At 40.8% G+C, this 57,671-nt stretch carries 55 protein-coding genes (1 of these 55 only partly in view); 37 read left to right on the top strand and 18 right to left on the bottom strand.

Annotated features, from left to right (window positions below; translation table 11 throughout):
- The 4 genes from R7P67_RS14465 to R7P67_RS14450 form a co-directional block, all read left to right on the top strand.
- Window positions 1-301: the 3' portion of a hypothetical protein gene (locus tag R7P67_RS14465; protein WP_262652849.1), read on the top strand. It extends 176 nt beyond the left edge of the window; the window shows 301 of its 477 coding nt (coding positions 177-477); the start codon falls outside the window, past its left edge; its stop codon occupies window positions 299-301.
- A 102-nt stretch (window positions 302-403) separates the two neighbouring features.
- The gene (gene mutM / locus R7P67_RS14460) at window positions 404-1,213 is read left to right on the top strand and encodes a bifunctional DNA-formamidopyrimidine glycosylase/DNA-(apurinic or apyrimidinic site) lyase (protein ID WP_239945670.1); all 810 of its coding nucleotides are present in this window, start codon (window positions 404-406) and stop codon (window positions 1,211-1,213) included.
- A gap of 86 nt (window positions 1,214-1,299) precedes the next feature.
- Complete coding sequence (gene coaD / locus R7P67_RS14455; protein WP_005395788.1) at window positions 1,300-1,782, top strand: pantetheine-phosphate adenylyltransferase; 483 nt, start codon at window positions 1,300-1,302, stop codon at window positions 1,780-1,782.
- On the top strand, window positions 1,769-2,704 hold the full coding sequence (locus R7P67_RS14450; RefSeq protein WP_053307285.1) for a glycosyl transferase family 90: 936 nt from the start codon (window positions 1,769-1,771) through the stop codon (window positions 2,702-2,704). The genes coaD and R7P67_RS14450 overlap by 14 nt, the downstream gene beginning before the upstream one ends.
- A gap of 31 nt (window positions 2,705-2,735) precedes the next feature.
- Here R7P67_RS14450 and R7P67_RS14445 read toward each other — a convergent pair whose 3' ends face one another.
- The 3 genes from R7P67_RS14445 to R7P67_RS14435 are packed head-to-tail and all read right to left on the bottom strand — an operon-like array spanning window position 2,736 to window position 5,379.
- Window positions 2,736-3,524, bottom strand: coding sequence for a glycosyltransferase family 2 protein (locus tag R7P67_RS14445; protein ID WP_262652848.1), 789 nt, complete (start codon window positions 3,522-3,524; stop codon window positions 2,736-2,738).
- Complete coding sequence (locus tag R7P67_RS14440) at window positions 3,521-4,288, bottom strand: glycosyltransferase family 2 protein (RefSeq protein ID WP_005395793.1); 768 nt, start codon at window positions 4,286-4,288, stop codon at window positions 3,521-3,523. Before R7P67_RS14440 ends, R7P67_RS14445 begins: the two co-directional genes overlap by 4 nt.
- 35 nt (window positions 4,289-4,323) lie before the next feature.
- The gene (locus R7P67_RS14435) at window positions 4,324-5,379 is read right to left on the bottom strand and encodes a glycosyltransferase family 9 protein (protein ID WP_262652847.1); all 1,056 of its coding nucleotides are present in this window, start codon (window positions 5,377-5,379) and stop codon (window positions 4,324-4,326) included.
- Between the two features lie 107 nt (window positions 5,380-5,486).
- Between R7P67_RS14435 and R7P67_RS14430 the strand changes: the two genes are divergently transcribed.
- The 9 genes from R7P67_RS14430 (at window position 5,487) to R7P67_RS14390 (ending at window position 12,514) form a co-directional block, all read left to right on the top strand.
- Complete coding sequence (locus R7P67_RS14430; protein ID WP_262652845.1) at window positions 5,487-5,894, top strand: diacylglycerol kinase; 408 nt, start codon at window positions 5,487-5,489, stop codon at window positions 5,892-5,894.
- Window positions 5,895-5,905: 11 nt separating this feature from the next.
- Window positions 5,906-6,616 (top strand): 3-deoxy-D-manno-octulosonic acid kinase, encoded by a 711-nt coding sequence (locus R7P67_RS14425; RefSeq protein WP_171345965.1) that lies wholly within the window; start codon window positions 5,906-5,908, stop codon window positions 6,614-6,616.
- A 144-nt stretch (window positions 6,617-6,760) separates the two neighbouring features.
- Window positions 6,761-7,825, top strand: coding sequence for a dTDP-glucose 4,6-dehydratase (gene rfbB, locus R7P67_RS14420; RefSeq protein WP_132936688.1), 1,065 nt, complete (start codon window positions 6,761-6,763; stop codon window positions 7,823-7,825).
- A complete protein-coding gene (gene rfbA / locus R7P67_RS14415; RefSeq protein ID WP_025520720.1) occupies window positions 7,825-8,691 on the top strand; it encodes a glucose-1-phosphate thymidylyltransferase RfbA in 867 nt (288 codons plus the stop codon). The genes rfbB and rfbA overlap by 1 nt, the downstream gene beginning before the upstream one ends.
- Entirely contained in the window at window positions 8,692-9,105 is a 414-nt protein-coding gene (locus R7P67_RS14410) for a sugar 3,4-ketoisomerase (protein WP_005489486.1), read from the top strand. It begins immediately after the preceding gene.
- The gene (locus R7P67_RS14405; protein WP_017634982.1) at window positions 9,092-9,613 is read left to right on the top strand and encodes a GNAT family N-acetyltransferase; all 522 of its coding nucleotides are present in this window, start codon (window positions 9,092-9,094) and stop codon (window positions 9,611-9,613) included. The genes R7P67_RS14410 and R7P67_RS14405 overlap by 14 nt, the downstream gene beginning before the upstream one ends.
- Window positions 9,613-10,722: a DegT/DnrJ/EryC1/StrS family aminotransferase gene (locus tag R7P67_RS14400; protein WP_017634981.1), complete on the top strand. Its 1,110-nt coding sequence runs from the start codon at window positions 9,613-9,615 to the stop codon at window positions 10,720-10,722. The genes R7P67_RS14405 and R7P67_RS14400 overlap by 1 nt, the downstream gene beginning before the upstream one ends.
- Complete coding sequence (locus R7P67_RS14395; protein ID WP_017820715.1) at window positions 10,722-11,654, top strand: glycosyltransferase family 2 protein; 933 nt, start codon at window positions 10,722-10,724, stop codon at window positions 11,652-11,654. Before R7P67_RS14400 ends, R7P67_RS14395 begins: the two co-directional genes overlap by 1 nt.
- Window positions 11,651-12,514, top strand: a complete 864-nt coding sequence (locus R7P67_RS14390; RefSeq protein WP_017820716.1) for a hypothetical protein — start codon at window positions 11,651-11,653, stop codon at window positions 12,512-12,514. The genes R7P67_RS14395 and R7P67_RS14390 overlap by 4 nt, the downstream gene beginning before the upstream one ends.
- 48 nt (window positions 12,515-12,562) lie before the next feature.
- On the opposite strand, the gene R7P67_RS14385 is transcribed toward R7P67_RS14390, so the two are convergent.
- From R7P67_RS14385 to R7P67_RS14330, 12 genes are all read right to left on the bottom strand, one after another.
- The gene (locus R7P67_RS14385) at window positions 12,563-13,243 is read right to left on the bottom strand and encodes a cytidylyltransferase domain-containing protein (protein WP_262652844.1); all 681 of its coding nucleotides are present in this window, start codon (window positions 13,241-13,243) and stop codon (window positions 12,563-12,565) included.
- A gap of 2 nt (window positions 13,244-13,245) precedes the next feature.
- Window positions 13,246-13,881 (bottom strand): HAD family hydrolase, encoded by a 636-nt coding sequence (locus R7P67_RS14380; RefSeq protein ID WP_239945669.1) that lies wholly within the window; start codon window positions 13,879-13,881, stop codon window positions 13,246-13,248.
- On the bottom strand, window positions 13,865-15,475 hold the full coding sequence (locus tag R7P67_RS14375; protein WP_053303379.1) for an aldolase catalytic domain-containing protein: 1,611 nt from the start codon (window positions 15,473-15,475) through the stop codon (window positions 13,865-13,867). The genes R7P67_RS14380 and R7P67_RS14375 overlap by 17 nt, the downstream gene beginning before the upstream one ends.
- Before the next feature lie 103 nt (window positions 15,476-15,578).
- Complete coding sequence (gene waaA, locus R7P67_RS14370; RefSeq protein ID WP_167415628.1) at window positions 15,579-16,853, bottom strand: lipid IV(A) 3-deoxy-D-manno-octulosonic acid transferase; 1,275 nt, start codon at window positions 16,851-16,853, stop codon at window positions 15,579-15,581.
- Window positions 16,847-17,902, bottom strand: a complete 1,056-nt coding sequence (waaF, locus tag R7P67_RS14365; RefSeq protein WP_167415629.1) for a lipopolysaccharide heptosyltransferase II — start codon at window positions 17,900-17,902, stop codon at window positions 16,847-16,849. The genes waaA and waaF overlap by 7 nt, the downstream gene beginning before the upstream one ends.
- On the bottom strand, window positions 17,899-18,621 hold the full coding sequence (locus R7P67_RS14360) for a glycosyltransferase family 25 protein (protein WP_053807624.1): 723 nt from the start codon (window positions 18,619-18,621) through the stop codon (window positions 17,899-17,901). The genes waaF and R7P67_RS14360 overlap by 4 nt, the downstream gene beginning before the upstream one ends.
- Window positions 18,618-19,604 carry a lauroyl-Kdo(2)-lipid IV(A) myristoyltransferase gene (gene lpxM, locus R7P67_RS14355; RefSeq protein WP_017634970.1) on the bottom strand — a complete coding sequence of 329 codons (987 nt, stop codon included), beginning with the start codon at window positions 19,602-19,604 and terminating at the stop codon, window positions 18,618-18,620. Before lpxM ends, R7P67_RS14360 begins: the two co-directional genes overlap by 4 nt.
- A gap of 127 nt (window positions 19,605-19,731) precedes the next feature.
- On the bottom strand, window positions 19,732-20,673 hold the full coding sequence (gene rfaD / locus R7P67_RS14350; RefSeq protein ID WP_017634969.1) for an ADP-glyceromanno-heptose 6-epimerase: 942 nt from the start codon (window positions 20,671-20,673) through the stop codon (window positions 19,732-19,734).
- Window positions 20,674-20,821: 148 nt separating this feature from the next.
- Entirely contained in the window at window positions 20,822-23,014 is a 2,193-nt protein-coding gene (locus tag R7P67_RS14345; RefSeq protein ID WP_167415630.1) for a YjbH domain-containing protein, read from the bottom strand.
- Window positions 23,011-23,769: a capsule biosynthesis GfcC family protein gene (locus R7P67_RS14340; RefSeq protein ID WP_042522613.1), complete on the bottom strand. Its 759-nt coding sequence runs from the start codon at window positions 23,767-23,769 to the stop codon at window positions 23,011-23,013. The genes R7P67_RS14345 and R7P67_RS14340 overlap by 4 nt, the downstream gene beginning before the upstream one ends.
- Window positions 23,766-24,446: a YjbF family lipoprotein gene (locus R7P67_RS14335; RefSeq protein WP_167415631.1), complete on the bottom strand. Its 681-nt coding sequence runs from the start codon at window positions 24,444-24,446 to the stop codon at window positions 23,766-23,768. Before R7P67_RS14335 ends, R7P67_RS14340 begins: the two co-directional genes overlap by 4 nt.
- A 69-nt stretch (window positions 24,447-24,515) precedes the next feature.
- The gene (locus tag R7P67_RS14330) at window positions 24,516-24,734 is read right to left on the bottom strand and encodes a hypothetical protein (RefSeq protein WP_031780921.1); all 219 of its coding nucleotides are present in this window, start codon (window positions 24,732-24,734) and stop codon (window positions 24,516-24,518) included.
- 403 nt (window positions 24,735-25,137) lie between these two features.
- Between R7P67_RS14330 and R7P67_RS14325 the strand changes: the two genes are divergently transcribed.
- From R7P67_RS14325 to R7P67_RS14280, 10 genes are all read left to right on the top strand, one after another.
- A complete protein-coding gene (locus R7P67_RS14325) occupies window positions 25,138-25,656 on the top strand; it encodes an outer membrane beta-barrel protein (protein ID WP_017820722.1) in 519 nt (172 codons plus the stop codon).
- A 64-nt stretch (window positions 25,657-25,720) separates the two neighbouring features.
- On the top strand, window positions 25,721-28,423 hold the full coding sequence (locus tag R7P67_RS14320) for an SLBB domain-containing protein (protein WP_054579399.1): 2,703 nt from the start codon (window positions 25,721-25,723) through the stop codon (window positions 28,421-28,423).
- A gap of 45 nt (window positions 28,424-28,468) precedes the next feature.
- Window positions 28,469-29,371 (top strand): Wzz/FepE/Etk N-terminal domain-containing protein, encoded by a 903-nt coding sequence (locus R7P67_RS14315; protein WP_167415632.1) that lies wholly within the window; start codon window positions 28,469-28,471, stop codon window positions 29,369-29,371.
- Window positions 29,364-30,668, top strand: a complete 1,305-nt coding sequence (locus R7P67_RS14310) for a hypothetical protein (RefSeq protein WP_167415633.1) — start codon at window positions 29,364-29,366, stop codon at window positions 30,666-30,668. Before R7P67_RS14315 ends, R7P67_RS14310 begins: the two co-directional genes overlap by 8 nt.
- Before the next feature lie 15 nt (window positions 30,669-30,683).
- Window positions 30,684-31,520 (top strand): glycosyltransferase, encoded by an 837-nt coding sequence (locus R7P67_RS14305; protein ID WP_167415634.1) that lies wholly within the window; start codon window positions 30,684-30,686, stop codon window positions 31,518-31,520.
- A 2-nt stretch (window positions 31,521-31,522) separates the two neighbouring features.
- Window positions 31,523-32,323: a glycosyltransferase family 2 protein gene (locus R7P67_RS14300; RefSeq protein ID WP_213966806.1), complete on the top strand. Its 801-nt coding sequence runs from the start codon at window positions 31,523-31,525 to the stop codon at window positions 32,321-32,323.
- A 25-nt stretch (window positions 32,324-32,348) separates the two neighbouring features.
- Window positions 32,349-33,659, top strand: coding sequence for a flippase (locus tag R7P67_RS14295; RefSeq protein WP_167415636.1), 1,311 nt, complete (start codon window positions 32,349-32,351; stop codon window positions 33,657-33,659).
- Window positions 33,660-33,748: 89 nt separating this feature from the next.
- Window positions 33,749-34,732, top strand: coding sequence for a nitroreductase family protein (locus R7P67_RS14290; RefSeq protein WP_262592323.1), 984 nt, complete (start codon window positions 33,749-33,751; stop codon window positions 34,730-34,732).
- Window positions 34,732-35,874, top strand: coding sequence for a polysaccharide pyruvyl transferase family protein (locus R7P67_RS14285; protein WP_206949319.1), 1,143 nt, complete (start codon window positions 34,732-34,734; stop codon window positions 35,872-35,874). The genes R7P67_RS14290 and R7P67_RS14285 overlap by 1 nt, the downstream gene beginning before the upstream one ends.
- Window positions 35,875-35,958: 84 nt before the next feature.
- Window positions 35,959-36,723, top strand: a complete 765-nt coding sequence (locus R7P67_RS14280; RefSeq protein ID WP_262592324.1) for a glycosyltransferase family 2 protein — start codon at window positions 35,959-35,961, stop codon at window positions 36,721-36,723.
- A 109-nt stretch (window positions 36,724-36,832) separates the two neighbouring features.
- Here R7P67_RS14280 and R7P67_RS14275 read toward each other — a convergent pair whose 3' ends face one another.
- Entirely contained in the window at window positions 36,833-37,840 is a 1,008-nt protein-coding gene (locus R7P67_RS14275; RefSeq protein WP_005384832.1) for a sugar transferase, read from the bottom strand.
- 239 nt (window positions 37,841-38,079) lie between these two features.
- Window positions 38,080-39,396 (bottom strand): MBL fold metallo-hydrolase, encoded by a 1,317-nt coding sequence (locus tag R7P67_RS14270; RefSeq protein WP_262592325.1) that lies wholly within the window; start codon window positions 39,394-39,396, stop codon window positions 38,080-38,082.
- Window positions 39,397-40,544: 1,148 nt separating this feature from the next.
- On the opposite strand from R7P67_RS14270, the gene wecA reads away from it, so the two are divergent.
- The 12 genes from wecA (at window position 40,545) to galU (ending at window position 54,689) form a co-directional block, all read left to right on the top strand.
- A complete protein-coding gene (wecA, locus tag R7P67_RS14265; RefSeq protein ID WP_005384836.1) occupies window positions 40,545-41,627 on the top strand; it encodes a UDP-N-acetylglucosamine--undecaprenyl-phosphate N-acetylglucosaminephosphotransferase in 1,083 nt (360 codons plus the stop codon).
- A 101-nt stretch (window positions 41,628-41,728) separates the two neighbouring features.
- A complete protein-coding gene (locus R7P67_RS14260) occupies window positions 41,729-42,940 on the top strand; it encodes an oligosaccharide flippase family protein (protein WP_167415640.1) in 1,212 nt (403 codons plus the stop codon).
- On the top strand, window positions 42,924-43,826 hold the full coding sequence (locus R7P67_RS14255; protein WP_054729049.1) for an ATP-grasp fold amidoligase family protein: 903 nt from the start codon (window positions 42,924-42,926) through the stop codon (window positions 43,824-43,826). Before R7P67_RS14260 ends, R7P67_RS14255 begins: the two co-directional genes overlap by 17 nt.
- 39 nt (window positions 43,827-43,865) lie before the next feature.
- Window positions 43,866-45,044: a hypothetical protein gene (locus tag R7P67_RS14250; protein WP_054729053.1), complete on the top strand. Its 1,179-nt coding sequence runs from the start codon at window positions 43,866-43,868 to the stop codon at window positions 45,042-45,044.
- 9 nt (window positions 45,045-45,053) lie between these two features.
- A complete protein-coding gene (locus tag R7P67_RS14245; protein WP_318086015.1) occupies window positions 45,054-46,115 on the top strand; it encodes a glycosyltransferase in 1,062 nt (353 codons plus the stop codon).
- Window positions 46,116-46,119: 4 nt separating this feature from the next.
- Window positions 46,120-47,316, top strand: coding sequence for a glycosyltransferase family 4 protein (locus tag R7P67_RS14240; RefSeq protein WP_318086014.1), 1,197 nt, complete (start codon window positions 46,120-46,122; stop codon window positions 47,314-47,316).
- Window positions 47,282-48,184, top strand: coding sequence for an ATP-grasp fold amidoligase family protein (locus R7P67_RS14235; RefSeq protein ID WP_025768342.1), 903 nt, complete (start codon window positions 47,282-47,284; stop codon window positions 48,182-48,184). Before R7P67_RS14240 ends, R7P67_RS14235 begins: the two co-directional genes overlap by 35 nt.
- Window positions 48,181-49,188, top strand: coding sequence for an NAD-dependent epimerase (locus R7P67_RS14230; protein ID WP_005384851.1), 1,008 nt, complete (start codon window positions 48,181-48,183; stop codon window positions 49,186-49,188). The genes R7P67_RS14235 and R7P67_RS14230 overlap by 4 nt, the downstream gene beginning before the upstream one ends.
- Window positions 49,189-49,196: 8 nt before the next feature.
- Window positions 49,197-50,348, top strand: a complete 1,152-nt coding sequence (locus R7P67_RS14225; RefSeq protein ID WP_045626194.1) for a glycosyltransferase family 4 protein — start codon at window positions 49,197-49,199, stop codon at window positions 50,346-50,348.
- A gap of 24 nt (window positions 50,349-50,372) precedes the next feature.
- On the top strand, window positions 50,373-52,478 hold the full coding sequence (locus tag R7P67_RS14220) for a YjbH domain-containing protein (protein ID WP_258472267.1): 2,106 nt from the start codon (window positions 50,373-50,375) through the stop codon (window positions 52,476-52,478).
- A gap of 97 nt (window positions 52,479-52,575) precedes the next feature.
- Window positions 52,576-53,742, top strand: coding sequence for a nucleotide sugar dehydrogenase (locus tag R7P67_RS14215; RefSeq protein ID WP_025604212.1), 1,167 nt, complete (start codon window positions 52,576-52,578; stop codon window positions 53,740-53,742).
- Between the two features lie 68 nt (window positions 53,743-53,810).
- Window positions 53,811-54,689, top strand: coding sequence for a UTP--glucose-1-phosphate uridylyltransferase GalU (gene galU, locus R7P67_RS14210; RefSeq protein ID WP_021487153.1), 879 nt, complete (start codon window positions 53,811-53,813; stop codon window positions 54,687-54,689).
- A gap of 96 nt (window positions 54,690-54,785) precedes the next feature.
- Here galU and tpiA read toward each other — a convergent pair whose 3' ends face one another.
- Window positions 54,786-55,556, bottom strand: coding sequence for a triose-phosphate isomerase (gene tpiA / locus R7P67_RS14205; RefSeq protein WP_021451690.1), 771 nt, complete (start codon window positions 55,554-55,556; stop codon window positions 54,786-54,788).
- A gap of 269 nt (window positions 55,557-55,825) precedes the next feature.
- On the opposite strand from tpiA, the gene R7P67_RS14200 reads away from it, so the two are divergent.
- Window positions 55,826-56,173 (top strand): 5-carboxymethyl-2-hydroxymuconate Delta-isomerase, encoded by a 348-nt coding sequence (locus R7P67_RS14200; RefSeq protein WP_017820736.1) that lies wholly within the window; start codon window positions 55,826-55,828, stop codon window positions 56,171-56,173.
- Window positions 56,174-56,335: 162 nt separating this feature from the next.
- Window positions 56,336-56,758, top strand: a complete 423-nt coding sequence (locus tag R7P67_RS14195; protein WP_005384868.1) for a DUF805 domain-containing protein — start codon at window positions 56,336-56,338, stop codon at window positions 56,756-56,758.
- Window positions 56,759-57,671 lie beyond the last annotated feature (913 nt).

The following is a 57,671-nucleotide window of genomic DNA, read 5'->3' as shown; positions in this document are numbered from 1 at the left end:
TAGTGGCTGGGAGTTTGAACTGCATGATGGACGATGGCAATCCAACATCAAAGTTGATGCACCGATCAGTGAACTTGTATCACGCTGGCAATCATTGGAAGGGACCGAGCTCACCTCAGAACAGTACGATCATTTAAAACCTAACCTGACGGTACCTGAAACGGTAGAAGTTTGGTATCAGGATCTCGAAGATCCGCAGCGGGTGACTTTCTTTCGTTTACCTGATTTTTGGCTATTTAAAACCTGGCAAGACAAATGGGTCGCTATCTCCGTCGATGAAAACTACCTTATGCCAGAGTAGAGCCTTTTTGCGCCTATACCCCTAATAAGCTTCCCTATTTATCGTTTTTCTTTTCGATTATGCTAGCAGCGAGAACTATTAGCCGGTGAATTGGAGAATCTAATGCCTGAGTTGCCAGAAGTTGAAGTCAGTCGTATGGGAATTAGCCCCCACATGGTTGGACAAACGATCCAGTCGTTTACTTTTCGAACGCCTAAATTGCGCTGGGATATTCCTACAGAGCTTAAAAAATTGGAAGGGCAGGTGATCCGTGCGATTAGTCGTCGTGCGAAATACTTACTGATCGAGACAAACACAGGTACAGCCATTGTTCACTTGGGCATGTCTGGGTCTTTACGTGTCCTAGATGCTGACTTTCCGCCAGCAAAGCACGATCATGTGGATCTCAAACTAAGCAGTGGAAAAATACTGCGTTATAACGATCCGCGTCGTTTTGGGGCATGGCTGTGGTGTGCTCCTGACGAGTCACATGCTGTACTAGCAAACATGGGGCCTGAGCCTTTAACTGAAGAGTTCAATGCGGAATATGTAGCGGAGAAAGCTAAAAATAAGCGTGTCGCCGTCAAGCAGTTCATCATGGACAACAAAGTCGTGGTTGGTGTCGGGAACATCTACGCGAATGAGTCGTTGTTTAAATCTCGAATTCACCCTTCAAGGCCTGCAGGTAAGCTAACTTCTCAAGAGTGGGGGTTACTTGTTGAAAATATCAAAATGACACTTGAGATTGCCATTACGCAAGGTGGGACTACGCTGAAAGACTTTGCGCAAGCCGATGGAAAGCCGGGTTACTTTGCACAAGAGTTATTGGTTTACGGAAAAGCCGGAGAGCCATGCCCAGAATGCGGCGAACGACTTCAAGAGCTAAAAATAGGGCAGCGTAATACCTTCTTTTGTGGTGAGTGTCAGAAGTAAGACGAGCTAATATCGAGCTTAAGTTGTTGTAATCTTGCGCTAGAGCCTCAATAATTCAATCAGTTTCGAATAACTTAGTAAATTATATGAAAGTCATTTATCCGGGCACTTTTGATCCAGTGACTAATGGTCACCTCAATCTAATAGAACGTACTCACGAAATGTTTGATGAGGTTGTGATTGGCGTAGCCGCAAGCCCATCGAAGAACACCATGTTTTCATTGGAAGAGCGTGTTGCACTGATGCAGGACGTTGTAGCGCATTTACCTGGTGTGACGGTAAAGGGGTTCTCTGGGTTATTAGTGGATTTCGCGAGAGATGAGCAAGCTAAGGTTCTTATTCGTGGTTTGCGAACAACGGTAGACTTTGAATACGAGTTTGGACTGACCAACATGTATCGAAAGCTGTTACCAGGTATCGAAAGTGTATTTTTGACACCTGAAGAAGAGTTTGCGTTTCTATCGTCGACTATCGTGAGAGAAGTGGCCATTCATGGCGGAAGTATCGATCAGTTCGTTCCCAAGCCAGTAGCCATCGCGATTGGGGAAAAACTGAATGAAAGACAGTAAATTCCCTTATTATTTCTCAAACGCTCTCTCGATACTTATCCCTCGTTTTGTATATCGAGCACAAGCCAAGCGTTTACTTTCGAATTTAACTGAAGCCGAGAAGCAACTCTGCCTGGAGCGGGTGAACTATTACAACAAGTGTGAAACGCCGTTTTCAGTCGATAGCCGAGAACAAAGTTACGCGACTGTCGATACATTCAAAAAAACGAAAGGTTGGACGTATTTTTTCGATCTTCGCCAAGTTGTACGCTATTTCCCTTCCAGTTTTGCGTTTAACTACATCAACGGTGATGTTACACACATTCCCAATGTACCGAGCTTTATAAAAAGCCGCCCTATTTTTGGTAGCAACCAAAATTCAGTGGTGTTGAAACTTAATCAAGTTCGTCATTTTAAATTTATTGATGATCCTGTTCGCTATCAAGATAAAAAGGACATGGTAGCGTGGCGTGGCGTGGGTTTTCAGCCGCATCGTAAAAAGGTGATTCATGCGTTTTACAACCATCCGCAATGCAATATTGGCCAGACCCGCCCGGTAGAAGGGAAACCATGGGAAAAGGGCTTTATGAGTATTGAAGAGCAACTGCAGTATAAGTTTTTGCTCTGTATAGAAGGCAATGATGTGGCCACCAACCTTAAGTGGGCTATGTCGTCTAACTCCTTGGTTATTATGTCAAAGCCAAAATATGAGACTTGGTTTATGGAAGGTAAGTTAGAGGCAGGCGTCCACTATGTTGAAGTGAAGGATGACTATTCGGATTTGCCCGAAAAGATGGATTATTACCTAGCGAATGAGCAAGAAGCATTAGCGATCATTGAAAATGCGCACCAGTGGGTTGAGCAGTTCAAAGATAAACGTAAAGAGCGTTTGATCTCATTGATGGTTGCCGATAAGTACTTCGCTTTATCTCAGCAACAATAAAAAAGGGGCGAAACGCCCCTTTTTTATAATCTTAAGCTTCTAGAAATTGATCAACACCATTCTCACAGCGTTTAAGCTTGTTTTTAATGGTGTTCTCTAAAATCTCATCATTTTGTCCGAGTGACGCACGAGAGTTTTCTACGTGGTACAAGTGGTAGCCTACACCTGCGAATTTTAGGTAAAGACGTGACTTACCCGCATTCAACATGCGATGAACAAACTCGCTGTCTTCGCGTCCCCATCCAACAAAATCTTGGTTGAAGCCATTCACCTCGATGACATCTTGTCGCCAAAACGCCATGTTGCAACCGCGAGTGGCTTTATCGTTATTGCGCTCGTAAGAGAACCATTTCGATAGCAAAGCGTTGGTGATGCAGTTTTTACGATTGCGAATGCCTTTGCTGAAAATGGAAGGCACTAAGCCGTTTTCCATGATGGCCTTGCTGCAGCTTTCATCCGTTAACACACGTCCACCCTGCACAAACCAATTTGGTTTTGCGACTTGCTTATGTGATTCAATAAACGTTTGGGACAGCACCATGTCGCCATCAATCATGATGAGGTAGTCACCTGATGCTTTGGCGATCGCACGGTTGCGGCTCATTGAAAGCTGAAAGCCATTATCCTCGTGCCAACTATGAATCAGTGGAACCGGAAAACCTTCATGCATTTGGTCAACCATTGCTTTGGTGTCTTCTCGAGAGCCATCATCTGCAACAATTACTTCGTCAGGCAAAACGGTTTGACGTTTCACGCTTTCTAACACCGCTTTTAATGCTTCTTTCCAGTTGTAAGTGGTGATAATTAAAGTCGTTTTCATGATTTTTTTGCCTGTTCACGTAAGTAGAGATCGATATATTTTACAAAAGTAGAGTGCATGCTTAGCCAAGCTAGAATGAAGCCATGTTTGCCATCAAGGAAACCTCGTTTGAGAACATACATCTTCAAAAAGCTCGCAAGAGCGTGAACGATAGCGGTCGTTAACCCCGCTTTCTTTTTTCCTTCCCGTTCATCTGTCCAGGCCTTGAGGTATCCAGTGGTTTTATTGATGTAATGATGAAGGTGCTCGTAAGTGTAGTGATGCAGTCGACCATCCAGTTTTTCAGTTTGATAGTTTTTCTCATCAACTTTTTCATGAACGAGCGAATCATTATATTGTGTATATTCGGTGCGATATAAGCGCACAATCCAGTCTGGAGACCAACCAGAATGGTAGATGAACTTACCAAACGCTGAGCTTAGTCGATTAAGTTTATATAAAACGTTCGGCTTATTGGCTGATACCGCGTGTAAGATACTTTCTTTTAGCTCTGGAGTGACTTGTTCGTCCGCATCAAGCCACAAAACGTAGTCTGCTGTAACGTATTGCTGCGCCAGTTGGCGCTGTTTACCGAATCCTGGCCAATCTAGGTTGGTGTAAAACTTATCTGTGTATTGTCGGGCGATTTCTTCAGTGCGATCAGTGCTGCCCGAGTCTAGAAGGACAATCTCATCGACCCAATCTTTTACTGTGTCTAGACAAGCTTGTAAGTGCTTCTCTTCATTTTTTACAATTAAGGCAACGGCTAAGGTTGGTTTGGACAAGGTCATTTCCTTCTTAACAAATCAAGACAGTAAGTTTACTGGTATTGAGGATACAAATCTTCTAAGACTTGATCGAACATGCTCATTACTTGAGTGTTGGTAATGCGGTTCATTGCCGTTTCATCTTTAGCGCGAGTTCGCCAGCTTAACTCGTGACTGTTTTTGCCTGTTTCCGCAAAGATTGTTTCTTCATACACTGAGACAACGTATTTTAGATAACGGTAAGGTCCCACTCGCAGCGGATTATGGTGTGCATAGAGCCCGATGATTGGCGTTTTCATGGCATTCGCCATGTGTGCTGGTCCGGTATCGGGGGCGATGACCATTTCAACCTTATCTATTAACGCAAGCATTTGCAGAATTGAACTTTGTCCAACTAAATTTAGACACGGTTCTTCCAAGCGAGATTGAATGGCTTCTGCCAGATCCAATTCTACCTGAGCAGGGCTACCTGCCAGAATCACGTTCCAGCCTTTTGTTCTGGCGTGATGAATCACATCCACATAACCTTCCGCGTTCCAGTTTTTATAAGCTTTGCTCGCACCAGGCACAATCAGCAGGTTAGGTTTACTACGAGAAATATGAGACTCTGCCCAAGCTTGGTCGTGGTCTGAATAAGAAAGTACCCAGTCTAGTTCTGCCTTTGGTACCCCAATTTGATGGGCAAAGGCCATTAAGCCATCTGCGACATGCAGAGATTGCGGGGAAGGCACTTTGACATTGGTAAATAGTGTTTGAAAGTCCTGGCTTCTATCAGAAGAGAAACCAAGTTTGTATTTTGCTTTAATGCCCAACGTTGCGACACTCGCTCGAATCGCGTACTGCATATGCAATAGCGCATCAAACTCTCTGCCTTTCAGCTGTCGCCAAAGTGATTTGTAGCCATCAAGTCCCGCTTTTTTATCAAAAACAATCACTTCTACACCATCGATGGCGGCTAATAACTGGGCTTCAAGTTTACCCGTTATCCAAGTAATCTGGGTCGAAGGCCAGTGTTTCTGAATAGCTTGAATGGTGGCGATAGTATTGCAAACGTCTCCGATAGCGGACAAACGCAAGACGCATAGTGACGATGGGGCAGAAGTGAACATAATTATTGTCTGATTCGATGAATAGAGGCAGGTAAATTATGCAGACATCCCCAATAAATGTAAAATACACGGCTCGAATATAGCTAAGTACTGATAAGTGTTCTGCAATGTCAAAGACAACACCACATCAATCGCAAGAATCTGGCAAGCCGGGTAACACCGGACTAAAGCGCATCGTTAAAGCGACGGGTTATTCGATCCAAGGATTAAAAGCGGCTTTTAAGCATGAAGCTGCCATTCGACAAGAGTTGGCTCTGTTGAGTATTGCTGTGATTTTGGCTTGGCTAGTGGATGTCGGCATGGTTGAGCGTATCTTAATGATCGGGGTCGTGGTATTAGTCTTGATTGTAGAGCTTGTAAATTCAGCGATTGAGGCGGTAGTGGATCGTATCAGTATTGAACGGCATGAACTCAGTGGTCGAGCTAAAGATATAGGCTCTGCTGCCGTTATGGTTGCTTTGGCGTTTGCTGCATTTACTTGGTTGTATATATTAGCCAGCCGATATTTAGGCTAGAGGGTGAGCGTATGACTCAACAGTATAAAAACAACAACCAAGTGATATGGTTTGATGACGAGATCATTACAGACCCTAGCCAACCGATATTTGATGCGGAATACTGGCAGTCCTCCGACAAGGTGGTTGGCAGTGCGACGGGGCGAGGCACGACATGGTTTATCCAACTAGAGAGCATGCAAGCGGCACTACGTCATTACCGTCGTGGCGGTTTGTTTGGAAAGTTAGTTAACGATCATTATTGGTTCTCTGGCTGGGATAACACCCGTTGTGCGCAAGAGTTTCAGCTTTTGTTGGCGCTAATTGAGGCTGGGGTGCACGTTCCTCGTCCTATTGCAGCAAGAGCCGTAAAGTCAGGACTCTTCTATCAAGCTGATTTATTAAGTGAGCGAATCCCAAACGCCAGAGATCTGGTTAGTATCTTGCAAGAACAGTCTTTATCGGTAGAAATGTATCAGAAAATAGGGCAAGAAATTGCCAAGATGCATCAGGTTGGCGTTAACCATACTGATTTGAATATCCACAATATCTTGATCGACGACAAAGATAAGGTATGGATTATCGATTTTGATAAGTGTCGTTTTGAAACTTCTGGTGACTGGAAGCATCAAAATCTAAATAGACTTCTGCGTTCATTTAATAAAGAGCGTTTAAAGCGACAGATTATTTGGCAAGAATCCGATTTTGAACATTTTCAGGACGGTTATGCTTCTCAATCTTAATTGAGTTTTTTATCATTTTATGTTGATTGCTCTAAGTAAGCCTTCTTGAGTCTAACGATGCTCGAGTGAGTCTATAAACTACAATAATCATAAAGTATTCATGTGTATCTGATGGCACAAAAATTAACGTAGGTAACATTTGTAATGAAAATATTAGTAACCGGTGGAGCAGGCTTTATTGGGTCAGCTGTTGTCCGACATATCATTCGTGACACCCAAGATACCGTCATCAATTTAGATAAACTGACCTACGCAGGGAATCTAGAATCACTGGTTGATGTCTCAGAGAGTGAACGTTACTACTTTGAGCAAGTAGATATCTGTGACCGAGCTGAACTAGATCGCGTGTTTTCAGAGCATCAACCCGATAGGGTGATGCATTTGGCCGCCGAGTCTCATGTCGATCGCTCTATTGATGGTCCTGCTGCTTTTATTGAGACCAACGTGATGGGCACTTACCATTTGCTTGAAGCGGCTCGTCAATATTGGTCGGGCTTAGATGAAGCGCGCCAATCGGCATTCCGTTTTCATCATATTTCTACGGATGAAGTGTATGGTGATTTAGAGGGAACGGATGATTTGTTCACCGAAACCACTTCATACGCGCCGAGCAGCCCATATTCTGCATCTAAAGCTTCGAGCGATCACCTGGTTCGCGCTTGGCAACGTACTTATGGCTTACCAACACTTATCACTAATTGCTCCAACAACTATGGCCCGTACCACTTCCCAGAGAAGTTGATCCCTCTGATGATTTTAAATGCCCTCGATGGCAAGCCGTTGCCTGTGTATGGTGATGGTATGCAGATCCGAGATTGGCTGTTTGTGGAAGACCATGCTCGCGCGCTGTACAAAGTGGTCAACGAAGGTGAAGTCGGTGAAACCTACAACATTGGTGGCCATAACGAAAAAGCCAACATCGAAGTGGTGAAAACCATTTGTGCTTTGCTTGAAGAGCTGCAACCAAACAAACCTGCAGGTGTTGAGTCTTATGAATCTTTGATCACGTATGTGAAAGATCGCCCAGGTCATGATGTGCGTTACGCAATTGATGCCACCAAGATTGCTCAAGAGCTTGGCTGGACGCCAGAAGAAACGTTTGAAAGCGGTATTCGCAAAACCGTGGAATGGTACCTCAATAATCCGCAATGGTGGCAACGCGTGCTTGATGGTTCATACAGTTTAGAGCGATTAGGAGCGGGCGAATAATGAAAGGCATTATTTTAGCAGGTGGCTCGGGCACTCGCCTTTACCCTATTACACGCGGTGTCTCTAAGCAGTTACTGCCGGTTTATGACAAACCAATGATTTACTACCCGTTGTCGGTACTCATGCTAGCTGGTATTCGTGAAATCTTGATCATCACCACGCCAGAAGACCAGGAAGGATTTCAGCGCCTATTGGGTGATGGCTCAGAGTTTGGCATTGAGTTGCAATACGCGATTCAACCAAGCCCAGACGGCTTAGCTCAAGCGTTCATCATTGGCGAAGAATTCATTGGCGATGATTCAGTATGTTTAGTGCTGGGTGACAACATCTTTTATGGACAAGGGTTCACTCCGAAGTTGCAGCAAGCTGCTGCTTTGACGGAAGGTGCGACGGTCTTTGGCTATAAAGTGAAAGATCCTGAGCGCTTTGGTGTGGTGGAATTTGATGAAGAGATGAGAGCGCTATCGATTGAAGAGAAGCCATTCAAGCCAAAATCCAATTACGCCGTTACCGGACTGTATTTCTACGATAACCGCGTCGTGGACATTGCCAAAACTATTCAACCGTCTCATCGTGGCGAGTTAGAAATTACGAGTATTAACCAAGCTTACTTAGAGCAAGGGAAATTGACGGTTGACGTGCTAGGGCGCGGCTTTGCGTGGTTAGACACGGGGACACATGGCAGCTTGCTTGAAGCTGCTCACTTTGTCGAAACGATCGAGAAACGACAAGGTTATAAAGTGGCTTGCTTAGAAGAGATTGCTTATCGCCGAGGGTGGTTAACACGAGATCATATTCAAGCTGCAGGAAAAGCCTTATCTAAAAACGATTATGGCCGCTATCTTCTAGAGTTATTGGAAGAATAAATGTCAAATATACCGCTAATATCTTTTCAGAAAATGGGTGATGAGCGAGGTTCACTAATCTCGTTAGAGCAACACAAAAACATTCCGTTTGATATCAAACGTATTTACTACATTTTTGATACACAAAGCGGTTTAGCTAGGGGCTTTCATGCACACTACGACTTAGAGCAAGTCGCTATCTGTATGAAAGGTAGCGTGACTTTCGTCATTGATGATGGCACCACGAAAGAGAAAGTGACGCTTTCATCTCCCGATGTAGGACTGCATATCAAAGGCTTAAAATGGCGTGAGATGCACGACTTTTCTGAAGATTGTGTGCTAATGGTTGTCGCTAGTGAATTGTATGATGAAGCCGATTACATACGCGATTATGCTGAATTTTTGAATGTGGTAAACAAACATGCTGAAAAGTAAGACAATACAACTTCGCCTTGTTCAAGAAGATGATGCAGAGTTTATAACTCAGCTTCGAGGTGATGAAAAATACAATACACACTTGTCCAAATGCGATACAAGTGTTGAAGCACAAAGATTATGGATAAGAGCGTATAAAGAGGACGAGCAACAAAAGAAGCAGTTTTACTTCATTATAGAGAGGCTAGATGGAACCAAATGCGGAACAGTTAGACTTTACGACTTTAAAGGTGTTTCTTTTTGTTGGGGAAGTTGGATCCTGAATCATGAAAAAACACGTTACGCTGCCCTCGAAAGTGCTCTTTTAGTTTATCAATTTGGCTTTGATGTGTTGGGTTTTAAAAAATGCCACTTCGATGTTCGCAAAGATAACCATGCGGTAAACAAATTCCATGAAAAGTTCGGTGCTCGACTCGTTGGCGATACAGACTTGGATTATCTTTATGAAATATACCCGTCAGATATTGAGCCAATGAAATTGAAGTGTGAAAAAATCCTAGGTAGATAATGAACGTTAATTTTTTAGAGCTAAAGCGCTTAAATGCCGAGTACGAAGACGAATTGAAACAAGCCTGTGCACGCGTGATTGAATCTGGCTGGTATATCCTTGGCAAGGAAACGGAACAGTTTGAACAAGCATTTGCTGACTACTGTGGTGTTAAACACTGTATAGGCGTTGCGAATGGCTTAGATGCTTTAACACTGACGTTAAAGGCTTGGCGAGAGCTAGGAAAAATCAACAAAGGTGATGAAGTTATCGTACCGGGTAATACCTATATCGCATCGGTATTGGCGGTCACCGAAGCGGACTTGGTTCCGGTGTTTGTGGAGCCGGATGAGCAGACGCACAATATCAGTCCTGAAGCGATTGAAGCGGCGATTACAGAAAAGACGAAAGTCATTTTGCCGGTGCACCTGTACGGCCAGTTGGCCGATATGCCAGCGATTATGGCGTTGGCAACAAAACACAATCTTCTCGTGTTGGAAGACAGCGCCCAGTCTCATGGTGCGACACTTGATGGTAAGAAGTCTGGAGCATGGGGTGACGCCTCAGGCTTTAGCTTCTATCCGGGTAAAAACCTAGGTGCATTGGGTGATGGTGGCGCTATTACGACCAACGATGAAGAGCTTGCCGAAACCTTGCGTGCCCTTCGAAACTACGGTTCACATGTTAAATACCAGAATCTTTATCAAGGATTGAACAGTCGTTTGGATGAAATTCAGTCGGCGATGTTGTCAGTGAAACTGAACTACCTTCCAGCGCAGACGAAAGCGCGTCAGGAGCTGGCGGCATTTTACTTACGCGAAATCAACAACCCGAATATTATCTTGCCGGAAGTGACAGAGCCTGAGGCACATGTATGGCATTTGTTTGTGGTGCGAACTTCACACCGAGATGCATTGGTTAAGCATTTATCAGAGCATGGTATTCAAACACAAGTACATTACCCGATAGCGCCGCATAAACAGCAGGCTTATAAAGAGTTTGGTCATCTGTCATTAGCGTTGACTGAGCAGTTACAAAATGAGGTGCTGTCATTGCCAATGTCGTCCTACTTGAGTGAAGACGAGAGTCAAGAAGTAGTCGATGCAATCAACTCTTTTAAGGTTGAGTAATGACACAAGAGCATGTGCAAGTATTAGAAGACGTGGTTTATGTCTTCTTTTGTTATAAACAATCTCGTTATCTTGAGAAAACATTGCCAGCGGCATTGAACCAGACCGTGTGGCCAAGCCAATTATTGATCTTGGATGACTGTTCACCTGATGATAGTCATAAAATAATTCTATCGCTTTTAGAGTTTGCGCCTAAAGGATTAAATATTGAATATCGCCACAATAAGCAAAATGTTGGTTTAGTTAGCCAAATCAACTCCTTGCGGGGGCAATACCAAAATAAGCTTATTATTGTACAAGCTGGCGATGATATAGCGATGCCGAGCCGAGTTGAGGAAACTTATGAAGCCTGGTTGAAAAATGGCAAACCAAGCTTAATTATTGGTGGTTACGACAAAATTTCTGAGCAAGGCGATGTTATTGAGTCATTCGAATCGATTAAGCAAAATAAAAAGCCGTACACACTCGAAAATATTATTAATAGAAAGTGTGCAGTAGATGGTTGTTGCGCCGCTTTTACCTCTGATGTACTGAACGAGTTTGCTCCTTACAACAAAGACATCATCAATGAAGATCGCATCAATGTCCTTCGAGCCTTTTTGTTAAATGGTATTCATCATGAAAACAAAAAATGGATCCAATATCGATTGGGTGGCATATCAACGTTCGCAAAAGAAACACGTGAAGAAAGGTATGACAACACAGTAATTAATGCTCAGCGTGAACTGCAAGATCTTAAAATGAACTTGCGAGATGCAGAGAGTAAAAACGCCACTAAAGTTGTGAGTGCGATTAAAAAGCGTATGTGTACCGCTGAGTTTATGGCATCACTTTCACAATCAAAGTCTGCTTTGTACAGCGAAGCGATTTGTTATTTTGTTAAAACGCTGGATTATCGAACGGTTTTAAAAGTTTTGCGTAGGTTAAGATGAATAAAATTAAAAATATAAAGCAATCGATAAGTATGAAGAGGCATTTTTCTTCAACTTTCCGTTCATTCAAAAAGCGAAGCGATAAAAGCACTGATTCACCTAAAGACTTTTATCGTACACATGAGAAATGTACGGTTTTAGGTAATGGACCATCCTTAAAGTCAGATATTAATAGTATTGGTACAGATAGTGATGTGATTGCTGTTAATCATTTCTCAGAGTCTGAGCATTTTACGGCGTTGAAACCTAATAAATATATTTTAATTGATAGCTATTTCTGGGATGAAACCACCCATAGCTCTCTGGTGGAAAAAAGAGATAAATTGTTTAAAGATCTAAATGAACTTGTGTCTTGGGAAATGCAATTGATTATTCCTGACTTTGCTGACAGAGAGTTCATTCAAGGCAATATCAAAAACAGCAACATAGCGATAAAAGTGCTGCGAGCAATTCCTAGTAATGTAACTAATATTAAATATGGCCCAATGGCACTATCTTCTGGTATCGTCGCACCTCCAGCTGTCAATGTGCTTATCTTTGCTGTGTATGTAGCAATTCTATGTGAATATGATTCAGTGGAAATATTTGGAGCGGATATGAGCTTCCATAATGATGTCCATGTTGATCAAGAGAGCAACCAGCTTTATATGGTCTACAAGCATTTCTATGGAAAAGAAGAGAAGTTGCCGCTCCTAGAAAATCCTCAAAAGGTCAAACCTTTTAATATGACGGACTTGATGCGATTAACTTTCTTGACGTTTTATGCACATCAACTGTTAAATAAATGGGCCGATCTCAAAGGGGTAAAAATCGTGAATAGGTCTAGTTTCTCTATGATCGATGCTTATCCTAGACGATGAAATGACAGGTAAATAGACGCTACAATTGTAATGTCTATTTACCGATGATCATTTATTTTTCTGTAACCACATAGATTCAGCGAAAGTAAAGTCCTCTGGCCAATCTATATCAATTGAGCTCTCTGCATCCTGTATGTACATCGAAGGCTTTAGTCCAATTCGATCATTTAGCTTTTTGTAGTTTTCTACACTATTTAAAAAGACTGAGCTATCGATTTCATAAAGAGGTTCAATTGTCTGAGTTCTAGGCCATTTTTCTATATTACGATCGTAGCTAATTGGCTTATCTTTATTCCAAATAAACCCACGTAGTTCTTTGACCGTCATTAATGAATCATAACCTTCCGTGAGTGCTTGATTATACTGTTTGATAATAGCGCTATAACCTGACTCGTCTAAGAATGGTGAGGTTACATGAGTCCAAAGTACGTGACCCGTAGTAATAATCGAAGGAACATATCTAATAAGATCATCAGTGCTTGTTGAACTTGCCCCTAGGTGCTCTGGGCGTTCATCTATTCGTATGCGAGAATCTTTATATGTTGAAGCAAACTCTAGAACAACGTCGTCGTTTGAAGATACGACTATCGAATCTAGATCAGTTATATTGATTAACTGATCCAGTTTGATTTTTAGCAACCCACCTTTTACACCAGCAAAGTCTTTGGTGTTTTTGTTTGGGATACGTTCACTGCCTTTTCGGCATGGTAAAAAGACATGGACACTCATGCTTACCAACTCCTTAGAATATTGAAACCTTCACTTTTTGATAAGCTTTCAAGCTCTTCTTTTACATTTGAAAAAGGAAGATAGCCAAGAAAATCAATATTATTCTCTTTGGCTGCGTGAAAGTCTGATAATGCGTCACCGATCATTAGAGCCGTGCCTGAAGACTCCTTTAGGATGGTTGCAACGTTATCTGCTTTCGCGGTAGGTGATCCTAGAATTAACGTAAAATATTGCGCCAGCTTTCTTTTAACAAATACTTCTCGTAATTCGTCTTGAGCAGATCCACTCGCTACATAGAGTTTGGCTGGGCAATCTGTAATTGCTGCAATAAAATTAGGCGTTAGTTGAGCTTCCATGTATAGCTCTTCACACTGCTTTGAGTAGAAGCTTAGTATACGTTCGTACAATGCTTCATCTGTATTTAGGATGAAATGTTCAACAAAGTAACTCACATGATGAAAACGCGATTTGCCAAAATTAGCTTTAAAGTAATTGCAACAATTGTCTATTTCGAGCTCTGATACTTGGGCCATGCGTAAAGCACTACGCATGGCATCAATTTTGAGGTTATTTGAGTCTAGGATCACGCCATCGCAGTCAAAAATAACAGTATCATAGCCATTAAATAGCGGGTGCATAAATAGACCCTGCTTTTACTGGATAAGTGGTTGGGGTTAACGCTTGAATTGATGTACTTCCAAACTGTTGACTAACCATGCTAAAGATCTCATTCATTTCCATTTGGCGTCGGTCAGTCACATCATAACCATCAAACCCAACGAGAGATATCTTCTGCGCTTGACCTATAAAAGCGATACATAACGCATATGCAGCGGTATTATCATACGGTAGTGTACAGTAGTTTTTATGGGCGGTGAGAGTATCCTTCTCTATGGTGCTACTGTAATCAATCATAGAAATATTACTAAATTTACTTAGCTCGTCTTCGTCAAAGCGGTTCTTTGGCAAAAATACGGGTTTGGCTACCTCTGAGTAATGGCTGCTTTCTGACAAGTATTTAGAGTTATGAGATACAGCAAAGTAATCGAAAAGCTCAGTGTCAATCTCATGCTTTGTATTGATGCCAATTACGATAGGCTTTCGAGTTTTAATGTATGTTTCGATCGCGACTCTATGTGTTGCCGTATTGGGCGTATTAGTGACCAGTAAGACTTCTTTTCCTGAAAAGATACCTGATAGATCTGATTGGCTTTCAGTCGGTTGGCTTATTTTCCCTACAGTAAGCGCTTCTTCTAAGACATCACCATTATAGCTTGTTGTACCTTCTAGCTTTTTTAAATGCTCGATAGCACCAACAATTTCTTCTGTTCCGTAATTAGGATTTGAAAGCATATTCTGGATGTAAGTTGGGTGAATATCGTTTTTGGCCCCCAAGTAATATAGAAGGCTTGAGCCCCAACCGTATCTTCTTTGCATTGGCTCAAAATGGCGAATAACTAGTTCATATATTGCTGTTGGCAAGTATTTATCTAGTCCATCAAGTTCGGCGAGCAGGTTTTCGGTCTGGGCATTCCCAGCGCCTCGTCCCATTCCGGTAACGGTCACATCCAACCATGTAACACCATTCGAACGAGCAGTCATCGTATTGGACATTGCTTGACCCATGTTGTTATGGGTGTGGATACCAATGTCGCCATCCCAGTTTTGCTTTACAATTTCGGCAATGCGAGTGACTTCTGCACCATCCATATTTCCGAGAGAGTCAGCAAAATAGATAACATCAGGGGTTGCTTTTGCTACCGCCTGTACCTTTTCCGCAATAACTTGGGATGGTTTTCCGCCCGCTTGCATCAGATTTAGGCCAACGATATACCCCATTTCTTTGAAAGCTTTAATCATGCTTTCACACTGCTCTGCTTCATTGAAATGTGCCGCGATACGAACGAGATCAACTTTACTTTCTTGTGCTGGTACAAAAAGATCATTGATGGCAGCTTCAACAGGCTTACCCGCATCTAGCAAAGTTTTTGCATCAACCATTACGCCATATGTCGGACCTTTCGGTAGGTGTAGCGTGTTTAGAAACTCTTCAGTCGTATAAGCAAATGGACCACTGTAAACAGATTTAGGATAATTACGAAGCCCTAATTCAACATAATCAATTTTAGCTTTTGCAACTGCAGTGAGGTAAGCGTCAACGACTTCTGGTGAAAAGTCCCAGTGATTATAGTAGCCACCATCGCGAAGAGTACAGTCTAAAATTTTTTGCATAATGGATATTCTTTTTAAGTTAAACAGGTAATGTGCTTAGTACAGTAAAACATACAAGCTTAATAGTAAAAGTGAGGTATTTATCAAACTAATTATTAAGTTATTACTTATCACTTTGTGGGAGTGAGCTCATTGTTCGGTTTAGAGCGCCTTGATTGGATGAGGCCCATTTATTAGCATGCAAAGCTCGGAGTAAATATTTATCTTGTTGAGAAATGATCTCTGTAGTCCTTAGGGCAAGGGTCGTTGAGTCTGGCACAATTAAGATACCATCCACAGCTAGTAAGTTTTCAACAATCTCCTTAAAGTTGAAATAGCTAGGGCCAGTGATTATGACTTTTTCTAACATGGCAGGCTCTAGCACATTGTGCCCACCAACCTTATCTCCAATTAGGCTACCGCCCATAAAGCAGATGTCCGCTGCACCCATCAACGTTAGCATCTCACCCATAGTATCGCCGAGATATACTTGAGTATTCGTCTCTACTGCATGAGTTGAAGTGCGACGCACAGTGTTAAAGCCTTGCTGTTGGCAAAGCGTGAATACATCATCAAATCGTTCTGGATGGCGAGGAACCAAAACGAGTAAAGCATTTGGATGAGATTTTAAAACTTGTCTATGTGCATCTAATACCTGTTCGTCCTCGCCTTTGTGGGTGCTAGCTGCAATCCAAATCGGACGATCGTTTCCAAGTTGGGCTCGAAGCTGCTGTCCTTGCTGTTTCACTTGCTCTGATATTTGAATATCGAACTTAATCGAGCCAGTAACGGATAGTTTCTTTTTCTCAACGCCTAAGCGTTCGAAGCGCTCTGCATCTGAATCCGTTTGGCAGAGTACTTGAGTTAGGCATGGATGAAGCTGGTTAAAAAGCCGCTGTATTTTGGCGTAGTTCTGACACGATTTTTCAGATAGGCGAGCATTCACGACTGTTATAGGGATACCCGCTTTGTAAACATGGTGAAGCGTGTTTGGCCACAGCTCAGTCTCAATGATCAACATTTGTTTTGGTTGTACTGATTTAAGAAAACCTTTGATAGCAAAACCAAAGTCAATTGGCATATAGCGGTGTTCAATTAAATCACCCAACTTAGCAATCTGTTCAGCTCCGGTACTTGTTGTTGTAGTAACTAGAATAGATTGTTCGGGGTTTTGTTCCTTAAGGGCTTTAATTAAAGGTGTTGCTGCTATGCTTTCACCAACAGATACGGCATGTATCCAAATAGGTTTGTCGTTGCTTTTTAGCTTGGGAGTTATGCCAAAGTGCTCTTTCCAGCGAGAGCCAAACTGAGGCTTATTTGGTTTGCTCTTGTACAAACCAAATAAAAGCAGCGGTGACGCTAGGGCGAGTAGTAAGGTATAAACAATACGAACTAACATGAGCTTATCGTAATGGCGTCAAGTTTTTGGATGCTATCTAGCACTTGCTTAGGCGAAAGTTCTGTCAAGCACTTAAGGTGTTTGTATTGACATTCACGCTGGAAACAAGGGCGACAATCAATATCGGTATGAACAATCTCCACTTTTTCTGCGAGTGGGGGGGTGTACTTCGGTGAAGTTGAGCCATACACGGCAACAACATTACAACCAACCGCAGCTGCCACATGCATTAAGCCTGAGTCATTTGCGACAACAGTCTTACATGCAGCAAGTAAGTCGACTGCTTCAATTAAGCTGGTTTGGCCTGCCAGAACATGAATGTGCTCATGGAATTGCGTCGGAACAAGTGCGCGAATATTGTTACAAGTCTCTAAGTCTTTTTGAGAACCAAACAACCAGATTTGATGCCCAGATCGAGCCATTTGTGTCGCAACTTCAGCGTAGTGTGTTTCGGGCCATTTTTTTGCGGGACCAAACTCTGCTCCTGGGCACAGTCCGATAATTGGTTGGTCTTGGGCTAAGTTGAACTTTTTGATCGTGGCTTGTTGCTCTGCCGCGTTGATTGCAAGGCGAGGGCGAGGTAAGGTTTCAAGCCCGCCAAGAGAGTTAGAATCCACCATTTCTGCTTTTGGATAAGCTAACGCTACATAGCGCTCTACCATGTACTGAAAAGACTTCATGTTAGGGCGTAAGTCATTCAATAAACCATAGCGCATTTCTCCTTTCCAGCCAGTACGAAGAGGAATGTTGGCAAACCATGGGATCAGTGCTGATTTCGCTGATTTAGGCAAGATATAGGCGTGGTCATATTGCTTTTCACGTAATGATTTACCAATTTCCCTGCGGCCTAATAAGTTAAACTCACCATGACCGATAGGCATTTCAATCGCTTGGTGGATTTCTGGCATACGATCAAGAATCGGTTTACACCATCCTGGAGCGATAACGTCAATTTGGCTATCTGGATGGCGTTGCTTTAATACGATATATAACGATTGCGACATTACCATATCGCCGACCCATGCAGGGCCAATGACTAAAATCTTCATGCTTTGTTTTTCCAGTATAGGAATTTCAAAATTGACTCATAAGTTCTAAAAAGTTCAGCGTATATTTTATTCGCAAGAGTCATTTTGGATTTATCTTTTCTTTTACCACCAATCGTCGAAGCAATCTCTGCTCTAGTAAAGAGATCTGGAGACACGCTGTAAACTTGAACACCATGTCTCCATGGTTTTTCCATGTAGTCATCGACTGGTTCAATAAACTCTTGAGCATGCATAACAAACTTTGAGGCTGCTTTAGGTGTGACGATATAAGCGGTGGTACCACAAGTGCCTGCTGAGTATCCCCCTAGCATATGATTATCATCAATAGGTACGATTGGGGTGAATACACGCTTCTGAGTGGCAGACAACTTGATGTAGTCATAATTAGAAGTCAATGGAAGGGTATGTTCGAGTACTTGCTTCAGCCCTTCTACGGGGTCGACGTTGTCTTCTAAGATGACGATCGGTTCATCAAGCTCAACACAGCGAACCCACAACTCGTAATGGCTTGCAAAACAGGCGACTTCACTGGTTTTTAATTGATACCCTTTGCGGCGTAGAGTAATGGTAGGACGACTTTTTTCTGAATGAAGAAAACGGTCAACAGAGCCATCTACTGCATCAAAAAATTCAAACGTAATGCCTTGTTGTTTTAACTTTTCTTCAATACGTTCTCGGCGATCTAGCGATCGAGCCAAGCTTACGACAAATACTTTCACTGCACTTTCCAGTCGCTGTTATATCTTGGTTTAAACAAATTGTAATAGTTATTGCCGTCTTCTTGAGAGTGCAGCAACTGTAGTACCCACATATATTGTTCGGGTTTATCACCGACAAAATATTCAATGGCTTCATTACAGGTACGAGCGTCTTGCTCTTCGCCTTTATCCAGCTCAAACGCTGGTAAAATCTCAATATCAAACGTACCATCTTCAGTGTTCATCGACGCAAATAGAGGCAGTACTTTTGAGCGTGATAGTTTCGCAATTTTGCCTAAACCAGGTAGCGTTGCTTTACGTGTTGCAAAAAAATCCACAAACACACTATGCTCTGGGCCGTGATCTTGATCGGGTAGGTAATACCCTACATAGCCATCTCGAATGGATTTCAGGAAAGGCTTAATGCCACCTGAGCGTTCATAAACACGGCCACCGTATTGGACTCTTTGCTTGTGCATTAGCCAGTCAGCAACATCATTCTTTTGTTTCTTCGCCATTGCAGAAACTGGCATTCCCATTGACGCGAGCAAGATAGCAGGCACATCAATTGCCCAAGAGTGGGGAACCATTAAAATCACATTTTCGTTGTTATCAATGTGCTGTCGTAAAATGTCTAGGCCGCGAATTTGGCAACGGTTCTGAAGCCATTTTGGTGAGCGTAAACTTAGTAACCCGAAGCGAAAAAAGAACATGGCTGCTGTGTAGAGTGTTTTTTCTATCAAAGCTTCACGTTCTTGGAACGACTTTTCCGGAAAACACAGCTCAAAGTTAACCCTCGCTCGGTGAGCTGGCCCCTTGTGGGATTTCGACAGTTTTTTGGCTATGGTTTTCGCCAACCACTTTTGTAAACCCAGTGGCATTAATGATAAAGGTAAAAATAAGATAACACCTAACCACGTGCCCCAGTACTTAGGCGACAGAAAGTGGCGCTTAAACTCAGGGTTATATGCTTTAGGGTCGAAGTCATCACGTTTTATGGTCATGGCGTGTCTAGTTACCTATTCGTGTACGGGCGAAGTGGTTTAAATGAGAAAAAAGATAGTTAGGAATGATACAGGCTATTGCATTTGAGTAAAGGTGGCAGGTTATGGTTCTACCACCTTGTGGTGCTTAACTGTTTTGGATAGTCAAGTATTCGGCAACGCCTTCTGCAACTGTCTTGAATTCAACATCACAGCCTGCGGTGCGCAGTTTGGTCAGATCCGCTTGTGTGAATTCTTGGTAAGCGCCTTTTAGGTGCTCAGGGAATGGGATGGTTTCAATTTGGCCTTTGCCATGATGCTTGATAACTGCTTTTGCTACCTCTTCAAAAGATTCAGCACGGCCAGTACCACAGTTAAAAATGCCTGATACGCCGTTTTCTAAGAACCACAGGTTTACTTTACAGACATCACCAACGTAAACAAAGTCGCGTTTGAATGATTCGCTGCCCGCGAACAATTTAGGATTTTCACCTGCGTTAAGTTGGTTGTTTAGGTGGAACGCAACTGATGCCATGCTACCTTTGTGGTCTTCACGTGGGCCATATACGTTGAAGTAGCGGAAGCCAGTGATTTGAGAAAGGGTCTCACCATGTTCTTCAGCGTCTTGCCATAGGCGACGAACGTAGTTATCAAACTGCTGTTTCGAGTAACCGTATACATTCAGTGCGCCTTCGTATTCGCGTTCTTCAACGAAAGTATCTGTATCGCCGTAAGTGGCTGCTGAAGAAGCGTATAGGAATGGAATCTCGCGATCTAAACAGTAATGAAGCAGCTCTTTAGAGTACTCGTAGTTGTTTAGCATCATGTACTTACCATCCCACTCAGTCGTTGCAGAGCAAGCACCTTCGTGGAAAATTGCCTCAATCGGACCAAAATCATCGCCCGCCATAATTTGGGTCAGAAAGTCGTCACGATCCATGTAATCTGTGATGTCCAGATCAACTAAGTTCTTAAATTTTTTTCCATTTTTTAGGTTGTCGACAACCAGGATATCGTTAATACCAGCTTCGTTTAGTGCTTTAACAATGTTGCTGCCGATCATGCCAGCGCCACCAGTTACGATGATCATAGAACTTCCACCATAGATTAAAATTTTCTCTGGAATTCTAGCAAGAAACGAAAAGTAGCGCTATTGGAAGCAGGAAGATAGGTTTTAGTCTTCTATGACTCAGTATCTAGATATGAAAAAGGGAGCCGCAGCTCCCTTGATTACTTTATTATTCCACATCCGAACGGTTAGGTCTTTGGTACCAAGGATTTCGTTCGTCGGTTAACTCAATTAAGCTGTATTTGCGGCCGAGCTTCTGCCCTCCGTCACGAGTAAGAGGCTGCCAACTAAAGTTCGCACGATTGTTACTTGGCTTAACGGTCATGATGTCAAACGGAATCGACAAGTAGAAACCTTTAGTAAAGCTACCTTCACCAAATTCGTCCGCAGACAAGTCTGTAAATGAGGCAAAGGCGCCAGCAATTACGCCACTCTTGAACTGCTTAGAAACATTGATTTGTGTACCAACATCGCCAGCTAGGAACTGACCAACATCGACTTGGATCATCAAATCTTGCAGGAATTCCCATTGAGGGTAGTAGTAACCAGATACAAAACCAGTGAATCCTTTATCAATAACTTGGAACGGACGTCCATATTCTGGCACGTTTTGCCATTTCTCATCGTAAACACCGAAGTAACTTTGTGGATCACGTTGAGAAATTACGTTGACGTCAGCGCCAATCGCCCAGTTAGCTCCTTGTGGTCGGTAAAGAAACTCGGTACCGACTCCAGCAAACATGCTCTCCAGATAACCCGCGTAGAATTGTTGATCCATGGTATCGGAATACTCTTGGAACCAAGTCAATTGTAAGTTTGACATGGTTATAGCATGTTCATTTTGGTAAGCGCGGAACATGGTGCGAACACGAGGAACAGTAGTGCCATCAGGTGGAGTGACATAAATAAACTTATCGTAGTTGTTATACCAATCCCAGTATAACGAACCGCCAATTTCAAGGTTGTCCGTCAGCCAATATGAGGCATTACCGCTTAGCCCTACACTAAAGAGATAGAAATCTTCAGCGTTTCCGAGAGTTTGAACTAGTTTAGGTGCAAAGCCCCAATCAAAACGTTCAAAACCATCGTAGACAGATTCTCCCATTGGCTTAGTAGTAGCCCTTGAGGTTGCATCTTCTATTTTCGGATTGATGTAATTAACTTGGGCAAAGTCGCGATATTTCTCTTTGGAAATAATCGTTTGTTCGCCGACTAAGCCTCGGCTACGTTCATTGATCGCGTAGGTATCAATATCGTCAGGCATTTCATTATGGAGTACAGCTGCCGCTTTTTCGTGTGCCTCTGTACGGTCACGATATTTTTTCTGCTCACCAACGACAGTTACTGTATTGTTATCAACATAAACACGCGTGTTTCGATAGCCAGCAATTTTGTCTAAATCTTCTGTCACACGTTCCCAATCAACATCAGACAGTTCTTTGGGTTGGTTATCTTCCACTTCTGGGGTTGGTGTGTCTCGCCAGAATGATGGCATGTCATTGAAATTAGTGTTTAGCGTTAAGCCTGCTACTAAAGTATCGCCGCGTTCATAACTTAAACGAAAATCGGCCATGCCTAGACGGTAGAGGACACCAAAGTTCCATGGTGTGTGGGGCTTCATATCAACATCTGCACCCACAACTGCATAGTCTGTAGAATAATCATTGCTGTCGTACTCAACTTTAAATCGTAAAGGAGCGTGCAACGTCTGGAACTCTATACCACCAAATAAAGCCGCAGGCCCTTTGAAAGCTCTGTCAAAATTAGTTGTTCCTCCAGAATCAAGAAACTCTTCAGAACGTTCACAGAATTTGTCTGATGCTTTGCAAAATGGATTGGTTATATTGTCTCTGGTTCCCAAGTAGCCCCAACCCATACCCAAAGTAAAATCAAAAGTACCTAATTTCGAATTAGAATATCGTTTTGTCGCTGCAATAAACTCAGCATCAAAAAGGCCGGTACCAGCAAAGTCTCTCACACCTAGGGCAATTTCTGGCATGTATTCAGATTCTTCCCATAATCTAAATTTAAAATCTATCCCCTTGTCTGTGTATTCATTATCAACATCGGGTAAGGATGATGAGTAAGGCAGGTCGTTAACTTGAGTGTAACGGATGGTTGTTTCTAACCACGGCATAAGCTGCAGAGTCACATTGTAAAAAAGGTACTCATCACTACCTGTTACAGAAAAGTTGAATTCCCCTTCAGGAGCCATACGTCCGGTTGGCATCTGCATTAAACCAACACCACCAAAATCAGATTGAGAAGGCTGTAGCGAGGGAGCCTCAAAGGGTATATCTTGAGCCCAAACCAATGCAGGGCCCATTAAAGAAAGGGTTAAGCTTTTTCTAATTGGCATCATTGTGGTCTCTTTGTGGAGTTTGGTATCAATTGAGTGAGTAGGCGGACAATATCTTGGTCCATTTCGGAGTATTCAAGATCACCAAACGGAATATATACCAATGTCAGAGGTGGTAAGTAATATTGTGTCGTTAACCAAGCTCCGTGATGCGGCTTAACTACGTGACCATCTGGGTAGATCAACACTGGCGGTGTTGATAACGCACCAATGTTATTTTTCAAATTCTCTATTTGTCTTTGCAAAGGGATGCCTGCTTGCGCCTTAACGGAATACACGCTACTTAGGTTTCCTAAGTAATACACTTTTTCTTCGCGTAGAGGGCTAGCGAGCAGGTAATCGCCGCGCAACAGTGGGTTGTCGAATTTATCTAGTCGAATTTTATCAACATCAATCGCAGACAGTAAGCGTGGTGCAAAGCTTTGCTTCTGAATGAACTTGTAGAATGGATGTGCGACCAAATTGTGTTGAATCATTTGATTGAGCACCGAGTTCTTTAAAGCGGTAGAGGTTTTCTCGGCGTGTTCCGATTTATCAAACAAAGTGGTACCAAGAGAATATTGCAGAGAGACGCTTTGCTCCCTAGCAAGTGCTAACACATTTTCTAAACGAGCCGGCCCTTGAAATTGTAGCCGTTTGCCTGCTTCTAGCAATTCAACATTTAATGGTTGCATAGCAGAGGTTTCTGTTTGAGCGAAGCTAGGCATGCTCAAAAGCGGCATGACCAAAACGAATAATGTGAGTAGTTGCTTGCTCATGATTTGCTATATCCCTTCAAAATGGTTAACTCAACCGGAATCATATTTGGCCCTAGGTGCTGTAAGGTTTTAACGACCTGACCCTGTTCATTGACCCAATAGTAGTTTTCGACCGATTGAGAAAGACTGCTAAACTCCACAACTTCTTTATATACGTTGGTCATAGTGCTAGAAATAGGTGTTGTTAACGTTTCTTGGCCTGAGTAAGAACGCGTTATATTTGCAGGAAAGCCATAACGGTATTGTGTTGCCCAATCGTATGAAAGTGTGTAGTTGACAGAGGTTGAGTCTAAAGAAAAGTCTGGAACGTCACCGTAAACACCTGCTAAGTCCCCACTCTGTAGACCAATCGTTTTGACGATGTGCCCATTCTCTGTAACGATCATCGCTTTATCGGCGCTTACCCATTTCAGTTGTTTTTTGCCGCTGAGTTGGTTTTGTTCCGCAAAAGCTAAAACAACAAACACCTGTTTTTGATTTCCAAGTTTCAAATAGGCACTGGCATATGGAATAGCATTGATTTCTTCTGGTGTCATCTCGATATCAATGTAGTTACCGTAGGCTTCTTGGACGGTTGCTGAAACATCATTGAATTTCTGTGTGCAGCCAAAGAGTACAAGGAGTAGTGGAAGAATGAGGAGTTGGCGTATCCATTTAGGTATTCGGAAGATATTCATTATTCCCTCTTACAAATAAAATCGCCCTGAGTCATTCAGGGCGATTGGCTTCTGTTCTACAAAACGAAATTAGTTCGAAGTAGAAGTAGAAGTAGATGTTGAAGTAGATGTTGAGTCGCTATCTGACGCTGCAACTGCTACTACAGTTACTGCTGCTGCTGCGCCTACACCTACAGCTGTAGTGCCAGTTGCTGACGCAGAAGCTGTGCCTGTTGAGCCTGCTTCTTCTGCTGCAAATGCAGTTGTTGCGCTTAGAGCCATAAGAATAGCTAGAGCTGTATTCTTCATTATTAATCCTTGTGTATCCGGTATAAAAACATCGATGTTTGGTAGCATAAAAATGCTCCAAATTATATTCTAGATAAAAAAGCCTTAGCATGTAAATAGTTTCTTATTTTGCCATGGCTTTCGATCTCATTTCTAACACCAGCGTGACATTGCGCGGTTATCTTGCTCCCTTGCTTGCTGATAAACTATCAAGAGTGCATAATTTGTCGGCCTATTTCCTCCAGAACTAGAGGTTTGGAGGAAATAGGTCGTTTTTACTTACACCATATAGAAAGCGATACAGTGGCTTACGCTCAACGCCTCAGGGCGGTAGCGTGCCAACTCTTCAGTATTTAATGGCCTGCATAGCACGCTTAACTTTGCTTTGGCAGCCCATATTATTACCAGTACTAGGGACTTTTACGTGATAAGAAAGCAGCATTGTTTGGGAATACTTGGTGCACTGGGCTTGAGCCTGAGTTCTTTTTCAGCGTCAGCCGATTTTTATGCTGGTGCGTTAGTGAGCTACTCAAATGCAGAATTGAAAAGCTCGTCTTCTGAGTCCGTAAAAGAGGGGAGTCCTTTCCTTCTTAGTGCGCAAGCAGGGTACTTCTTTAATGACTACATTGGTCTCGAAGGACGTTATGGGACATCAGTTCAACGTGACAGTGGTCTTGCCGTTGATAGCGCTTTGAGCGGCTTTGTTAAGTTGAATATGCCGGTTTCAGAGCGAGTTGCACTTTATGGTTTAGCTGGGTATTCAAGCGTTCAGCTTGATCTACAAAATGTAGGTTCTCACAAAGAACAAGGATTTAGTTTTGGGTTAGGTATGCACTACGCTTTAAATAACCAAAGCGCGGTGATATTTGAGTTCGTTGATAACGTCTCTGAAGACCAAGTTCGCCTTAACTCGATTACATTGGGTTTTCAGCACCGTTTCTAATTTAAATACCTAGAGCTCAAACTTGGGGCTAGGGTCTTTTATTCAATTATTATAGTGACATACCATGTTTAAAGGATATTTCTCTATTGCCGCTTTTATATTGGCAAGTACGTTTGCGTCTTATTCAATGGCACAAACACCCACTCCAGAACAAATGAAAATGTTTCAAAACCTACCCGCCGACCAACAAAAGGCCTTGGCGAGTAAGTATGGTTTCTCCATTCCTTCTAGTTCATCTTCAAACAAGTCTCCTTACGAAAATCCGCAAGTAATCCAACCTAGAACTGAAGCTAGTAGCGCTGTATCTTCCAATATCGAAGAACAATGGCTCAAAAAAGGTGAGCAGGGAGAGCTTAAACGCTTTGGTTTAGATCTTTTTGCTGGTTCTCCAAGCACCTTTGCTCCGATCAGTGATGTTCCTGTGCCAGCAAATTACACCGTGGGTGCAGGTGATGAAATCATTGTGCAGTTGTTTGGTAAGGAGAATGAAACGCATCGTTTACGCGTAAATCGTGCGGGCACAATCAACTTCCCCTCACTTGGGCCGGTAAATGTTGCTGGCATGCACTTTTCTGATGTTCGTGACTCTCTGACGCAACGTGTAAAAGAGCAAATGATTGGTGTGCGCAGTGATATCTCATTGGGTGAATTACGCACCATGCAAGTGTTTGTAATGGGGGATGCATATAAGCCTGGTGCCTATACGGTTAGCGCATTAACGACAATTTCACAAGCTATTTATTACAGCGGCGGTTTTGGTGAAAGTGGGGCGCTGAGAGATATCCAGCTAAAGCGTGATGGTAAAATCATTCGTAAGTTGGATATGTATGACCTTTTACTAAAAGGTGATGCAAGTAATGATGTGCGCTTGCTACCGGATGATGTTGTTTTAATTGGTTCTGTTAACGATACAGTGTCTATAGAAGGCGAAATCAACCGCCCTGCAATTTATGAAGTCAAGCAAGGTGAAACATACCAGCAACTTATTCAGATGGCTGGTGGTTTTACTGCGAATGCCCATGTCGAGCAATTGGAGATAAAACGCTACGCTTCACATGGCGCTCGTGAGGCTCTGACGCTTGATTTCAATAAAACGCAAGATCGACAGAGTAAAGTTAAAAATGGCGATGCCATCAAGATCTTGAAAAAAAGCGAAGAGCTTACTCGTTACGTACAGATAGAGGGAGATGTTCGTCATCCTAGCTATGTGGAATGGCGCAATGGTCTTCGTGTTGCTGATCTTTTCAAATCTGTTGACTCAGCTTTTAATTCTACAGCTGATGTTAACTATGCGGTTGTGGTTAGAGAGATTAATCCGCAACGTGATATTGAAGTGTTCCAACTAAGCTTAGCCAACGCAATTCTATCACCAGGTAGCCAAGACAACCTCCAGTTACAATCACGAGATCGTATATTGGTTTTCAACCGCTTTAATAACGAAGACTTGGATACATTGGCAACACAAGAGGCTGTTTCAAAAGCAAAAACATTGGAGCAAGCGCAAGAGCAAGCTGAGCTGGAACAACAGAAAGAGCAAGAAGTGATGAGCTCTTCTGTTGCCGTTTCGCATTCAGCAAACGGTACGCTGAACAACCCGAGCACCACAGAGCAGGCGAAACCAGCTAAAATCATTTTCCGTGGTAAAGAGATTACAGAGGAAGACTTTGAAAAGCTGAAGCAAAATACTCGTCGCACTTTACTTGCCCCTGTGTTGTTACAACTTCAGCAACAGTCTCGTTTGGGACTAGCCCCTCAAATTGCTGAAGTCTTTGGTGAAGTCAAGCACCCAGGGCGTTATCCGATTACTCCAAGAATGACGGTATCAACGCTTATTGAAGCAGCTGGTGGTTTGACTTACAACGCATTTACAATTAATGCAGAACTAGCACGAACTGCGATTAATAGTGCGGATGAACGTGCTTATATTGATGTTGAACGTATTGATCTGCGTAAAGCAATTCAAGGCAGTGCTTCGGACGATGCAGTTATCGTGGGGCGAGATCGTTTGAACATCTTAGAAAAGCCAAATGTGAAGCTACAAAGCACAGTCACTTTACAGGGTGAAGTTCGTTTCCCAGGAACCTATACCGTGCGTCAAGGTGAAACCTTAAGTGAGTTATTGGACCGAGCTGGAGGTCTGACAGAGTTTGCTCATCCTCAAGGAGCAATATTTACGCGTGAAGCATTGCGTTTACAAGAGCAGAAGCTTTTAAACCAATATGCAGCAGATATGCGTAAAGAAACAGCGAAGAAGACGTTCCGAGCCGATAGTAATATGGGCTCTGTAATTTCAGACCCAGAAAAAACACTAGCATTTGTTGAGGAAGCAAGTCGCAGCAAAGCACTTGGGCGTATGGTGGTACAGTTAAATCGCATCTTAAAGGGTGAGCGTTCAGCAGATTTTATGCTAGAAGATGGAGACTTCCTTTTTGTCCCAACCTTCCGCAATACTGTATCGATTATGGGTGAAGTTCAGGTTCCAATTACCTACTTGTTAGACAACAAACTTGATGTTGATGATTACTTGAACAAAGCGGGTGGAGCTAAGAAACAAGCGGACGAAGACCGTATTTTTGTAGTGCGTGCGGATGGTTCTGTTTACAAGCCTTCATCAGGTTATTGGTTCGGAAACAATAAAGAAGGGTTAAAAGCAGGCGATACTATTGTTGTGCCAATTGATACCGACTACCGTGATGCACTAAGTACTTGGACAGCAGCGACACAGATCCTATATCAAACAGGTGTAGCGATTAACGCACTTAAGTAATAAATAACAAAATCGAGAGACGGGGGAGTAATCCCCCTTGATATAATGGAAAAGAATCAATTCGAAGTGGATATTAGTGAACTAGTTCGGTTACTCTGGACACAGAAATGGTTGATTATTTCAATCACATTCACTTTTGCAGTGGCATCAGTGCTGTTTGCTATTTCAAAACCAAACATTTATAAATCTGAAGCAGTGTTGTTCCCTGTTACTGATAATTCAACAAGTTCCGCAATGGGGCAATTAGGTGGCTTAGCTGCTTTAGCGGGCTTTGGTGGGAAGGAAAGTTCAAAACAAGCGATCGCATTGGAAGCATTGCGTTCGAGAGCTTTTTTAGGCTCTTTTATTGAGCGACACGATATCTTAATTCCGTTAATGGCAATTGATAGCTGGGATGCATCTGCAAGACGAATTATTATCGACCCTGAAATATACGATGAATCAACTGGTGTTTGGACGCGTACTGTCGGTGAAGGAAAGCAGCCAGAGCCCACTAGGCTTGAAGCAATCAAGTTTTTTAACGAGTTGTTATCAATTGATTTTAATAAAGTGAGTGGCGCTACAATTATTTCATTAACAAATCAGTCTCCAGAGTTAGCAGAGCAATGGTTATCATGGTTGATCTCTGATCTGAATGAATGGATGAAGAATAAAGATATTGGCCAAGCTAAGAAGAATATTGAATATTTGGATAAGCAATTGAAGTTAACGAACCTCTCCGAAATGCAGAATGTTTTTTACCAGCTCATCGAGGAGCAAACTAAAAAACTAATGCTTGCGGAGGCTCAAGACCAGTACATATTCGAAATGATTGACCCCCCAGTAGTGCCAGAAGAAAAGGACAGTCCTAGTAGGGCAATTATTTGTGTTTTAGGTACATTGATTGGCGGAATTCTTTCTATATTCATTGCATTAATTCGAATCGCAGTAAAAAGAAAAAATGCATAGCGTCGATCTAGCACCGAAAAAACTATTAGAGGCGCATATGTGCCTCTTTGCATTATTTGCGCCATTATCCGTAACACAATGGAATAAAATCTTCTTAGTTATTTTATTCCTTTCCTCACTATTAGCATTTTCATACTACTTAATTACTTCAAGAACATTTAGGTTTGAAAAGTACCCTGTATTCGTATGCCTTTCATTTTTATCCGTTTTTATTATCTCACTTTTTAGCATATTAATTAGCCGAGATTACTTGGTGGCTGAATATTTGAAATCTGTAATCATAGGCAGGATGTTTACATTTTTTTCTCTTATGCTGAATGTTTTTATCTTTCTTCTTTGGTTCTCGAATGCAACAGAGTCTTCCTTAAAGAAATTTATGAAATTAGCCTTGCTAAGTACGCTAGCTTTTATCGCTCTTGGTTACTGGCAAGTCATTGGTAAATTCTTGGGTATCCCATTCTTTATTGAAACACGAGACTGGATGCATGGTGTCCCTGCAGCTTTGAGAACTGTGTTTCCTTCTCGTGTGACTTCGATCGCTGAAGAGCCAAACTATTTATCACCCATCCTAATGGAGTCCCTGATTCTTATTAGCTTTTTGGTAAGACATAGCTTCTCAAGAATAGCGTTATTGTTGTTATCATTTGTTATTGTAATACTCTCTTTCTCTGGTGGGGCATATGTAAACTTTGTCCTATTACTAGGATTTGTATTCGTATTTACTTTTCTAAAAACAGTTCTAACGGGTAAAACAAGAATAAGTCACTTTTTCATACTTGTTCTTGTCATGGTATTAGTACTATTTCTAATATACGTAGGTACTATTTTAATTGAATTTATCTATTATAAGATGTCGACAGAAGCCTCTGGTGGATCTTCTCGTAGCCAATTTATGATATCTTTTGTTCAATTAATAACAGAGTCAAACTACACACAGCTTATCTTTGGACACGGACTTGGCACAATGTCTGTTCTTGATGAGTTTGGTATGAAGAGTGAAGATTACTTATTTAGGATAACTAACAACTATATCTTAGACATGTTTTGGGAAAGTGGAGCGATAGGTGTCCTTATGATATTTACGTTCTTCATGTCACTGTTCTATCCTTGCTTTAAGTATGGATTTACCTCTACAAAGTATTTTCTTGGTGGCTTGTTAACCTTTCATCTTCTAATTGCATCTACTTATCGCTCTGAGTACCTTAGTACTCACTTTGCCTGGGTCGTATTTTTAATACTATGTATTTATAAATTGGCAGAGCTCGAAAGAGCAGAAAAACTAATTAGTAAAAAATAAATAATAGAGTTGAATATGAAATTAGTGACTATTTATATTGTTACTCATAATCGAAGTCAACTGCTCAAACGAGCAATTGAATCTGCTTATAACCAAACTTACAAAAACATCGAAGTTATCGTGGTAGATGATGCGTCAACAGACGATACCCAAGGTGTAATTAAACAGATGCAAACGACTTATCCATTAAAATACTTCAGAAACGATGAAGGGAGAGGCGCTTGTTACTCTCGAAATGTTGCATTGAACGCTGCATCGGGTGAGTTGATTACAGGTATGGACGATGATGACTACTTTGGGGTATCCCGTGTAGACGATTTAGTCGATGCTTATGAGGACAAGTATTCTCTAGTTTGTGCAAACATTATTGAAGTTACCACAGACAAAGAAATTCATCGAAAATTTGGGTTCGAGCAAGGTGAGTTTGAGCTGAATAACCTAATGTATCAAAACTTGGTTGGAAACCAGATGTTAACCAGCGTTGCTAAGCTAAAGGCTATTGGCGGTTTTGACGAAGCGATGCCAGCATTTCAAGATTACGACACTTGGGTAAGGCTTGTAGACCGATTTGGTAAAGGTTACAAAATTGATAAATACAACTACTACCTAAATACCGAGCATGCGGGTGAGAGAATCTCAAGTTCGAATGATCGTAAAACGAGAGGTTTTGAACTGTTTTTCGATAAGCATCAAAACAAAATGAATGCCGCTCATAAAAAATCAATGGAAATCATGAGATACAAGGTGACAGGAGAAATGCTCCCTCTTTTGACTATGGTTCGATTGATTTCTCGTGATAACTACAAGTCTGCACTTTCACTTTTCTTGAAGCAGCGAAATTTGAGAAAGTAAAAATGGAAAAGGTTACGTTTTTAGTTGCTGCTTATGGTGATCGATTGCTCAACGTTCCTGACATCTTTCTGAAGCAGAGGGAAGAAGTGTTTTACGTTGTCGTTTCCCAGTGCACCTCAAAGTCCACTCAAGACGAATTTCTCAAGAAAATCTCACACCGTAGCGATGTGTTTTCTGTATTTTCAGATGAAACTGGTGTGGCAAAAAGTAGAAATCTAGCGATAAAGCACATTCCAAATGATGCAAGTTATGTTTTCTTCCTTGACGATGATGTTGAGTTAGAAGAACTTGCTTACGAGAGAGTTGTTCAGGCTTTTTCGAGGAATGACTACGAAGTTTTGACTTTCTCTGTGTCAGACCTAACGGGGAGTAGGTTGATCAAAAACTATGCAGACAAAGAATTTAAACATAATAATATCTCCATCTTGAAAGTTGGAACGATTGAGATTGCAGTTAAAGCCTCTGTATTAATAGACAAGTCCCATCTCACTTTTCCTGAAAATCTTGGGGCTGGCGCTAAATACCCTCTTTGTGATGAACCAGTATTCTTGAGTCGATTGAGGAAATCTGGATGTCAGTTGGGTTTTGTTCCTGAAGTGATTACTCGACATCCACTAGAGTCATCAGGTAAAGAAATAAAAAACAGCAATGAGATGATGGCTAGAGGTATCGCTTTTCGAGAAATCTTTGGTAGCTTGAGTTTAGTACTCAACTTTGCGTTTTTTTTGAAATCTTTTAAAAAGATACGTTATAGCAAGCTGTTAGCGTTGCGCGATATATATAAAGGTTATTTTTTATCATGACCAAGTTTATTAAGTAGTTTAAAAAATGAACTCAACAAAAAAAGCACTGAGAAATACAGCTTGGTTATTTAGTGAAAAAATAATAACTTTAGCGATTACTTTTTTAATAAATATCTTCCTAGCTAGATATTTAGCGCCTGAACAGTTTGGTCAATATAACTTTATTGTTTCTTTTTTAGCTCTTTTAGCTCCTTTCACCTCTCTTGGTCTTAATGCTCTTGTTACGCGAGAAATCGTAAATGGACGCAGCCAGTACGAGGTGCTGTGCTCATCATTTTTATTACGAGTGATCGGTGGGGTCGTTGGGGCAACGATCGCTGTTATTGGTATTTTGATTTGGCAGAGTTCTATAGAGCTCGTCGATCCGAAATGGTTGATTGTTGCTGCAGTTATAAATATTTCATCTGCCCTTTACGTTATTGAGTTTTACTTTCAAGCTGAAGTAGCATCCAAATATCTCGTTTTTATTCGAGTAGCAACATTGACAATTTCTAGCGTTGCTAAATTGGTTGGTATTTTGTTTAAAGCCGAGCTTAGTTTCTTTATTTGGGTATTTTTTATTGAGCTTGTTATACGCGGCGTGCTGTATGTATCTAGTTATATTTACTACAATAAACGTTTTTCTGAAGCCGTAACGCTCAAACATTTTTCTTGGAACAAACCATACGCCCTGTCTCTACTGGATCAATCTAAATGGTTGGTGTTATCTGGTTTTATGTCTGTTGTTTATCTTAAAATAGACCAGTTAATGATTGGCCAAATGATAGGAGCGACAGAACTCGGGATCTACTCTGTTGCTGCTCGTTTGTCTGAAGTTTGGTATTTCTTCCCATTGGCTTTAACGACCTCTTTCTTTCCTAAATTGCTAAAAGCTCGGGATGATAAAGAAAGATACAACTTCCAACTCGAACAACTATGCGGTGTACTGCTTTGGATGGCGATAGTGATCGCTATCGCGGTGTCACTGTTGGGCGGATGGCTTGTGCCGCTAGCTTTTGGTGAGCCTTATGCCCCAGCTGCACCTATTCTAACCATTCATATTTGGGCTGGTTGTTTTATCTTTATGCGCGCATTATTGAGCAAATGGCTCATAGCCGAAGGATTGCTAAAGTTCTCTTTGTTTACTCATGGTATCGCAGCAATTGTTAACGTTGTGCTCAACTACTTCCTTATCCCTAAGTTTGGAGGAGAGGGCGCCGCAATTGCCACACTTATCTCATATGCTAGCGCGAGTTATTTCGTTCTTTGGTTCCATCCAAAGACACAAATTATGGCGTTAATTATGACCAAATCTGTATTTATGCCTGCAACATACTGTATTAGGAAATTTAAATGAAAAGCCTGTTATTGAAGCTTCTAAGTAAAAATACAAAAAATCGTATTAAGACGTTCATTGAAAATACAAGAGCAGGCTTGATCCGTACAATGTCAAAAACCAGATTTACCTCTTCTCTTTACTACACGTTCTTCAGCACACAGTTCTACAGAGAGCACCAGTCGGTTCTGAAAGGTAGTTTGAAGTACCATGATGACAATGCCAAAGCGAGAGACAGTCGAGTTCTTTTAAGACGAAATGTACACCGTCTTGAAAAGGGCTTGATTATGCGTCCAAGAAGAGACGTATTTGCTACTCGTTACATTCAAGAAACCGTTGACGCTTTTGTTGTTGCTTGCAACAACCAACAACTTAATAAAGAAGAGTTGGATTGGTGTGTGAGCGTAATTAGTCATTTCTTTGAAATTGCGGGTAAAGACACTGATATTGATAAAGCAAAAGTTGATTACTTCGCGTGTTTAGAGAAAGTTCAATCTCTAGATGAGCTAACGATGCGTTCAATTCCCTATGCGAAAAACGCAAGTGAAGTTTCAGAAATTACAACAGAGCAGTTAGAAAAACTGTTTAAACAACGCCGCTCAACCCGTTGGTACCTTGAGCAGCCAGTTGAAATGGAGAAGATCGAGCGCGCAATGACAATTGCAAAACAAGCGCCTTCTGCATGTAACCGCCAACCATTTAAGTTTCATGTTGTAACCGACAAAGACATGGTGAATAAAGTTGCCGATAGCGCTATGGGTACTGTTGGTTTTGGGCATAACTTCCCAATGATTATTGCTATCGTTGGAGACCTTTCTGCATACCCAGCAGAGCGAGATCGTCACGTTATTTACATTGATGGTTCATTGGTGGCAATGCAATTCGCTCTAGCACTGGAAACAATGGAGCTAAGCTCTTGTATGATCAACTGGCCAGATGTAGAAGACCGTGAAAAGAGACTTGAAAAACTGCTAGGCTTAGAGTCTCACGAACGTACGGTTATGCTGATGTCAGTAGGTTATGCAGACCCAGAAGGCTTTATCCCGTTCTCTCACAAAAAAGACAACTCAGATTTAATAAAGGTAGTGAAATAATGATCGTTGAAATTAAAGGTGTTCAATTTGTTAACAAAGGCGCGGAGCTTATGTTGCACGCTGTTATTCAAAAATTGAATGAGTTTGATCCGAGTGCAGAGATTGTTTTGGCACCTAATGGTAACTCGCCATATAAAGCGCGTGCTGAGGTCAACGCTTATCAGAAACTGTCTTTGAAAAAGCGCTTTTTGGACTTAAACGAGTTGTCTTACCACCTACCGACAAAAATTAGAAAGTGGCTAAAAACCAATTGGGGTATTGTGACAGAAGCAGATGTGGATGTGGTGCTGGATGCATCTGGTTTTGCTTATGGTGATCAATGGCCGACTAAACACTTAGAAGCGGTAGCTAAAGAAGTTAAGCGACTAGCAAAACACAACAAAACATTCATTTTCATGCCTCAAGCACTAGGCCCGTTTGCTGACCCAGAAAAACAAGCAGCAGTAAAAGATGGCTTTAGTAAAGCGGCATTGATTTTTGCTCGCGAGCAGAGCAGCTTTGATGGTATTCGACCTCACCTTGAAGATACATCCAAGTTAAAAATTGCGCCTGACTTTACGAACCTAGTGAAAGGTGAGCTTGAAGAAGATTACGCGAAATACAACAACACTGTGTTTATCATCCCTAACTACAATATGGTAAACGAGCGCAATACAAATACGACTTGGAAATCACGTTACCTAGACTTCTTAGTAGAGTCTGTGGAAAACATTGTCGAGCTAGGTTACACGCCAGTACTTTTAAACCATGAAGGCAAACACGATGGCGAGCTTTGTGAAAAAGTCAAAGCGGCAACTCCTCATCCGATTGAAATTATTCAAGAGACTAATCCTTTAAAAGTGAAAGGTTTGATTGGCTCAAGCCGAGGCATTATTTGCTCTCGCTTCCATGGCTGTGTAAGTGCATTAACTCAAGGTATTCCTTGTGTAGGTACGAGCTGGAGCCATAAGTACGAGAACCTTTTTGCTGAATACAACCGTGCCGAGTTCTTAGCAAAGCCGGAATGGTCAAAAGAAGAGCTCAAGGCTGCATTAAACTCATCTATCTCGACGGTAAAAGAAGAGAGCTACAACACTAAAATTGCTGAGTACAAAGCTCAAACAAAAGCAATGTGGGATGAAATTTTTAAGAAAATTAAATGATAGCAATTATCCTCAGAAGTGTTCTGGGGATAACCTCTAGTTTAATTAACTTGTATAAGTATGGATGATTAAAAAGTCAGTATAATGCAAAAGAGCCATTCCCTTGTTTCTATAATCATGCCTTCATATAACTCTGATGGCACCATTTTAGAAAGCATTCAAAGTGTACTATCCCAAACTTATAAAAACTGGGAGCTTATAATAGTAGATGACAGATCTACCGATAATACTTGGCAAGTCATTCAAACATATGCTGATAAATACGATAACATTCGTGTATATCAGAACAAAGAAAACCTAGGTGCAGGAGCGAGCCGGAATTTTGCTATAAAAAAAGCAAGAGGGCGATTTATTGCTTTTTTGGATTCTGACGACCTTTGGACAGAAGACAAACTCGCAGAGCAAATTCCATTCATGCTGGAGAATAACTACCCACTCACATACACTCACTACAGCCGTTTTACTAGTGAAGAAGAGCTGAGTGTTGTAACTGCTCCCGAATATACAACGTATAAAAAACTTATGTACAGTAATGTTATCGGGTGCCTGACCGCCGTTTATGATGCACAGGCACTCGGTAAGCGCTATATGCCGCTTATTCGTAAACGTCAGGATATGGGATTGTGGTTAGATATACTGAAAGATACTCCTAAAGCGTACTGTCTACCTAAACCATTAGCAAAGTATCGGATGGATAGTGGTATGACAGCTAACAAATTTAGCGTTTTGTCATATCAATGGAAGTTCTACAGAGACGTAGTAGGCTTGAGCTTGCCAAGAAGCCTATTTACATTTTCTGTCTATGCCGTTAAAGGTACGATGAAACACCGAACTAAGCGCAAATCTTAGTTTCCTTAATCCTCGATAGAGCTTACAGAATATACACACAAAAAGAGCAGCGACCGTAAGGCGCTGCTCTTTTTATACCTGTGATCCGTTCGATTAACTTCGCCGTGTTTTAGCGACCCATCCCAAATAACACTGTTTTGACTGTGAGGAAAAGAATCTTCACTTCCATCATCCAGTTTTGGTGTTTGATATAATAGACATCGTATTTATGCTTCCAAATAGCGTCTTCTACCGATGCGCCGTAAGGGTATTTTACTTGAGCTAGGCCAGTGACCCCAGGTTTAACGGCGTGACGAAAGCGATAGTAAGGAATGGCTTTTTCCAACTCAGAGATGAACACTTCACGTTCTGGGCGAGGGCCAACCATCGACATCTCTCCCTTTAGTACGTTGATTAACTGAGGGAGCTCATCAATGCGAGTTTTACGAATAAAACAGCCGACTTTCGTTACGCGGGCGTCATTTTTTGTTGCCCATTGGGCTCCGTTCTTTTCTGCATCGTTCCGCATCGAGCGAAACTTAATCACTTCAAACTCTTCATTATACTGGCCGGTACGACGCTGTTTAAAGAATACCGGACCTGGCGATTCAAGCTTAATGAGTAGTGCCGTAATAAGCCCTACTGGAATAGCAACCCATGACAGCATGAAAACAAACAACAGATCGATGAAGCGTTTTTGCCAGCTGTTCTTGCGATTAGAAAGGATAGAAAAAGCTTTTTGGTGTAAGAAGTAGCCGCTGTGCAAAAGCTCAGTTTCAGTATATCCGAGTGAACGGTCAAAATAGCTCACCAATGGCTCAACCCAAGCACCTAGCTCTGTCGCCGCGACAAGAAATGCTTGCTGTTCAGGATCTAGATGCGAGCTTTTGAAGTGGCAAAGCGTTTTGCTCTTGAAGTCTCTAAGAGCATAGTTATTAACCTGAGCGTTAATCTCAGGATGCCTCTTAAGCACTTGAGCAATTTTTGCTTCGTCTTCTTTTGGACAGTAGATATAAAGGCAAGCATTTGATTCACTTGCGGATAACTCGTCCAATGCTGATGTTATGCTGATAGAATTATGCTTAGTTAATTCAGAAGCTTCTCGTTCTTGAAGCGTGTCGCTCATACTGTCTGTCATAGGAATGGAATAAGTTGTTATCGACTAGCCAATTGCTTACAAGTCGGCGATTATAATTTATTTCGTATAGAAATTATATCCCTTAATCCAGAACATGCTCATAACTTTGTTAATTTTCTTGAACCTGAGTCCTTGTCTATGACTTGTTTTTGAATCTTAACGAAGTTATATCAATGAATTCGAAAAACTATGTTTGCGATATATTATATTGCCTCGAAATTAAATGATTGTTCATTTCACTATATAACGCAGTTATATCCGAGGGTTATCAGTTGTTGATAAAGCGATCTTTTCGACGCTTGTTCACCATGAATAAGGTGAACTTCTTTCGGAGGAGTAGGAATACCAGAAACAAACTGTATTAAATCGTCCCTATCCGCATGTGCAGAGTAACCTGACATGGTATGTACTTGAGCCTCCACTCTAACGCGCCTTCCTTCAATCAATATGTTCTCTTCTCCATCCTGAATTCGCCGACCTAACGTCCCTTCTGCTTGATAGCCTGCAAATAGCACATCATTTCTTTTATCTGGCAGCAATGCTTCTAAATAATTGACGACACGTCCACCTTCACACATACCAGAGGCCGCAACCACGATAGCAGCTTCTGCCGTGCTTGCGAGTCGATTGACGAGTTTTAAATGGTCAGTGTGGCTTTCGACGGTAATACATTGATCAAACGCAAGAGGGGGTCGGTGATGCTCGATCCGCTCTTTCGCTTCAGCTCCCCAAAGCTTTTTAAATTGCCGATAGGTAGTAGTTACCTTTTTAGCCAAAGGAGAATCGAGAATAATAGGCAGAGAATCTTGCAAGGCGTGCTCATGAATAAGCTGTTCTATATCAAACAGTAACTCTTGAGTTCTCCCGACGCTAAAAGCAGGTATAACAATTACGCCACCATCCTGAAGTGCATGATCAATAATAGAAAGCAATCGCCTACTGCGAGACTCAACATCTTCGTGAACTTTATTGCCGTATGTTGACTCGATAAACAAATAGTCAGCTTTTTCAGGCGATACCGGATCAGGTAGGAGAGGCGTGTTACGAGGTCCCAAATCCCCTGAGAACACAACAACTTCATTGTTTGATAAATGAAACTCAACATATGCAGACCCTAAAATGTGTCCTGCTGGTTGAAAGCGAAGATAGGTATGTTCTTCTATCTCTATCCATTGGGAGTAAGAGCAAGGGCGAATAAGCGTTCGAATAAAATCGAGCAAGCTGTCCCTTTGATGGCGCCTCATGCCTAACTGGAGCTTTAATCCATCTTCTAACATAAGCGGTACGAGCTCAGCAGTGGCTTCCGTACAGTAGATAGGACCCTTATAACCTGCAGCCAATAGCCAAGGTAGCCGACCAACATGATCGATATGAGAATGGGTTAGAACAACCGCTTTGAGATCAGAGATAGAAAAGTCGATATTCAAACTCTCCTGCTGAGCATTATCTTGACCTTGTAGCAAACCACAGTCGATCAGCACACTTCCATTTTGTAATACGAGCTCGTGACAAGAGCCAGTAACCGTATTTTTCCCACCGTGGTGCAGTACTTTCATAACGAAACGACGCCTTTTCCTTTGTTAACCCACGCTTACGAGTATTTGCTTTTATATATAGCGACACCTCGCGACGTAAAGACGGCTCAGTCAATCGCGCAATGAACAAGGTAAGCAGAAAGTGGTGAATAAGTGAGCGTATTGTAGGCAAGGATAATGAGAGTAAGAAAACAGCAAAACCGAAAGTTTAGAGAGACTTAGATATTCGTCATAAATTTGACTGTGTAGCATTGCAACCTGTTGTGATGCAATTCATATTATTGCAACTATTTTCACTTAGACTTCTGAGATTAACGCGCTAGCTATACAAATATCAGCTATGCCGGAAGGAGTTTAATAATTAGTAAGCCAACAAAAAAAAGCGTCACGTTTATGGCGAGTTAAGTGTCAGAAAAAAGACATTTTTTTGCAAGCTTTTTACACGTTCTACTTTTAGTTGCAACGTGTTTACTATACAATTCGTCTCCTGTTTGGAAACGCAACCATTAAACACTACGTCTAAAACTTGCTTCTAGGAGCCAGACCTAGGGGCGGTAGCGTGCCCAAATCATCTGTTAGTCTCTTTCCTAACAGATGAGAGACCAAGCAAGATAATTTTTAATAATAATAAGCACCTAAGTGCATTTCTGGCAAGATTGATTTATAAAAAACGAGAACTATTACAAATTTATGTAATTCCCTTTTGTCAGAGGGACGCTCAAAGCTAACAAAGTGGCGAGCAAATGTTGGTTAGGCATAGGTTACAATTTAAATCTCCATTTCTCATACCTATCAAAACCAAATACTAGGTTTATAGAAGTACATAACTACCGGCCCAAACCGTTAGTTAGTGTATTCAGCTTTGTATTTGGCCTGCCTATAAAAGGCTGAGAACCGATGACCGTCACGAGCTAGTGTCGGTGGAACTCAGTTACTTACATATTCAATATTAGAAATTAGCGTTTGCAATGCGTTACAACCCACGTTGGCTAATGTGGGTTTGTCACGCCAAAAAATCACCTGCTCATTCTTAGAGTTCGGCGTGTCTAGATACGAGCGAAGCAAGAATCAGCAGTATCGGACCTGTGATGCAATGGAATCCGTAAAGGGAATCAGTCGGATGCGTTATAGATTTACCTCAAACTTATTTAATAACACAGTTGGCTACCATGAATAATGCATATTTATTTGTATTTATTTTGTCGTTCGTTCTACTTTTTGTTATGCGCAAAGTTGCTAAGCGCGTAGGTCTAGTAGATAAACCCAATGCAAGAAAGCTCCACCAAGGAGTAGTACCCCTTGTAGGAGGCATCTCCATTTTCTCTACTATACTGGTCGGGTTCCTTCTGTTCCTACCAATGAATGACAACCTATCACTCTACTTATCTTGTTCGGCTGTGCTTATAGTGCTCGGCGCATTAGATGACTACTACGATGTAAGTTTCAAAATTCGTCTTATTATCCAAGCAGGAATATCCCTTGCGATGATTTACATCGGAGGCCACAGCTTACACGATTTAGGCTACTTGATGGGGAGCGAAACCATTGCCCTTAATGAAGTCGCTGGCGCAGTGATCACCGTTATTGCGGTAATAGGCGCAATTAACGCATTTAATATGGTTGATGGCATAGACGGCTTGCTGGGCGGGTTAGCCTCGGTCACCTTTACAGCATTAGGTATTGTGTTTGCCTACAACGGAAACGAATATTTAGCCACGATCTGTTTAATGATCGTGACTGCGATGCTTCCTTACATCTTCCTGAACTTAGGTTTCCCACTTGGTCGTCGCTTTAAAATCTTTATGGGTGATGCTGGCAGTATGTTTATCGGCTTTACAGTGGTCTGGATGCTGATTCGCGGCACGCAAGAACCAGGAGCGGTAGCCTTCAAGCCAGTCACAGCACTGTGGCTAATAGCTTTACCGTTGATGGACATGGCAACCATTATGATCCGTCGTATTCGTAAAGGTCAGTCACCATTCCAACCAGACAGAGAACATCTACACCATATTTGTCAGCGTATTGGGCTTTCTCCAGGTGCAACGTTAATTTTCATCTGTTCGATGGCATCAATTTGTGCCGCTATCGGCTTGTGGGCTGACTTTACTGATGTCAGTGAATCTACAATGTTCCTCGCCTTTATAATTCTGTTTGCGTGTTATTTCTCCATTATTAGTCACATATGGAGAGTTTCAGCATGGATAAATCGTATGTTCAAAAAGCCGGCACTAATGGGGACTGAAATGAAGTAAATCATAGCGTTAGTTCTTCATTTTTAATGTGTAAAGTAGGAAGTATTATGCTTCTTATTATAAATGGCTTTAAATGCAGTTGGTTTATCATCGGTAAGTGAATGTTAAAAAAAAATAAAAAAGAACTTCTATCAAATGTTCTTAGCCTAGGAGCGATTGACTTTCTGGGCATGTTGATACCTATTATAACCATGCCAATTATCACAAGAGCTATTGGTTTAGAGTTGTATGGACAATACCTTTTATTTGTAACAATGCTTACATTTGGTCATACAATCATTGATTATGGTGTCCAATATTCAGGCGTTAGAGCGGCTGCAAAAAATAGAGCAAATAAATTAGCTTTAGAAACAGCTTATGCTGATTATCAAGGGTTGCGGTTTGTTTTATCTGGTGTGTTCTTTTTATTTTCCTCGTTATATGTTGTAAATGTATTTAACTCTATATGGTATTTGATCCCTCTTTTTCTTTATATTTTGGGATATCTTCTGACTTCCGCTTGGTTTTTCCAAGGAGCAGCACTAACCAAATATCTATCGATTGCATCGATTTCTAATAAGATCCTACTTCTTATAGCAATTGTTGTTTTTATAAAAAGTAAAGATGATTTCTTCCTTCTTGTACTTTTCACAACTATTCCCATCTTTATTACCTCTATATTATTGCTGTTTTTTCTGAGAAGTCGCTATCAGATTAAATTGTTTTCTTTAAATAATATCAAAAGAACAGTTAATGACGGATTAAGCGTATTCATTGGTTTATTAGCCCCCAATTTATATAATGCTATTCCACTAATGTTATTAGGTAATTATGCGGACAAGTTAGAATTTGCGAACTTTGCAATATCATTGAAAGTATGTGGTGTGATATTTATGTTGCAAAATGTTGTCGCAAAATCAATATATCCAATTACCTCAAGAAACAAAAATGGATTTAAACCTACTCTTTTTTTGAATTTATTAATCGTCATTCCTTGTGTGTTAATATTGTTTTTCTTTGGTTCCGACCTGATCAAAGTTATTCTAGGTGTGAGCTTAGAGAGTGATATATATATAAAAGTAATTTCAACTAGCTTGATCTTTGTTGCAATCTCGAACTCCTTTAGTGTTGGTTATTTTTTGCCTAATAACCTAGATGTTGAATATCGAAATATAGCGATTAAAACATCGATACTGTCAGCTGTAATCGTATTTTTTCTCATCTATAAATTTTCGGTTATAGGTTGTGCTTTAGGATTGCTTACTGCTAGAGCAATTTTGTTTTTTAATTATACATTGAGCTATAAAAGAATTTATAATGAAAAGTTATCTTAGAAGATTTAAAACATATAGAAGTCTAGCTTTTGCTAAAAGGTTTATTCTTGCTAACAATTATATCCCAAAAATTTCTAGACCTAAAACTTATAACGAGAAAGTTCTTCATAGAAAAAAATACTCAAATGCATCTAAGTTCTCGCAGTATGCGGATAAAATTCTTGTAAAAGATCACGTTGAAAAGTTAGTTAGCTCTAAAATTGTTATCCCAACATTATATACGGGAGAAAGCATCAGTGTTGATTTGACTAATGATCTTTTAAAAAAGCATAAAGGTTTAGTCCTTAAAGCAAACCATAACTCAGGGCCTGTTTATGTCATTGATGATAAAATAAGTCAAAATAAGCTTGCTTCAATAGTTGAAGATCTAAATAGTCAATTAAAAGTAGATTATGGAGCGACTAAAGGAGAAACGTGGTATAGCCAAATTGAACCTAAGATCTTAATCGAAGAGCGTCTCTATGATGAAAATGGAGCGAATGATTTAAAAGACTTTAAGTTTCATGTCTTTAAACAAAAGTCTGGAGAGGCAAAAGTTGTATTGCATGTGGATTTTGATAGAAATACCAATCATACACGCTCATTTTTTGACGAAAACTTGAATTGGCTGCCATTTTCTCTAGAGAAACCTTGCATTCATACTGACCTTAAAAAGCCTAATAATTTTGAAGAGATGGTAGTAATTGCTAGGAAGCTAGCAGAACCTTTCTCATATGCTCGAGTTGACCTATATAATGTTAGTGGAAAAATATACTTTGGGGAAATGACATTTGCTCATGGTTCTGGATGTGAAAAATTCTCTTCAATACATTATGACAAGTGGTTAGGCAGTTTATGGGTATTTGACGATGAAAATAATCCTTATCAAAAAAAAACTAATCTTTAGTTTATTATTTTTGACCAAAATTAATATATAAGATTTCTGATGATCCTTAATGAAGATACTTTAAAAAAAGCCACTCTAGCTTTATCAATATTTTTTCTTTCTCTAGAGAATCACGACAACACACGTCTTATAATTATATTTGCTATACTTTTTATATATTTCATCATTCATCCCAAGTCTTACTTAAATAAGAATATACTTAAGGTTTTCTTTTCTATTTCTTTTTTAATAATGACTGTTTCCATTTTTTCTCATTATGAATGGTTATCATATGTAAATAATATGACCAATTATGGTTCCATTGATTTTTTCGGAACTATGGTTTTTAAATTAATATTGATAGCTATATGCTTTTATATTAGTGGTCTTGAAAGTAAAGTATTGGCAGATAGTTTAAAGATTGTAATTGCTATTCATGTGTCGGTCTTCTTTTTTCAATTAATAGTGGTTTATTCGACTGGTTATTACATTGATCTTCTACAGCCATTCACCGGCGAAGCATCTCGTTATACTTGGGGAGTTCGCTTACCTATCATTGGTAATACATACAGACCTACTGGATTTTATAATGAGCCATCAACATATAGCGCTTTTGTTATCTGCTTGTTTATATTGCGATATCATATAACAAATAAAATAGATAAATTGGATAAGGCATTATTAGCCTCATTGTTCTTGTCTCTTTCTTTTGCTTCTATTTTTTGTGCATTCTTTCTTATGTATTTTATCAAAAACAACAAAGAGAACTATAAGCTGAAGTTTTTATTAGCAACTACAGTGGTTGTTACCCTTATTCCATTTGTTATTGATTTGCTAGTTTTGAGAACGTCAGGAAATTATGATGCTATTGGTATGCGATTAGGACTTTTTGATGTGATATTTAATCAGTCTATGCTTGATATATTTTTTGGTAGTGGGCCCGTAGGAGTTCCTCGTGAAATTGAGTATCTAGTTAATAATCCAGGAGCATCTTGGGCAAGACAAGGATTACCTGCATTAAATGATAATGGTTTGGGTACTTTTATTCTCATGAAATTTGGTGTCATCGGTCTGATACTATTACTTGGAATTCTAAAGTTTAACTTGAAGAGTAATCGTCATTTCTTATGTAGTCTTGTGATATTAATTACGAAATTAAAATATACTAGTTTCATATTTTTAATATATATTTTCTATGTTTTTATTAGGAAAAACATGAAACATAGCCATTCAGTCTAAGTAAAATCTATGAATTATTATATTATTATAAATTCTCTTATCGGTGGTGGCACAGAAAAGGTATGCTGCCAAATATCTTCAAGGCTATCTCAAGATAAAAATGATGTTACTATTTTTGTTTTAGATGATGAAGGATCTTCTTATGAGGTGTCTGATAAAGTAAAAATTGTTTATCTAGGCAAAACGAGTACATTAAAAAGCTTTTGGAAGTTGAAAAAAGTTTTAAAAGACATCAATGGACATTCTGCTTTAATATTTAATCATGAGCTCAGTTTAGTAGCTCTCCTAATAAAGAAATTATTTAAATATAATGTAAAAATCATTAGCAGAATAAATAATACACTTAGCGTAACAATCAAACATAAAAGCAAAAAGTATCAATACGTAGTCAGTCCGTTGATGAAGGCCTTTTATCGATATATCGACGGCTATATATTCCAGTCTACTGGTATACAAAAGGACATGGATGATAACTATTCTGTTAATGAAAGATATGTTGTCATTAATAATCCAATAGATCGTTTTAAAAGTGGCGTCGACAAAGAAGTTAAAAAAGAAAATTATATTTTGTATGTGGGAAGATTAGTAAAGCAGAAGAACGTTAAAGATACGATAAAAGCATTTTCCCTGTTCTTAAATACATTCCCTGATTATAAATTGGTTATAGTAGGCGATGGACCAGAAAAAGAAAGTTTAATGCAACTTTCGAGAAAACTTGGGATAGAGAGTAATGTTTCATTTGCTGGTCATCAAAAAAATACTAAACCTTATTATGAAAATGCAAAATTAACAGTTTTATCTTCATTCAATGAAGGATTCCCTAATGTATTGTTAGAATCTATATTATATAGGACGCCTATAGTTTCTTATGATTGTCCAAGCGGTCCGAGAGACATAATTAATGATCATAATGGTATATTAGTTGAATATCTATCAGTAGAAAAGTTAGCAGAAGCGATGTCTTTTTGTATCAATAAGTCTTGGAACTATAACGATATATATCATACGACCGAGAAATACTCATTAGAGAAAATTACGAGTCAATATGAAAAATTCATAAAGAGTATTTAATTTAATGAAAAAAATTATTTTTATAGAAAGTTATTATAAGGGACTTTACGGAGCTCCAAAAAGTATGTTGGAGCTAGCTTCTGGATTAAATAGTAAAGAATATTTGGATGTTAGTTTAATTACATCTAAAAACGGCCCGTTAGCTCAGAAGTCCAATGATTTAGGAATAAATTCATTTGTTCTTCCTGTTCCTGAACTGTTGTTAAAGCCGAGAAGTAAATTTAAACTTTACCAAAAGGTTGTATATCCTTTTCTGCTAATATATTTATGGATTAAGCAACTTTTTAATATTAACTTGATTGGAAAGTCTGATTATATATGTGTGAATGACATTCGCAGCTTTCTATTCTACCTTCCTATTATTTTTATTTTAAGGGATAGAGTTTCTTGGTATGTAAGGATCAATGACCGAGTTAAGTTTATATCCTCAATCGCCGCAGCCCTTTCAAATAAGATAATTCTTATATCTAGTGACTGTAGTGATGTTCTGTCAGAAAATGAAAAGCAGCGATATCAAAAAAAGCTAACTATTTTGAATACAGGATTTAATTTTAAAATCTTGGACTATAGCGCAGTCGAAGAAATAAAAGGAACAATAGAAAAATATAATAAAGTTTATATTACAGTTGGAAGTATTTGTATAAGGAAAAATCAGCTAGATATTGTAAGAGCTTTTGGTAAAGTCTACAAAGATGGTGATGTATTACTTATGATCGGAAGCCCACCTACTGAAATTGACATTAAGTATCAGGACGAGGTGTTAAATTTAATAAACGATTCTGGGCTAAAAGATAATGTAATAATAGTCCCATATACTCCTTTTGTTAATGAATACTTGTCTTTATCTGACGTTTTTTTATTCGCTAGTCACAAAGAAGGACTACCTAGAGTCGTTATAGAGGCACTTAATGCAGGGTGCTTTGTTTGCTCTTCTCTAGTTGATGGAATTAATGATGTATTAGTTAACGAGAGTATTGGCTTAATTACGAAAACAAAAGCCAGTGATGACACCTTTGTTGATGAGTTTACTTCAAATATTCTATCGATTGATGATGATGTGTTGTCTTGTCGTAATCAAAGAACTCAATATGTGAAAGATAAATTTGATTACGATGGTTTCGTAAATGGCTTTGAAAGTATAATGAAGAATATGGATGATTTGAGTAATGAATCTGAAAAAAGAATTAAAGAATATAACTAGAGATGTTCTTAGATTGGTTATTACTCCCAATGTTTATAATAAAATTAGATTTGTTATAACTCATAAGTATTATCCAGACTTTATATCTCCTAGTACATTTTCAGAAAAAGTATTTGCTCGAAAGTTAGATTCACAATCATTAAGCTTCTCTCGTTATGTTGATAAGTATACTGTGAGAAAATACGTCGAAGATACTATTGGTAAAGAACATTTAATTCCTTTAATTGCTAAAACAACTCATGTAACGCCTGATTTCTTTCACAAAGCTCCTGATAAGTTTGTTATCAAAACGAGTAATGGAGGTGGTGGTGAGAATGTTAAAGTAGTACTTGATAAGTCAAAATTAACAGATTTAAATGCATTATCAGCACAATTCAATCGTTACCTAAAAGTAAAAATAGGACAAAAGATTGATGAAAATTTCTATGATCTTGAAACGCCTCAAGTACTCATGGAGGAGTTATTAATGCATAAAGATGGTTCTCTGCCATCCGATTACAAATTGCATATTTTTCAAGGGGACGATAGTAACCAGGAAAAAGTAATAATTCAGGTTGATAGTGACCGGTTTAGTAATCATAAAAGATCACTGTATTCCGAGAATTTAGAAAAGTTAGATTTTGCTATACAACCCAAGTATGAATCAGTTGATGATTCCTACGAGTTTCCAATTAATATGCCTGACGTGGTTTCACTAGCAAAAAAATTAGCGAAACCTTTTAAGTACGTTCGAGTTGATATGTATAACGTCGATGGAAAGGTTTATTTTGGAGAACTAACGTTTTGTCATGGTAGTGGTTGGGAACCACTTTCAAGTAAAGATGCAGATGTCTTATTAGGTAGTTATTGGAAGGAATTTGATAAATGAAATATTTAGTAACTGGCGCAGCGGGTTTTATTGGCGCTAAAACCATTGAAGTGCTTTTGAGTAAAGGTGCGAGTGTTGTTGGTGTAGATAATATTAATGACTACTATGATGTTAATCTTAAAGAAGCTCGACTACTGACGATCAATAATAGTGAGCGATTCGAATTTGTAAAGATGGATCTCTCGGATAGACAAGCTGTAGCTGATTTCTTCGCTAACAACCAGTTTGATTGTGTTATCCACTTAGCAGCTCAAGCTGGTGTGAGATACTCTATAGAAAACCCGATGGCCTATGCGGATTCTAACTTAGTTGGTCACCTAAACATCCTAGAGGGTTGCCGACATTCAAAAGTTAAGCATCTAGTTTACGCATCGTCATCTTCTGTTTATGGCTTGAATCAAAAAACACCTTTTGAAACAAGTGATACGGTTGATCATCCAGTTTCTTTGTATGCGGCGACGAAGAAATCAAATGAGTTAATGGCACACTCATATTCTCACTTGTATGACTTACCGACCACTGGATTGCGGTTCTTCACCGTTTACGGTCCATGGGGTCGTCCTGACATGGCACCTTTTATTTTCACTAAGAAGATATTAGAGGGCGATACAATTGATATAAACAATAATGGCGATATGTGGCGAGACTTCACTTACATTGACGACATTGTTGAAGGTATTGTACGTATTTCTGAGGTTATCCCTCAAAGAAATGACGACTGGACCGTTGAATCCGGTACGCCTGCTTCTAGTTCTGCTCCATATTCTGTTTACAATATCGGTCACGGTAGTCCAGTTAACCTTATGGACTTCATCACGGAAATCGAATCTGCGCTTGGTATTGAAGCGAAAAAGAACTTCCGCGAGATGCAGCCTGGTGATGTGTATAAGACTTATGCTGATACCTCTGATTTATTCGAAGCGACTGGCTATAAACCTCAAGTTGGTCTTAAACAAGGCGTTCAAGCCTTAGTTGATTGGTATCGCGAGTTTTATAAGGTTTAGGTAGTTAGATGAAAACGGTTGCGATTTCAGCAAATACAAGTTGGTATTTATATAATTTCAGAAGAAACACCATTACGGCGTTGTTGGACGCTGGTTATCAGGTTGTAGCTATAGCCCCTAAAGATGATTATTCACCGAAGCTTGAATCACTTGGAGCAAGCTTTTGTCATATCAACATTGACCAAGGGGGTACAAATCCTGTTAAAGATATTGGTACGTTTTTCTCATTTATCAAAATCTTTAAGAGCGTCAAACCCGATGTGGTACTGAACTTTACTCCAAAGAATAATATCTACGGTACGTTAGCTGGGCATTTTGTTGGCTCTAAGTCGGTCAATAATATTGCCGGCTTAGGTATGGTCTTTATTAATGAAGGCCTTACGTCTAAGATTGCCAGATTGCTGTATAAAATGAGCCAATCTAAAGCAAGTAAGATCTTCTTTCAAAATGAAGACGATAAAACGTTGTTTTTGGAGAACCGGTTAGCGCCATCGTATCTTGTTGATCGTTTACCTGGTTCGGGAGCTGATCTCAACCGTTTTCAAGTTAGCCCTGCAAATGATGACGGTGTAATTCGCTTTTTATTGATTGCCAGAATGTTGTACGACAAAGGCATTGGTCACTACGTTGAAGCGGCTCGTGCATTGAAGTCTAAACATGGTGATAAGGTTGAATTTCGATTACTAGGTTTTCTTGATGTTAATAACCCTTCAGCTGTCTCTAGTAGTGATATGCAAAAGTGGGTTGATGAAGGCATTGTAAGTTATCTTGGCACTTCTGATTGTGTAGAAGAGGAGATTGCGAAGGTAGATTGCATGGTGCTTCCTTCATTCTATCGAGAGGGAGTACCTAAATCGTTACTTGAAGCGGCGGCAATGGGGAAACCCATAGTAACAACTGACAATGTTGGTTGTCGTGAAACGGTTGACGATGGAGTCAATGGTTATTTATGTGCTCCTCGTTCGACAGAGAGTTTAATTGAAAAACTGGATTTGGTGATCAACCTCACTCATCAAGAAAGGTTAACAATGGGACAATTCAGTCGTCAAAAAGTTGAACGAGAGTTTGATGAGCAGTTAGTCATACAAAAATACTTGGACGCAGTGGAAGATTGCTTTCAAAAAGAAAAAACTCAAGCAGAAGGCCTCAGTGCCAGCTAGCAAAACTAAATAAAATAAAGAGTTATGATCAAAAAGATTTCAGTGGATGAAGTAACGATAATTACCCTATCGTTGGCTTGTAGTTGTGGCGTCGCGGCAAACGAATTGCAGACGCTAAATTCTAACCAAAGCTTTAGTGGACTGGTTTTTAACCCTAATGCTCAAGTTAAAGAGTATGGCGACTTTGGTGTATCTTTTGCCCAAGGGCGCCCTTGGCTTGACGAGGTGCAAGGTTTAGATTCTATAAAAGTATCTTTCGGCCTCATTGAAGGGTTAGAGGCTCATGGTAGTATCGTTACTTATGATTATAACTCGAACTGTTTTAAAACAGGCTGTGGCGGTATTCGAGATTTATCATTATCACTGAAGTATCAGGTTCCCAATTTTTGGGGGAATGAGAACTTAGATTTTGCTTTGGGTATGCAAGATGTCGGTGGGGCTGCAAATAAGCTCATGACTAATTTTGCCGTCGCTGATTATACGTTTAATGCACTTCCCTTAAGGGTTTCTGCTGGTTTCGGTCAGTCAGAAGAGCGTTTGATGGGTGTTCTAGATGGCCCTTTTGGTGGCTTTGAATACCAACCTTTTGACTTTGTTCAACTAGTAGGAGAGTACGATTCAGTAGAATTTAACTCTTCTATAAAAGTGTTTACTCCCGATAATTTACTGCCTAATGATATAACCGCCTCATTAAGTTACCAGATTTATTCTGGTCATGAATCGGATGGTTCAAGCGTTTGGAGTGCTGCACTCTCGATGCCATTGATAACGGAATACTCTCGCTCTCGCGACTACGCGAAGAATAATATGACGTTAATGGATCGTTTAGTCGTTGAGCAAAACAAAGCGCAACAAGCGTCAATTTCCTCTTTGGTTAGTGCGTTAAAAAATGAAGGCTTCGTTAATGTTCAAGTGGGCGTATCAAATGGCAAAGTTGTGGTGGCTGTAGAAAACCGCCGCTACAACCATAACCAAGTTGACGGACTAGGTGTCGCTCTGGGTATTGTGTCTAGTCATTTAGGTCAAAATGCGGCGCAAGATATAGGCGCTGCATCGGATCAATTTGAACTTGTGATGCTTGCCAACCAAAAACCAGTGGTCAGCGTTTTGTCTGACGCTAACTGTTACCAAAGTTTTGTCAATGGTAGCGCAGCTTGTGATGACATTCAGTTTATCACGCGCGATTTACCGGAAAGATTAGACATGGTTGATTGGAAAACGGAGCGAGTTAATTCAGGCACTTTAGATTCGCAGATCGTGCTTTCTCCTATGGTAAGGCATGGTTTTGCAACCGAGTACGGTGTGTATGATTACTCTTTTGCTATGTCTAGCAACTTATACACCTACCTATGGTCTGGCGCGGCAATTGATGTTCGTCATATTTTACCTTTAGCAGAAAGTGACGATTTTGAAGAAGGTGGGTATTTCGAAGACAGCGCGTACGAGAACGAGATTGATCGTGCAATGGTGCATCAGTTCTTCCGTTTACCATATGTCGATATTGCTAACCAGGTCTCTCTAGGCTTGGTTAAGTCGGATTATATCGGTGCACGCAGCGAATCAGCTTGGTTCTCTCAATCGGGCAACCATGAGTTGGGACTAGAGATGAGCTACTTCCAACATCAAGACGAAAAAGACAAAAATGGTTATGCGAATCCAGACCGCCAAACCTTTTTAACTCGTTACACATTCTCTATGCCAGAGTGGGATTGGCAGTTTAACGCAACTGCTGGCGAGTTTTGGAAAGGGGATGTTGGCGCAAAATTCACGACATCACATTGGTTTGAAGACATAGAAGTATCAGCAAGTTATCAGGTGACAAAGTTTAATGATACAGACGAAGAGCAGTTTGTCACTGTGTCAGTAAAACTGCCATTAACGCCATGGCGCGATATGTCGCCGGGAGTGATACAAGTTCGTGGTAACGAGGCTTATGATTTCAACGTTACGACTCGAGTTGGCAACGATACAAACTATTTGGCAGCAGGCCAGGGTGATGAACTCGTGATGGATAATAGTATGCTTCGCCGCTACTTTAACCGAGGCCGTTATGGTCAAGAGTACTTTGAGCAGAACAAGCTTCGCATTCGCAATGCTTATTTGCGTTACTTGGGTACTCAATTGAATTAAGTTGTGTTGCTAGTTAGGCTTTTAGTTAATCGCCGCACTCTACCGAGAGTGTCGGTGTTTTGATATGCTAGCGTCAGTTAAATAATAGGAAATAAAAATGAAAATTGCTGTAGCAGGCACGGGCTACGTCGGTTTGTCCAATGCCATGTTATTGTCACAAAACCATGAGGTTGTGGCGGTTGATATTATCCAAGAAAAAGTGGACTTGTTGAATGACAAGAAATCTCCAATTGTTGATGCGGAAATCGAACATTTCCTTGCAAACAAAGAACTCAACTTTATCGCGACGCTAGATAAAGAGCTGGCTTACAAAGACGCGGAGTTTGTTGTTATTGCTACACCAACGGATTATGACCCTCAAACGAACTACTTTAATACTTCTTCAGTTGAAGCAGTGATTAAAGATGTGATGGCAATTAATCCAGATGCAGTTATGGTGATTAAGTCGACTGTACCTGTGGGTTATACTGCGCGCATTAAAGAGGAGCTCGGTTGTCAGAATGTTATGTTCTCTCCAGAGTTTCTTCGTGAAGGTAAAGCTCTTTACGATAACCTACACCCGTCTCGCATTATCGTTGGTGAGCGTAGCGAACGTGCAGAGAAGTTCGCTAATCTTTTAGTTGAAGGTGCGGTAAAAGAAGACATCTCGGTTTTGTTTACTGACTCTACAGAAGCCGAAGCGGTTAAGTTGTTCTCAAACACATACCTAGCGATGCGCGTAGCTTATTTCAATGAGTTAGATTCGTATGCTGAAGCACACAACCTTGATGCTCGCCAAATTATAGAAGGTGTTGGCTTAGACCCTCGTATTGGCAATCACTACAACAACCCGTCATTCGGTTATGGTGGTTACTGCTTACCAAAAGATACAAAGCAATTGTTAGCAAACTACCAAGAAGTTCCTAATAACATCATTGGTGCAATTGTTGATGCAAACCGCACTCGTAAAGATTTTATTGCAGACTCCATTATCAAACGTCAGCCAAAAGTAGTGGGCATTTACCGCTTAATTATGAAAGCTGGTTCAGATAACTTCCGCGCTTCGTCTATTCAAGGCATTATGAAGCGTATTAAAGCGAAAGGTATTGAAGTAGTGGTTTACGAGCCGGTACTGCAGGAAGATGAGTTCTTCCATTCTGCCGTTATCCGCGATATTGAAGAGTTCAAACAAATGTCTGATGTTATTGTTTCTAACCGCATGGTTGAGGAACTAGCTGATGTGGCTGATAAAGTTTACACCCGTGACCTGTTTGGTAGCGATTAATTAGTCTTTATATTCAAAATAATATAACAGGCTCCCTCAGAGGAGCCTTTTTTTAGTTGGTAATGGTTATGATTAAAAAATGTTTATTCCCTGCAGCGGGTTACGGTACACGTTTCCTTCCTGCAACTAAGTCGATGCCGAAAGAAATGATGCCAGTGGTGAACAAGCCATTGATTGAATACGGTGTTGAAGAAGCGATTGAAGCTGGCATGGACGGTATGTGCATCGTCACGGGTCGTGGTAAGCACTCGTTAATGGATCACTTTGATAAAAACTATGAGTTAGAGCATCAAATTAGCGGTACAAGTAAAGAAGCGCTGCTTGATGATATTCGTTCTTTGATTGATTCTGCGAGTTACACTTATATTCGTCAGCGTGAAATGAAAGGCTTAGGTCACGCTATTCTTACGGGACGTGAACTGGTCGGTGATGAACCGTTTGCTGTTGTGCTCGCGGATGACCTTTGTGTGAATGAGGACCAAGGCGTTCTAGCTCAAATGGTTGAGCTGTACAAACAGTTCCGCTGTTCAATCGTTGCGGTACAAGAAGTGCCGGAATCAGAAACGCATAAGTACGGTGTGATTGCTGGCGAGATGATCAAAGATGATATCTTCCGCATTGATAACATGGTTGAAAAGCCAGAGCCAGGCACTGCACCTAGCAATCTAGCGATTATTGGTCGCTACATTCTGACACCTGATATCTTTGAACTGATTGAAAATACAGAGCCAGGTAAAGGTGGTGAGATTCAAATCACCGATGCGCTGATGCAACAAGCTCAATCTGGTTGTGTTTTGGCATACAAATTTAAAGGTCAGCGCTTTGATTGCGGTAGTGTAGAAGGCTACATTGAAGCCACAAATTACTGCTACGAGAACCTTTATAAGAAAGATTCCAGTGCGGAGCTCGCGAAAAAGCCAACCGTGAAAATTGCTGAGCCAGCGTAAGTCGGAACTTCCTATTAGGTACTCCGACGGTACAACACAAACAAAAGGGATGCATGATGCATCCCTTTGTTATTTCAACTCTCAGTAAAAACGAGATTAAGCTTTTGCTTTAGCCGCTGCTTTAGCGATTGCTGCGAAGCTTTTCGCGTCTAGAGAAGCACCGCCAACTAGAGCGCCGTCGATGTCTGGTTGTGAGAAGTAAGCTTCAGCGTTTTCTGGCTTAACAGAACCGCCGTATTGGATGATTACTTGTGCTGCAACTGCTTCGTCTTTCGCTGCGATTAGTGCGCGGATAGAAGCGTGGATGCGTTGTGCATCTTCAGCTGTTGCTGCTTTACCAGTACCGATCGCCCAGATTGGTTCGTAAGCGATGATTGCGCCGTTTAGAGCTTCAACACCGTAAGTGTCGATAACTGCGTTGATTTGACGTGCGCATACTGCTTCAGTTTCGCCAGCTTCGTTTTGAGCTTCAGATTCACCGATACAGAAAACAGGCGTTAGACCGTTTTCTTTTAGGAAGTTGAATTTCTTAGCGATGAACTCGTCAGATTCGTTGTGGTATTCACGACGCTCTGAGTGACCGATGATGATGTGAGAAGCACCGAAGTCTTTCAGCATTTCTGGAGACATGTCGCCAGTGAAAGCACCGCTGTTGTTTAGGTCAGTGTTTTGTGCACCTAGGATGATCTTGTTACCGCCTTCAGCGATTACGCGCTCTGCTAGGTCGATGTAAAGTGCTGGTGGAGCGACTGCTACGTCAACACCTTCAACGCCTTCAAGTTCAGCGTTAAGACCAGTTAGCAGCTCAGTTACCATTGCTTTGCTGCCGTTTAGTTTCCAGTTACCCATCACTACAGGACGACGCATAGGAATATCTCCCTTATCTTTAATGTAAATAGTCAATTAATGTAAAAAATCTACGTAGGAATATAACAGAATAATGTGAACAGATCATGATTGGCGTCATGTCTTGTCCGGCTTTCTTTGTTGATTCGACCAAGCATCGATCCTGTTATTTTTGTCAAAAGCAACCGATTGGTGATCGCGTAGACAGAATGGTAGTTCATTCCTCGGAAATTGCTGCTGAGATTGGTATTACTACGCGCTGGAATTAATTGTTGTAGAAAGGAATCAAAATGCCAAATCTCGTTTTAGAGTATTCAAACTCGGTGGAAGAACGCGTCAATGTTCAGGGGTTGCTGGAGGATTTACATAAAACGGCGTTAGAAAGTGGCCTTTTTGAACTCGCGTCAGTGAAATCTAGAACGCTCCGGTGCCACAATTGGTTAATAGGAGAGGAGGGAGATAGCCTCGACTTTATCCATATCAACTTTGATTTGTTATCTGGTCGCTCCCAAGAACAAAAGCGAGAACTGTCACGAGCCTTGATGGCGACACTTCAAGAGCAAGCCAGTCACGTGCACAGTTTAACGGTCAATATCCGAGACATGGATATCGATAGCTTCCAAAAGGTAGTGAACTAGGTTGCGCTGAATTACCTGAGAATAGCGAGGGGTTATTGTTACGAATTCTCAGCCTTGCTCTGCTTGTTATATGGGCCTTGTGGGCACCCAAGCTATCGGTGTCCTTTCCAAACTATATCGACTCGGCTAATCTATAACCTTTCTACTTTGGGGTAAAATTTGATGTCGACTAAAGAGTTACTGTTTTCTTTTCAAGGACGTATAAACCGTAAAACCTACTGGATTTGGAACGTCATTTACTATGTGTCCATTCTAGGCTTTGGTGCCGGTATCAGCCAACTGCTTCCTACTCTCTCCTATGTGCTTCTTCCTATTTTCTTGGTGGTTCTGTTGATCCCTGATTTGGCGATCACCACCAAGCGTTGGCACGACCGCAACAAATCGATCTATTGGCTAGCACTGAATATTCCGTTGATTATCGGACGAATTGCCACGCCAATGACCAGCCCTGCCGCGCAAGAGCCGTCGACCCCACAGATGTTCGTTGCTTCCATTTCTCTGATTTGTGGTTTATGGATTCTAATTGAATGTGGTTTCTTAAAGGGAACATCAGGACCAAACCAATATGGCCCTGAGCCGGAGTAATTGCTTCAAGTATCGTGCGTGCTGAAAGTAGATTCTTAGTCTCGCTAAGGCTCGCTAGAATGACGATCTCTTTTTATTTAGAGGCTCTTAAAGTCATCGTCATTCTGAACAACGAGGAATGAGCGTGGTCCAGAATCTATCGTCCGGTTGAGCAGTGGTTAAGCTGAGCGGGAAAGAATAGGAGCTTGCTGTTACCAGATTCTTAGTCTCGCTGAGGCTCGCTAGAATGACGAACTCTTTTGATTTAGAGGCTCTTAAAGTCATCGTCATTCTGAACAACGAGGAACGAGTGTGATTCAGAATCTATCATCCGATTGTACGGTGGTTTAGGTGAACGGGAAAGAATAGGAGCTTGTTGATACCAGATTCTTAGTTTCGCTACAGCTCGATTGAGTGACGAACTCTTTTGATATAGAGGCTGTTAAAGCCATCATCATTCTGAGCAGCGAGGAATGAGCGTGATCCAGAATCTATCGTCCGGTTGAGCAGTGGTGAAGCTGAGCGGGAAAGAATAGGAGTTTGCTGTTATGAGACTCTTAGTCTCGCTAAGGCTCGCTAGAATGACGATCCTTTTTGGTTTAGAGGCTGATAAAGTCATCGTTATTCTGAACAGAGAGGTGCGAGTGTGGTTCAGAATCTATCATCCGATTGTACGGTGGTTTAGGTGAACGGGAAAGAATAGGAGCTTGCTGTTACGAGATTTTTAGTCTCGCTAAGGCTCGCTAGAATGACGGACTCTTTTGATTTAGAGGCTGTTAAAGCCACTGTCATTCTGAACTGCGAGGGACGAGCGTGATTCAGAATCTATCGTCCGGTTGAGCAGTGGTTAAGCTGAGCGGGAAAGAATAGGAGCTTGCTGTTACGAGATTTTTAGTCTCGCTAAGGCTCGCTAGAATGACGGACTCTTTTGATT

It is taken from the genome of Vibrio sp. Vb0937 (assembly GCF_033338855.1).
This window is presented reverse-complemented; position numbering and strand designations above follow the sequence as displayed.

Coding starts and splice junctions, on each gene's coding strand:
- mutM (WP_239945670.1), top strand. CDS start 404: ATGCCTGAGTTGCCAGAAGTTGAAGTCAGTCGTATGGGAATTAGCCCC.
- coaD (WP_005395788.1), top strand. CDS start 1,300: ATGAAAGTCATTTATCCGGGCACTTTTGATCCAGTGACTAATGGTCAC.
- R7P67_RS14450 (WP_053307285.1), top strand. CDS start 1,769: ATGAAAGACAGTAAATTCCCTTATTATTTCTCAAACGCTCTCTCGATA.
- R7P67_RS14445 (WP_262652848.1), bottom strand. CDS start 3,524: ATGAAAACGACTTTAATTATCACCACTTACAACTGGAAAGAAGCATTA.
- R7P67_RS14435 (WP_262652847.1), bottom strand. CDS start 5,379: ATGTTCACTTCTGCCCCATCGTCACTATGCGTCTTGCGTTTGTCCGCT.
- R7P67_RS14430 (WP_262652845.1), top strand. CDS start 5,487: ATGTCAAAGACAACACCACATCAATCGCAAGAATCTGGCAAGCCGGGT.
- R7P67_RS14425 (WP_171345965.1), top strand. CDS start 5,906: ATGACTCAACAGTATAAAAACAACAACCAAGTGATATGGTTTGATGAC.
- rfbB (WP_132936688.1), top strand. CDS start 6,761: ATGAAAATATTAGTAACCGGTGGAGCAGGCTTTATTGGGTCAGCTGTT.
- rfbA (WP_025520720.1), top strand. CDS start 7,825: ATGAAAGGCATTATTTTAGCAGGTGGCTCGGGCACTCGCCTTTACCCT.
- R7P67_RS14410 (WP_005489486.1), top strand. CDS start 8,692: ATGTCAAATATACCGCTAATATCTTTTCAGAAAATGGGTGATGAGCGA.
- R7P67_RS14405 (WP_017634982.1), top strand. CDS start 9,092: ATGCTGAAAAGTAAGACAATACAACTTCGCCTTGTTCAAGAAGATGAT.
- R7P67_RS14400 (WP_017634981.1), top strand. CDS start 9,613: ATGAACGTTAATTTTTTAGAGCTAAAGCGCTTAAATGCCGAGTACGAA.
- R7P67_RS14395 (WP_017820715.1), top strand. CDS start 10,722: ATGACACAAGAGCATGTGCAAGTATTAGAAGACGTGGTTTATGTCTTC.
- R7P67_RS14390 (WP_017820716.1), top strand. CDS start 11,651: ATGAATAAAATTAAAAATATAAAGCAATCGATAAGTATGAAGAGGCAT.
- R7P67_RS14385 (WP_262652844.1), bottom strand. CDS start 13,243: ATGAGTGTCCATGTCTTTTTACCATGCCGAAAAGGCAGTGAACGTATC.
- R7P67_RS14380 (WP_239945669.1), bottom strand. CDS start 13,881: ATGCACCCGCTATTTAATGGCTATGATACTGTTATTTTTGACTGCGAT.
- R7P67_RS14375 (WP_053303379.1), bottom strand. CDS start 15,475: ATGCAAAAAATTTTAGACTGTACTCTTCGCGATGGTGGCTACTATAAT.
- waaA (WP_167415628.1), bottom strand. CDS start 16,853: ATGTTAGTTCGTATTGTTTATACCTTACTACTCGCCCTAGCGTCACCG.
- waaF (WP_167415629.1), bottom strand. CDS start 17,902: ATGAAGATTTTAGTCATTGGCCCTGCATGGGTCGGCGATATGGTAATG.
- lpxM (WP_017634970.1), bottom strand. CDS start 19,604: ATGACCATAAAACGTGATGACTTCGACCCTAAAGCATATAACCCTGAG.
- rfaD (WP_017634969.1), bottom strand. CDS start 20,673: ATGATCATCGTAACTGGTGGCGCTGGCATGATCGGCAGCAACATTGTT.
- R7P67_RS14345 (WP_167415630.1), bottom strand. CDS start 23,014: ATGATGCCAATTAGAAAAAGCTTAACCCTTTCTTTAATGGGCCCTGCA.
- R7P67_RS14340 (WP_042522613.1), bottom strand. CDS start 23,769: ATGAGCAAGCAACTACTCACATTATTCGTTTTGGTCATGCCGCTTTTG.
- R7P67_RS14335 (WP_167415631.1), bottom strand. CDS start 24,446: ATGAATATCTTCCGAATACCTAAATGGATACGCCAACTCCTCATTCTT.
- R7P67_RS14330 (WP_031780921.1), bottom strand. CDS start 24,734: ATGAAGAATACAGCTCTAGCTATTCTTATGGCTCTAAGCGCAACAACT.
- R7P67_RS14320 (WP_054579399.1), top strand. CDS start 25,721: ATGTTTAAAGGATATTTCTCTATTGCCGCTTTTATATTGGCAAGTACG.
- R7P67_RS14315 (WP_167415632.1), top strand. CDS start 28,469: ATGGAAAAGAATCAATTCGAAGTGGATATTAGTGAACTAGTTCGGTTA.
- R7P67_RS14310 (WP_167415633.1), top strand. CDS start 29,364: ATGCATAGCGTCGATCTAGCACCGAAAAAACTATTAGAGGCGCATATG.
- R7P67_RS14305 (WP_167415634.1), top strand. CDS start 30,684: ATGAAATTAGTGACTATTTATATTGTTACTCATAATCGAAGTCAACTG.
- R7P67_RS14300 (WP_213966806.1), top strand. CDS start 31,523: ATGGAAAAGGTTACGTTTTTAGTTGCTGCTTATGGTGATCGATTGCTC.
- R7P67_RS14295 (WP_167415636.1), top strand. CDS start 32,349: ATGAACTCAACAAAAAAAGCACTGAGAAATACAGCTTGGTTATTTAGT.
- R7P67_RS14290 (WP_262592323.1), top strand. CDS start 33,749: ATGTCAAAAACCAGATTTACCTCTTCTCTTTACTACACGTTCTTCAGC.
- R7P67_RS14285 (WP_206949319.1), top strand. CDS start 34,732: ATGATCGTTGAAATTAAAGGTGTTCAATTTGTTAACAAAGGCGCGGAG.
- R7P67_RS14280 (WP_262592324.1), top strand. CDS start 35,959: ATGCAAAAGAGCCATTCCCTTGTTTCTATAATCATGCCTTCATATAAC.
- R7P67_RS14275 (WP_005384832.1), bottom strand. CDS start 37,840: ATGACAGACAGTATGAGCGACACGCTTCAAGAACGAGAAGCTTCTGAA.
- R7P67_RS14270 (WP_262592325.1), bottom strand. CDS start 39,396: ATGAAAGTACTGCACCACGGTGGGAAAAATACGGTTACTGGCTCTTGT.
- wecA (WP_005384836.1), top strand. CDS start 40,545: ATGAATAATGCATATTTATTTGTATTTATTTTGTCGTTCGTTCTACTT.
- R7P67_RS14260 (WP_167415640.1), top strand. CDS start 41,729: ATGTTAAAAAAAAATAAAAAAGAACTTCTATCAAATGTTCTTAGCCTA.
- R7P67_RS14255 (WP_054729049.1), top strand. CDS start 42,924: ATGAAAAGTTATCTTAGAAGATTTAAAACATATAGAAGTCTAGCTTTT.
- R7P67_RS14250 (WP_054729053.1), top strand. CDS start 43,866: ATGATCCTTAATGAAGATACTTTAAAAAAAGCCACTCTAGCTTTATCA.
- R7P67_RS14245 (WP_318086015.1), top strand. CDS start 45,054: ATGAATTATTATATTATTATAAATTCTCTTATCGGTGGTGGCACAGAA.
- R7P67_RS14240 (WP_318086014.1), top strand. CDS start 46,120: ATGAAAAAAATTATTTTTATAGAAAGTTATTATAAGGGACTTTACGGA.
- R7P67_RS14235 (WP_025768342.1), top strand. CDS start 47,282: ATGAATCTGAAAAAAGAATTAAAGAATATAACTAGAGATGTTCTTAGA.
- R7P67_RS14230 (WP_005384851.1), top strand. CDS start 48,181: ATGAAATATTTAGTAACTGGCGCAGCGGGTTTTATTGGCGCTAAAACC.
- R7P67_RS14225 (WP_045626194.1), top strand. CDS start 49,197: ATGAAAACGGTTGCGATTTCAGCAAATACAAGTTGGTATTTATATAAT.
- R7P67_RS14220 (WP_258472267.1), top strand. CDS start 50,373: ATGATCAAAAAGATTTCAGTGGATGAAGTAACGATAATTACCCTATCG.
- R7P67_RS14215 (WP_025604212.1), top strand. CDS start 52,576: ATGAAAATTGCTGTAGCAGGCACGGGCTACGTCGGTTTGTCCAATGCC.
- galU (WP_021487153.1), top strand. CDS start 53,811: ATGATTAAAAAATGTTTATTCCCTGCAGCGGGTTACGGTACACGTTTC.
- tpiA (WP_021451690.1), bottom strand. CDS start 55,556: ATGCGTCGTCCTGTAGTGATGGGTAACTGGAAACTAAACGGCAGCAAA.
- R7P67_RS14200 (WP_017820736.1), top strand. CDS start 55,826: ATGCCAAATCTCGTTTTAGAGTATTCAAACTCGGTGGAAGAACGCGTC.
- R7P67_RS14195 (WP_005384868.1), top strand. CDS start 56,336: ATGTCGACTAAAGAGTTACTGTTTTCTTTTCAAGGACGTATAAACCGT.